Below are 57,671 nucleotides of genomic sequence, written 5' to 3' on the forward strand. Positions count from 1 at the left end.
TCGCGAGCGTCCGATCCGAGTCGTCTCACGCTTCCGGCGGTGACCGTCCGGCAGCCACCCCGGCGCTCCCGGAGCCGGGCGCGGAAGGGCAGCCGGGGCGCACCCGGGTAGAGATCCGGACCGCGATGGCCAGCCCGGTCAGCAGTTCCGGATCATCGCCGACGGCACGGTGACCGCAGTCGACGACGGCAGCTGCCCGGACGTCGACGGTGCCGCCGCGGCCGGCGGCACCCGGCCGCGACTGCCGGACGGCGATGACCGGACACGGACCCGGCGACCTGCCGGGGACGCCGGAGCGGTGCCGTCGGCGCGGCGTCGGGGGGTCACCACGTGGATCCGTTCACGGAAGCCGGGCGGCAAAACACAGACCCAGATCACCTCCACCGCAAGGAGTTGTTCCCATGTACAGACGTAACTTCCTCAGGCTGGGCGTCGCCGGCGTGGCGACCGTGGGCGCGGGATCCGTGTTCGGTCCCTGGCAGGCGCACGCCGATCCGGTCCGTCCGCTCCGGGCCGCGCCGACCACGCCGTTCGCCGTGGGCGTGCGCCAGTACAACTGGATGCGCGGCAGCCGCCGGATCACCACCTTCGTGTACTACCCCGCCACCGGTGCTCCCGGCGGTAATCCCGTCACCAACGCCCCCGTGGCCCCGGGCGTCTTCCCCGTCTGCGTCTACCAGCACGGCCTCGGCGGCACCCCGCAGGGTGCCCTGTCGGTCATCCGCCCGCTGGCTGCCGCCGGCTTCATCGTGCCCGCCGTCAGCGTGCCCAGCGTCGGCATCGGTGACACGTACAACGGCGAACTGCCCAGGGACAACTCCGAAGTCATCACCCGGACCCTTGCCCTCAACACCGCGGGTGACCCGTTGGCCGGCCACATCGACACCACTGTCGGGGTCGGCATGTCCGGGCACTCGATGGGCGGCATGACCACCCATGCGATGCTCACCGCCTTCCCCGAACCCCGGATCAGGGCCGCGATACCGATGTCCTGTGTGGACATAGGCAACCCGAGCGGCAGTGTCCGCGCCAACGTGCTGTTCATCCACGGAGACCGGGACCCCACCTGCCCGTACTCCTCCGCCCGCCAGGCGTATGCGGAGCTGCCGGCTCCCAAGGCGTTCCTCACCTTCCTCGGCGGCGACCACGGCAACTTCTTCGGCAACGCCCTGTCCATGCGGACCTTCATCGACTGGATGCGGTGGGGCCTGTACGGCGACACCACTGCCCGCGACCGCCTCACCGCCGACGCGACGTCATCCACCACCAGGTGGGAGTTCGTCCCGGGCTCGACCGTGCCGCCGCCCACCTCCACCTTCTACAACCTGGTAGCCCAGCACAGCGGCAAGGTCGCTGAGATCACCGGTGCCTCCACCACGGCCGGGGCCGCCCTCGTCCAATGGCCGAGCAACGGCGGGTCGAACCAGCAGTTCGAGTTCCTCGACGCCGGAGGCGGCTACTTCCGCATCAGGGCCCGCCACAGCGGCCTGGTGCTCCAGGTAGCCGACAACACCAGCGGCGCCGACATCACCCAGCAACCCGACACCAATGCGGCCAGCCAGCAGTGGCGCACCACCGACCACGGCGGCGGCGTGATCAGCCTCGTCAACCGTCAGTCCGGCCTGGCCATGGACGTGTGGGAAAACTCCACCACCGACGGGGTCCGCATTGCCCAGTACGCGTACTCCGGCAACCCGAACCAACGTTTCACCCGGCGCCCCGTCTGACCCGGAGCCCGTCGCCCCGGTGCCGGCCCGCGCCGGTACGGGGGCGACGGACGGTCCGCCGACACCTTCTCGGCGGCATCGTCGGCAGATGGACCGTGGGTGGACCGAAATCGAGGAGAGTGGGTTGTGGTCGAGGTGAACGTCCCTCGGGTGGGGGGCGGCCCGTGGTCGGAAGCCTCGGTTCGACCGGCCGGGTGGCCCAGGGGCCCCGGCATGCGTGACGTCGCCAAGCTGGCGGGAGTGTCCTGCCAGACGGTTTCACGGGTGATCAACCGGCAGCCGCATGTGGCGGCCGCAACCCGGCAGCGGGTGCTGGAGGCGATGCAAAAGTTGCACTACCGCCGGAATCTCCTTGCCCGAGCGCTGGTCACACAGCGGTCCGGCACGGTGGGGATCATCGGCTGCGAGAGTCCGCTGTTCGGTCCGACCTCGATGCTGTACGCGATCGAGAGCGCGGCCCGGGCGGCGGGTTACTCCGTGAGCGTCGCCAGCGCCCGCCACCTCGACCGCCGGTCGGTACTCGACGCGGTCGAGCGACTCTGTCATCAGTCGGTTGAGGGGATCATCACCATCGCGCCCAAGCCGGCGATGTCCGACGCGCTGACGGAGGCCCCGCCCACGGTCGCCTGCGTGACCGTGGGCGGGGGCAGCAGCGACGCGATGCCGAGTACCTGGATCGACAACGTCGCGGGCGCGCGCCTGGCCAGCCGGCACCTGATCGAGCTGGGACACCGCACCGTCCACCACGTGGCCGGGCCGGACGACTGGCCTGAGGCCGGCGAGCGAATCCGCGGCTGGCGCGAAGCGTTGGAGGAAGCCGGCCGGCCGATCCCTGCTGTCATATCGGGGAACTGGAGTGCCCGGGCGGGATACGAGCAGGGTGGGCGGATGGCCGCCGACCCGTGCGTGACGGCCATCTTCTGCGCCAGCGACCAGCTGGCCCTCGGCGTGCTGCGGGCGCTGCACGAGGCCGGTCGACGGGTCCCCGAGGATGTCAGCGTGGTGGGCTTCGACGGGGCGCTCGACGGCGCGCACTACCTGCCGCCGCTGACCACCGTTCGCCAGGATTTCGCCGAGCTGGGTCGGCTCAGCCTGGGGCTTTTACTGTCCCAACTGGACCCCGCCGGAGGCCCTCCGGCACCGCGGCGGCAACTGCTCGTTCCTGAGCTGTTGATCAGGTGCAGCACGGCGCCACCTCGTCACCGGGGATGAGCGCTGCTCTCCGCGGCGCGGATGATGCCTGGGCGGTGGCAGCGATGGGCGAACGGTGCCACGCCACCGTACGCCTGACGCATGACCGAACGGCGCCGCCCCTACCCGTCCGACCTGTCCGACGCCCGCTGGGCCCTCATCGCACCCCGCCTGACCGCCTGGCGACAGGCCGCACCGACGCCGGCGTCAGCGGCCGCACCCCCACCCACGACCTCCGCGACATCTTCAACGCCATCCCCTACGTCAACCGCACCGGCATCGCCTGGCGCTACCTACCCCACGACTTCCCACCCCACCCGACGGGTCCACGGCTACTTCGCCGCCTGAAGCACAGAAGGCATCCTCACCGCACTCAACTACCAGCTCACCGGCCTCTGAGAGGTACACCCTTCGCGGTGGACAGGTCGAAGTGCAGCTCAGGATGGGCTGGATCCTGACCCAGCCGCAGCTCCCACCGGAGCTGCCCTTCATGAGGCGAGGCGCGGCCACCGGCGGCCCGGCGGGCGCATGGCGGCGGCGCCGACGGCTTGCCGCCGCGCGCTCAGCATTGGTGGAGCTCGCCTACGGCACCACGCGGCTCACGCGGGAGTGTGGCGTTTTCGGCTCTGTCTCACATTCGGTGGTGACGGTGGGTGGTGGTTAGCCGAGCAGGATGCGGTGTCGTAGGAGGGCGAAGCCGGCGCGTCCGTACATCTGTCGCTTGATCAGTTTGGTCTTGGTGTTGACGCCTTCGGTGCCGCCGTTGTGGAAGGGGTGGGTCAGGGCGGCGTTGACGGCGTCGCGGTCGAGGTCGAGGCCGCGGGTGAATGTGTGCAGGTGGGGCAGGTCTGTGGCCTTGACCTTGGTGATCCACGCGGTGAGCCGGTCGTCGTTGCCGCTTGCGGGGGTGAGGAGCGCGGCGAACGAGTTGATGAAGTCGGCCAGCGCGGTCATCTCCGAACAGGCACGGGTGAGATGCGGAGACAGCGCGACCGGAAGGTCGCGTACGCGGTCACGGTCCGTTGTGGACGGGCACCGCGGTGGGAACCGCCGGGTCGGACATGGCGGCTACTGCGAGGCTCTCCATGTCTCGCAGCAGCGCCTCGCCGTCCGCCGGGGTGACATACCAGCTGTCCCCGCGCAGTGTGAACATGATGCCTTCCGCGGGGTCGTCGATGCTCAGGTACAGCGGCTCGATCGGTTTGTCCCGCCACTCGGTCAGCCGGAACTCGGTGCGGGCGAGCAGCTCCGGGATCGTGTCTGCCGCCGACGCGTCCGGAGGCGTCGTGGCCGCGATTCTGGTCGTCGCGTCTCGCCGGTCGTTGACGTACGCCCACGTGTCGCCGGCCCAGCGCGCGGCGCCCGGCTGTTCGCGGGCGAGGCGGTCGATGAGCGCGAGCTCGTCCTCCGGATCGTAGTAAGCGTGCTTATACGCGAGCCGAACGGGACCGCGGGCGCGGATCACCGCCTCGTCGACGGTGGCTCCGGCGACATCGAGCACGCAGACGCCGGACTGCGTGACATGGCTCACGACCTTGCGCAGGCCCGGCCGAAACCGGTTGTTCACCATCGGCCGCAGTACAGCCGGGTTCAGCAGTTCCCGTCGGCCCAGGGCGATGGCGTACAGGGTCAGCAGGATCGTCGAGGAGTCGGCGCGCGTGCGGCGGGCGATTCCCTGCACCGCCGGGAGCAGGGCGGCGGTGGTCAGGGTGCCGGTCCAGTGCCGCCGTTCGCCCCGATCGGCCGACCGGGGCATCGGGCGCGGCGGGACGGACCGCAGCTCCGCCTCGATGTGGCGCAGCCCCGCCGCGGCCTGCCGCCGCCCGGCCGGCGAGTCCTGCCAGCGGACGAGTTCCAGCTGCTCCATGCCGCGCGGCGGCTCGGCGGCGCGGGCTGTGGTCTCCTCGAAGAGCACCGCGACGCCGACGCCGTCCGTCGCCAGGTGACAGACGACGATGACCATGTGGGTCACCGCGCCCTCGCGGCGCACCGCGGCAACACGCAGCGGCCATTCACGGACGAAGTCGCGGGCCGTGGCCAGATACGCTTCGTACACCGCTTGGGCCGTCTTCTGCGGGTCGGCGTCCCCGTCGGCGTCGTATACCTCGAAGGTGATCTCGCCGTCGGCGAACAGTTCCTGGCTCGGCCGGCCCTCGGCGTCGAACCGCAGCCTCGTGCGCAGCGAAGGGAAGCGGGACATCATGTACCGCAACTCGTCTGCCAGGTCCGCCACGGTCCGGCCGGGCGGCTGCGGCATCGGCGCCCCGATGTTGAGCCAGCCCCACCTCAGCATCAACAGCCAGACCATGCGCTGGCCCCAGGTGAGCTCCCCGGCCCCGGCGGCGTCGCCGGCGAAGGTGACGGTCACCCGCTCCGCGGGAAGGGGCGGCGCGGCGGGCGGTCGTTCGGGCGTGCCCGGTTCACGCACCACGCCGGCGACCGCGGCGTAGCGTACCGCCTCGGGTTCAGCGAAGAACATCGTCGAGCTCCTCGGGAGTGCGGGTACTGACCCGGTGACACCACCACCGCCCGGACCACTGAGGAACGACCGGTTGACGGGTTGTCAGCGTTCGGAGATTATCGCGGGCGTGACCGCGTCTTGCGAGAGTCCACATCCGACTTTCGCGTAACGCCGACGACGAGCACTCATCTTGCGCCGGTACCACCGAGGACCGCGCGTGTGGCGGCCGCTCGGGCGACGGGGCCGCGGCTGCCGGTCCCGTTCCTCGGAGACATCCAGGCCGCCGCGACGGGACTGCACGACGCCTTGCCGGTGGAAGTGGCCGAGTACGGCGACGCCTCGATCCTGACGATCAGCTGACCGGCAGGCCGTTGTCGAGTCGGGCCGGGCCCGGCTACCATGACCGGAGAGCACTGATAGAGAGTGGAGCACCTCGCGGGCCTACGTGGACCGCCGCCACTCCGGCAGACCATCTGACAGCAGAAGGCTGCCGCTGACGGAGTCCCGGCCGGTAGCCAGGAGGTCCTCGTGGTCGCACCGCTGGGCATAGTGCCGGCGGCGGGTGGGGGTTCGCGGCTTTGGCCGTACCGGGCCGCGAAGGAACTGATCCAGATCGGCTACGAGACGGTCGCGGCGGACGGCGGGGCGGGCCGGCTGGTACCGAAGGCCGCGATCGACCACGTGCTGGACGCCATGCGGCGCGGCGGGGTGCATTCGGCCTTCGTCGTGCTCTCCCCGGTCAAGTGGGAGGTCTTCCGCTATCTCGGCTCAGGCGGGCAGCGCGGCATGCAGCTGGCTTACCTGTGCCAGGAGGAGCCGCTCGGCATGCCGCACGCGCTCGACCTGGCCTACCCCTTCATCGGGGACCGGACCGTGTGCATGGGCATGCCGGACACCCTCCTCGCACCGGATGACTGCTTCGCCAAGCTGCTGGCTTTCCACGAGAAGCGCGACGCGGACCTGAGCCTGGGCCTGTTCCCGGTCGCCGATCCGCGAGCCTTCGCGCCGGTCGTGCTCGACCCGGGCACCGGCCGGGTGGTCGACATCGTCGACAAGCCCGAGGTGCCGCCGGTGGCGACCGTGTGGGGCATCGCGGCCTGGTCGCCCGCGTTCGGCGACCTCCTGCACGAGTTCGTGCGCTCGGCCGGAGCCGGGGTGCCGGGCGAGGGGCTGCTCAGCGAGGCGTTCCTGCAGGCCGCACGGTGCGGGCTGCAGGTGTACGGCTTACCGTTCGACACCGGCGAGTACCACGACATCGGCACGCCGGCCGGCCTGCTTCACGTGCGCCGCCGGTTCGAGCCGGACCTCGGCGGGTTGTCGTGAGCCGTTTCCTGTTCGTCGTCCCGCCGTTGGCCGCGCACGCCAACCCGGCGGCGGCGGTCTCCCGTGCGCTGACCGGGCGCGGGCACGAGGTCGCCTGGGTCGGCTCCGAGCGCTACTTCCGGCCGCTGCTGGGCGCGGAGGCGACCGTCTTCGGCACCGGGCTGCGCCCGTACCGCGGACAGCGCGACAGAGGGCTGAGCGCCGTGCGGTCGCTGTGGGACGACTTCGTCGTTCCGTTCTGCGCGCACATCGCGCCTCAGGTGAACGGCGCGGTTGAGACTTATCGGCCGCACGTGGTGGTCGCCGACCAGCACGCCATCGCCGGCAGCCTGGTGGCGCAGCGGCGTGGGCTGCGGTGGGCGAGCCTGGCGCCCACCCAGATGGAGCAGGCTCGGCCGTTTCGCAACGTGCAGCAGGTGGAGCGGTGGATCGAAGGCCGGCTGGCGGCCGCGGGGGAGGCGCTGCTGGGCGCCGTGCCGGAGCACGACCCGCGCTTCTCGCCCCACCTGTTGATCGACTTCACCACGCCCGCGCTGACCGGTCGCCATGACCCGTCGGCACACCTCGCGGCGGTCGGCCCGGCGCTCGGCCCGCGCCCGGGCGTGCCGGACTTCCCCTGGGCGGCGCTGGACCGGGATCGCCGACTGGTGCTGGTCACGATCGGCACCGTGGCCACCGACCTGGGCCGGGACTTCTTCGCCCGGGTGGTCCAGGCGCTGGAGCCGCTGTCCGGCCGGGTGCAGGCGGTGATCAACGCGCCGGCCGTACTGGTCCCCGACCCGCCGCCGCACGTGCTGGTCGCCCCCCGCACGCCGATCCCCGAACTGCTGCCCCGGGTGGACGCCATGATCTGCCACGGCGGGATGAGCACCAGCTGCGAGGCGCTGCTCAACGGCATCCCGCTGATCGTGGCACCGATCAAATACGACCACCCGATCGTGGCCAGACAGGTCGCCGCCGTCGGCGCGGGACGACACCGGCACTTCGACCGTACCAGCGCCGCACAGTTCACCGCATCGCTCGAAGCCCTACTCGACGATCCGGAATACCGGGCCTCCGCCGAGCGCATCGCCGCCTCGTTCACCGCGGCCGGCGGCGCCGAGACGGCAGCCGAACGCCTGGAACGGCTGGCGGCTTGATCCGGCCGGATCCGAACGGCTCCGATCCCGCGCCGGGCGACTCAGCCGCCAGCCGTACCGGCAGGTGAACCGGGCCGCGAAGCATCAGGTTGTGCAGCGGATCGGGCGCGGCGGCCAGCGCCAGATCGGGGAAGCGCTGAAGCAGCAGGGGCAGGATGATCCGGCCCTCGGTGCACCCGAGCATCGCACCGGGACGGTAGCGCGGTCCGGCGCTGAAGGCGTAGTGCTGGTCGTCGCGGCGGGTCGGGTCGGGGAAACGCTCCGGGTCGCGGTTGGCGGCCGCCGTCAGGACGAGCACGGTGCGGCCCGCCGGAACCGGGACGCTGGCGACCTCGGTGTCCTGCGCCGCGTAGCCTGCCAGTCTCGGACAACAGTGCATCACGGTGGGGCATGAGGGCCTCCGCAGGTTCGGGGTAGGACGTCGCAATCCACACCGAGCCCGAAGGCCCTCACCTATTTCAAGATCTACCCGTCACCAACGTCTGTGGGCAGTACAGCCGGGCCAGGCGCAACAGGACGTTGCCGGCGCCCAGCTCCATGTCCGCGGCCAGCATCGCGCGGAACCTGGCCGGCCGCGTCACGCGGCCTCCCGGTCGACCGGGCCGAGGTCTACGAAGTCTGACAGGAGCGACCTCTCTGGATTCCAGGCCCGGTCACGGCTCTTCCGGCGACGGCGAGGCCGTGCGGGACGTGGCCGGCAGCCGACGGGTGAGCGCGGCGCCGATGATCGCCATCGGCTCGGGCAGCAGCATGTGCTGGTGCTTGCAGTCGAGCTCGACCACCTCGACCGGGCCGTGCGTGACGGCGCGCCAGGATTCGGCCTTCTCGGCGGTGCTCGGCTCCTGCTCGGTCCCGGTGGCCGCGAACAGCAGGACCGGGCAGCGCAGCATGCCGGGCGGCCGCACGTCGGTCCGGGCGATGATGACGTTGTTGACAATCACCTGCAGCAGGCGCCGGATCTCGTCGTCGGACCACGTGCTCAGGACGAGGTTCGGGCGGCGGCGGATCAAGGCCAGCGCGCTCGCCTCCGGTTCGGGATCGCCCTGCCTCAGCAACATGGGATAGCCGAAGCTGTCCAGGACGATGTTGTAGTAGAACCAGGCGTCCGGCTCGGCATCGAAGCTCGCCGGATCGAAGCTCGGGCTCGCGTCCATGCTCGCCAGTAGGCCGACCTCGTGCCCTCGTGCCTCGAGTTCACGGGCCATGCTGTACGCGACATTGCCGCCCACCGACCAGCCGAGCAGGGAATACGGGCCCTGCGGCTGCACCCGGCACACCTGGTCGGCGAAGTCCCGGGACAGCTCCGCCATGCTCGTTGGCAGCGGCTCGGGACGCGTCAGCCCTCGGGACTGCAGGCCGTAGACGTTGCAGTCGGGAGGCAGTGCGGTCAACAACTGATGGAAACCCCAGCTCAGCCCACCCACCGGCGGCACGCAGAACAGTGTCGCGCCGGACCCGCCCTCGCGCAGCGGCAGCACGACGTCGAACATGCCCTCCATGGCCTTGAGGACGGCCCTGCTCTGGCGCTTCCAACGCAGATCGGCGGCGTCCGCGAGTGGCATTCCTCGGCCTCCAACGCGGGTCGGGGAGAGGTTCCAACGGAAATGGTGCCACAGCGCGGCACGCTTTAACAGAGCCATGAGTCAGCTGCCGCGGGTGCCTGATTCGCAGCGTATCGCCACAGTCGGCGATGTAGGCCGACACAGTTGGTTGACGGCCGTCGAAGGAACGTGCTGCAATGCGCCAGTGGTGACTGCGTGCGAGCGTTCCGCGTGACCGCACCCGATGCGGTGGCAGTCTACCTGCCGCCCACGCTGGTTCCCGTCGAGAAGCCGGCGGACCGTCTGGAGTGGACGGACATACAGGTCAAGATGTTCCGCCGGTTCCACGAGCTGCGGGGGATCCGGCTCGCCGAGTCGCAGACGGTGACCGATCTGCTGCTGCGTGCGGCGTCGGGGCTGGCGCAGTTGCGCGCGAACGCGCAGCGGGTGCGCTATGTGCTGTACGGGCGCGCAACGCCGGTCGCCGAGCCGTATCCGGTCAACCGGATCGACGAGGTGCGCCGCGCCCTCGGCCTGGAGCACGCGCTGGCGTTCACCGTGACTCAGCAGAACGTGGGCACCGGCGGGCACCTGTTCTGCTCCGACGCGTTCGTGAACTACCGGACCGCGATGGACCGCGGGCTGCTGGCACCCGGCGATCGCTACCTGGTGGCCACGGTCGGGTCGGGCGAGGGCGCGACCACCGCCGCCCTGGTCTTCGAGCACTGACTTTTCGAAAAGCTGACACTCCGGGCACGACGACTCGGGACTGACGGGAGCTGGGCGATGGACGCGGACCAGGAGACACCGGTGGACGCGCGGATGCAGGACGCGGTGACGGCCACGATGCTCGCCATGCTGCCCGGGCTGCTCGACTACGACGGGCAGATCACACCGCGCAGCCGGCTGCAGGACGAACTGAGCCTGAGCTCCTCGCTGGTTCTGGAACTGCTGCTCGGTATCGAGGATACGCACGCCATCCAGATCGACCTGGAGATGATGGACGAGGACCAGGTCGTCACCGTGGCGGATCTGGCCGAGTACATCGCCGGCCACTATGAGCAGTTCTAGCCGCGCGTGCGCCTGATCAGAGCGGTGCGCCGCGAGTTCGACGGCCAGGCGACGTTCCTGGACGACCCGGGCTACCGCGCGTTCGCGACGTAGTACCTGGCCGACCTGGTCCGCCCGCACGGGCTGGCCCTCGACACAGAGGTGTCCGGGCAGCCGTACGGGGAGATGGCCGAGGAACTGCTGGGTGAGGCCGTGCGGCGCGGTGGGGTGGAAGCCGTGCTCGCGCCCCAGCCGAGTACCCGGCCGTAGCTGCGCGCGCCCCGGGCCCGCGCGAACTCGGGTCGTTCCAGCACGACCACACCGGCGCCTTCGCCGAGCACCAGGATTGCGCCGCCGGTCGAACGGCGGGCTCGCCTGCTGCGGGTCGGCCCAGCCGCTCGCCAGCGCGCGGGCGTTGCCGAACGCGTCCGCGAAAGCCGGGACATGCTCGCGCTCGACCGCCAGGTCGCAGAACTCGCGGACCGTCAGCGCGCCCATCATCTCCATCTCGTCCGAGGTGAACTTGAAGTCGTACTGCTCCTCGACCCGCACGACCAGCACCAACGAGTCCAGATCCGCCCCCGGCCCCAAGCGTGCCGTCCTCGTCGATGTCGGCGAGGTCGACCTCCATGATGGTCAACGCCTACATGACGAAATCGCGGATCTCGTGGCTCGAAACTGCCATGCGCCAGTGCCGCCTGCGCAGTCGGGTCATGGCCGCACCACCGGGACTGTGCGACACGCAACGACCGCACGGAGATCGTCGGCGCACGGATCATCATGGACATTGCCCCACCGGTACAGGTTCGCATGAGTCCTGAATCGGCCCGGCTCTCCGCCCCGCGCTCCCGCCGAACCCGGCGGATAAGTACGCGTTGAAGCCGGTGCGCCGCGAGTGTAGACAGGGTTCTGTTTCACTAAGAGAATCTCCGCATGGGGCGGACGGCCGCCGTCCCGCGGCTCGACCGGCTCCGGCAGCGCGGCTCACCCGACCCTCGGGCGAGCAGGCTGCCCCGACTGAAGGTGAGCTGTCCGACATGCGCGACGACGATGGCCACGTGGCGGGCACCGCGGTGCACGTGCCCCGTCCCGCGCCGCAGACCGCCGCGGAAGACCGATGACGCCTTCTGAGATAGCGGCGCTCATGCGCGAGATCACCGAGGTCGACGAGATCGGGGTCGACGACGACTTCTTCCACGCGGGCGGCAGGTCGTGGGATGCGCTCTCGCTCCTGGTGATCCTGGCGGAGCGATCCGACGTCAAGCTCTCACTCCTCGACGTCTTCCATACCCGCACCCCCAGTCGGCTGGCGGACCTCATCGCCCACCGGAGCGTCACGGAGAGGTGATCCACATGGTGCCGGCGACGCTGGACCTGGTGACCCACGACAACGCGCGGCGGACATCCCCGGCTCTACACCTCGACGGTCACACCGTGTTGTCCTACGGTGAGCTGTCCGAACTGGTCGGCGAAGCCGAACAGGCACTGCGCCATGACGGCAAGGCGCTGGTTCTGTGCGCGGGGGACCGCGATCTGCCCACTCTGCTGGCCTATCTGGCCGCGTTGCGCCTGGGGCACACCGTCGCGTTCCTCACCGCCACTGCGGAGAACCTCTCGGCGTATCAACCCGAGTTCGTCGTTCCGGCGCCCGGCGGCGGGACCGGACTGGCCGAACTGGGCTACCGCCCGGCCGCGCGACCGATCGCCGGCGCGACGGTCTTCAGCCGGGACGGCAGCCGACCGGCGGGCGAGATCTTCCCCGGCACCGCGTTGCTGCTCGCCACGTCCGGCTCGACCGGCAGCCCCAAGGCCGCTCGTCTGTCCTACCGGGGGCTGGCCGACAACACCGCGGCCGTCGTCCGCGCGCTGGGTATCACCGCGGCCGAACGCGCCCCCACCACGCTGCCGATCAGGCACGCCTACGGATTGTCCGTGCTGAACACCCACCTGCTGGCCGGCGCGAGCATCGCGCTCACCGGGCACTCACCGCTGTCGTTGGCCATGTGGGACGACCTGACCCGGTCCGGCGCCACGTCGTTCGCCGCGGTGCCGATGACCTACGCGGCATTCGGTCCGGCGCATCTGAATCTGCTGGAACGCAGCAGGGTCCGCACCATGACCCACTCGGGCGCACGGCTGGGCGAGGAGCTGACCGTGCGGCTGGCCGACACGATGCGACGGCTGAACGGCCGGTTCTTCGTGATGTACGGCCAGACCGAGGCGACCTCCCGGATCGCCCGCCTGGACCCCGTGGACCTGCCGCATCGTCTCGGCTCGGTCGGCACCGCGATGCCGGGCGGCACCATCACGATCCAGCCGACGCCAAGCCACGCGCGAGCGGTGCCCGGCGAGGGTACGGTCCACTATCAGGGCCCCGGCGTCATGCTCGGCTACGCCAGCGGGCGCGCGGACCTCGCCCGCGGCGCCGAGGTGGACGTCCTGGACACCGGCGACCTCGGATATCTGCGCGACGGCTACCTGTATCTGACCGGCCGCTCGAAACGGATCGTCAAGGTATTGGGTATCCGCACCAGTTTGGACGACCTGGAGCGCATGGTGGAGCGGCCGGGTCACCCGTTCGCGGTGGTATGCGGCGCCGACGAGGTGATGCATCTGGTCGGCGCGGGCGACCGGGCGGTGCACGAACAGCAGCGCAGGGACCTGGTCGAGTTGCTCGGCGTACCCAGCCGGCACGTCGTCTTCCGCCAGGTGCGCTCGCTGCCCCGGACCCCCGGCGGAAAGATCGACTACCGAACACTGGCGGCAGCCACGGAAGCGCGCGGAGGCTCGCTCGATGAAGCTGACTGACTGGCGGATCCTGTCCGATCGGGGACCTGATCTCATCGCTTGCCTGGACTTTCCCGGGGCGCGCGCGGCGGCGGGCTTCACGGACCTGGCCGAGGGGGTGCCGGTCGACGCCTGCTTCCTGCACTTCCGGCAGGCCGGTGCCGGCCCGCTGGCGGCGAGCGTGGACCGCTGGGCCGCCGAACTCGCCGCGACCGGCCGCCCGGTGCGCGCGGTGCTGGGCTACTGCGCCGGCGGCGCGCTGGCCACCCGCCTCGCGGACGCGATCGCCGCGACCGGCCCGGCACCCGTGGTCGTACTCTTCGACGCCGTGCCCACGACCGGCGAATCGGTGGCCGACCAGTTCATGTCGGCGGTGCAGTCCTCGGCCCGGCAGCTGACCGAGCAGGAACTGGCGGACGCCCGTGCGCTTTCCGAGCAGATCGTGACGAGGTATCCGGACGACCTGCGGCTTATCGCGGCAGGCCTGACCGAACACTACGAGGCGCTGATGCGCGCGGTCGCCGAACGGTTGTCCCTGCCGCTGTTCCTCCATCAGGAACTCACCGCCGGGTTCACCGCCTATCTGGACTACCTGCTGCTGGCCGGTGAGGGCGGGTTCGACACGCGCGCGTCGACTCCGCTGTTCGTGACCTCGCTCGAGCACGAGCCGCCGGTGCAGCCGGCGCGGACCATCAGCCTCGATGTAGAGCACGACGATCTGCTGCGCGATCCCAAGGTGTACAAGCTCGTCGCCGAGATCATCAGAGGAGAGATACCACAGTGGTGAGCCTGCCGAAGATATCCGAGGTCTTGTCCGCGCATTCCGCGGTCCGCCGAGCCGAAGCCGTGATCGTGCGCTGCGACGGGCGGGACGTGACCGTGGCGGCCGCCGAGCTGAACCAGTACGTGAGCGGGCCGATCCTGCGCAACCACGTGTGGCAGAAGCTGGGCGAGGACAGCGGGCTCGCGGCCGTCCTGATCGTGGAGAGCATTCCGGCCGGTGACGCGGCGAACGCCGAATCCCTCGCCGCCGCGGTGGCGGACGGGCATTGCGCCCTGTTCGAGGAGCCCCGCGACGACGTCGAACGCCGCGTGGCGGCGATCTGGTCAGAGACGATGGACGTGACGCGCGTCGGCGTGCACGACGACTTCCTGGAACTGGGCGGTGACTCGCTCTCGGCCCTGCGCATCATCACCGCCATCGAGGCGCAGTTCGACCGGTCGCTGGACGTGTACGAGTTCATGAGCGCGGGCAGTGTCCGCCGCCTGGCGGACCTGCTGCGCTGATGGAACTGAGCGTGCGCCGGCGGATCGCCGAGATCGCCCGGGCCGAGCCGGACCGCGTGGCCCTGATCGGGTTCGACGCCGACCTGGCCGAGCAGGTCCTTTCCTGGCAGCGGTTCGCCGACCGGGTCGCGGACGTGGCCGACGCGCTGCGGGCGGCGCTGGACCCAGGCGCGCGATCCTGCGTCGTCGTGCCGGCCGGCAACAACCTGCCTGCCGCCCTCGGCGTCGCGGCGGCGCTCGTGGCCGAGGTGCCGGTCTTCCCCCTGAACCCGGCCACCCCGCCGGCCGAGCGCGACGCCCTGCTGAACCTGCTGGGTCGACGGTTCGTACACGTCTACCTGATGAACGCCGAGTTCGAGCCACAGCGGGCGCAACTGCCCGCCGGACTCAACTCGCCGATTACCGGCACTGGCTCTACGGCTTACCTGCTGGCGACCGGCGCCAGTACGGGCATCCCGAAGATCTCCGCACGGCCCGGACCGCTGCGTTACCACCCGGCCACGACGCCCTCCCTGGTGATCCGGCAGACCGGCTGGCGCACCGCGCAGCGGCAGCTCATCGTCGGGCCGCTGTACCACGCCGCACCGTTCACCGCGTTCATCGATGCCGTGCTGGACGGCAACACCGTCGTCCTCCAGCCGTTCTTCGCCCCGCAGTGGACGGTCGAGTTGGTGCGCCGATACGCCGTCGAATGGCTGCAGCTGACCCCGACACACATGCGCGAGATCCTGCGTGTGCCGGACCTGGCCGAAGCGGACTTCGGCAGCCTGCGGGCGATGCTGCACACCGCGGCGCGCTGCGACCCGGACACGAAACGCGGCTGGATCGACCTTCTCGGCCCGCAGCGGGTCTACGAGCTCTACGGCGCGACCGAGGGGGTGGGCGTGACGCTGGTGCGCGGCGACGAGTGGCTGGCCCGGCCCGGAACGGTCGGCCGCGGCTTCCTGACCCAGATCCGCATCCTGGACGACGCGGGCCGCCAGGTCCCGCCCGGCACGAGCGGCACCGTGTTCATGCGGACCCCGCAGCGCCTCGGCCGCTCCGACTATCTCAACGACCAGTCGATCCGCACCACGGCGGACGGGTTCGCCACGGTGGGCGACCGCGGGCGGGTGGACCAGGACGGCTACCTGTTCCTCGACCCGCGCGGCCACGACACCATCAACGTGGGCGGCGAGAAGGTCGACCCGGACGAGGTCGAGGCTGCGCTGCGCGACCATCCCGCGATCCTCGATGCCGTCGCCGTCGCCGTCCCGCACCAGACGCTCGGGTTCGTGGTCGCGGCGCACGTGGTGCTGCGTCCGGGCGCGAGCGTACGCAAGGCCGAACTCGCCGCGCACTGCGGGCGGCGGCTGGCCAGCTACAAGATCCCCAAGCAGTTCGCGTTCACCGACCAGCTTCCCCGATCGGCGGCCGGCAAGGCCCAACGCTGGCGGTTGACCCCCCACGACAAGCCCCATGACGAGAATGGTGCGACCCCGCTATGAACGCTGTTCGTGACGAGCCGATCGGCACCGGCTCCATGGCCGACACCGGTTACGAGCGCCCACGGGACCCGGTGGAGATCTGGCTGGCCCGGCAGTGGCAGCGCATCCTGGGCTTCGGCGTCGGCATCCGGGAGAGCTTCTTCGGCGTCGGCGGCAACTCCCTGGACGCGGCCCGGGTGATCGACGCCATCCTGGTGGAGTTCGGCGTCCAGCTGCGGCTGAACGTGCTGACCGAGCACCCGACGGTTGAACGCCTGGCCGCGGTGTTGCGCGACCATGACGTGCGGCCACCGGGCTCGCTCATCGCGATCCAGGACGGCGACGGTGCACATACGCCACTGTTCCTGGTCCACCCGGACGACGGTCAGGTGGGCCGCTACTGCCTGCTCGCCAATGCGCTGGGCGAGGAGTTCGCCGTGTTCGGCCTTCAGGCGGAAGGCCTCTACCGCGACACACAACCGTCTCGCACGGTGCCGTCGATGGCCGATGCCTACGTCAACGCCGTCCGTGCGGTACACCCCACCGGCCCATATCTGCTCGGTGGCTGCGGTGTGGGCGCGGCGATCGCCTACGAGATGGCCGTCCGCCTCGAAGGCGTCCGGCTCGTGGCCGCGATCGACGTCGAACTGCTCGAACCTCTGGACACCGTCGTCGAGTCCTGGTCGCGCGAACTGCCCCGGCAGGCGCAGCTGCCGGAAATCCTGGCGGACTGGCAGGAGCGAGGCCTGGTACCGCCGAACGCGACACCCGAGATCGTCGCGCGCTCGCTGCGCGTGTGGCAGGCCAACCGGGAGGCCGCGCGCGACTGGCGGCCGTCGCCGTACACCGGACCGATCGACGTCTTCGGCCGCGAGCAGAGCACGACCCTGCCGGCGACCGTCGCCCAGCGGGCACACGACTGCGACACGGCTGACCGCCTGGCCGCCGCGCTGCGCGAGCTGATCGGCTGACCGGCGATGCGCGCCGACACCGAAACCGGCACCGAAACCACACCACGCCGTCGGCGCCGCGTGCTCCTCACCCCGGCGCGCTCGATTCCGGTCGAGTTCGCCGGGGAGCGGGGCGGCGAGGGACCGCTCACCTTGGGCCAGCTCAACATCCACAAGTGGCTGGGCGCGATGCCCGAGCACTCCCTCGCGAATCTCTGGGTCGAGCTGCCGATCCCCGGTACGCCCTCCATCGACGAGGTGACCCGGGCGGCGGCGGCGCTGATCGCCCGGCACGAGAGCCTGCGCACCACCTACGTATCCGGCGAAGAGCCGCGCCAACAGGTCGCGAAGACCGGCGTCCAACTGCTCGAAGTGTGCTCGCTCGGCGCAGGACACTGGGGGCCGCGGGACCGCCCCGCGGTGGCTGAGGCACTCATCAGGTGGCTGCGGGAGCACACCGATTCAGCATGGCGTCCGCTGCGTATGGCGGTGTCCGTCGCTCCGGATGAGGGCGATCGCGTCATCGCCTGCGCTGCCGGGTTCGCGCACCTGGCCGTGGACCACGCCGCCATCGAAATCCTCAAGCGCGACTTCGCCAGCCTGCTCGACCATCCCGGACGAGGACAGCTGGGCCACCCCGGCCACCAGCCACTGGACCAGGCCGGACTGGAGACGACGCCGGCCGAGCAGCGCAGGGCCGAGGCGGCGCTCGAGTATCTGCGGGCGCAGACGCAACGCATCTCCCACTGCCTGTACACGGTGCCGGGTGCCCGACCCGGCGGCGAGTCGCTGGCGGTTGAACTGTCGTCGGTTGCCGCCGCGATGGCGGTGAGACAGATCGCGGCGCGCACGCGGGCCAGCCGGTCCAGCACCGTGCTGGCAGCGGTCTGCGCCGTGGTCGCCCACCGTGCCAACCGTCGGGATCTGGTGCTGCCGCTGCTGTCGAACAACCGATTCGACCACCACCTGACGGGCTATGTCGGCTCCCTGGTCCAGGGCACGCTCGCCACCGTCGAGGCCGGCGACAGGGACTTCGACGAGCTGGTGGGCCACACCTGGGCTGCAGTGATGGAGGCCAGCCGCCACGCCAGGTACGACGCGGCCAAGCGATCCGCCATGGACGAACTGGTCGAGCACGAACGCGGCCTGCGCATCAGCTACGACCCCTTGTTCAACAGCCTCGTGCCCGAATCATGGTCCGGGCTCACCGGGGGCGTCGGCTTCCAGGCCGGGCGGATCGATGCCGCGCTCGCCCAGACCCGGCTGCGGTGGCGACCGATGCCGCGTGCCGGTACACCGATCCGGTTCAGCCTCAATCAGCTCGACGGATGCCTGCGGCTCGACGCGTGGAGCTCCGACTCCGGCCTGATGCCGCGGGCCGAACTCGAATCGGTGCTACTGGCGACCGAACGCGTGCTGGTCGCCGCCGCACCCGGTGACCTGCCCCGCGCTCGGACGCCTGAAGTCATCGGGCTGGAGCCCATCACGGGCACGCCGGACCGGATTCTGGTCGACTCCTGCTGGGTCGACGTGGCCGACGTGCAACGCCTCGTGGAGGCGGCGGTCGCGCCCGCCGTGGCACACGTCTTCGCTGAGGTCGGCGGCCGCCCGCTGGTCGCTCACCTCACCGCCACCGCTACCGTCCGTACGCCGGAACAGGCGCACGCCCGCTGCATGGCCATCCTCGCCGACCACCCCACAGCCATCACCCCACGCCAGTACGTCATCTGCGACGCCGCGCCGTCCGATCCGGCCGATCCCGCGGCCTGGCCGGCGCCTTCGGCCACCGGCTCCGGTCGCCGTTGACGGTCGCGGATCAGGGCCGCCTATGTCCTACCCGCATTGATCCGTTACGCCGATCGACGTCGAGATGACCATCGACGAGACCGTTCGCGCCCAGCAGCGGCATGCGACCCCTGGAGGCGGGTAGACCCGTCCCTGACATGGTCATCGGCAGGCCGCCGGTCACCGCGCCGAACACCATCCGAGGAATAGTAAGGGTGTAAGTGATCGAGGAGACCTTCAGCCCAGGGACTGGGCTGGTGTCGTTTGTCAGGGGATTGAGAACCGGGTCGGGTGCGAGGGCGGTACGGCTGGTGCGTTACCCCTGCGAGCACGGCCTGAGCTACTCCCGTTTTCATGGGGTCTCCATCAAACCCGGTTGTCAACGCCGGCTGGCATTTGGCTCTGGCACACATTCTGTGACTGATCTTGTTGATAGCTCACGGGGTGGTCAGGACGCTTTTGCTGGGGAGGTCGAGGTTCGCGCGGCCGTACATCTGTCGCTTGATCGTCTTGATGCGGTGGCCCTCGACCGGGCCTGAGCTCCAGGGCTGGGTGAGGCCGGCAACGACGGCGTCACGGCCGCCGGCGAAGCCGCGGATCCCGGGGTATCCGGCGTGGCGGGCGCGGTTGATCCAGGCGTCGAGGTGTTGCCCGGTGCCCTGGTGGCGGACCAGGGCGGCGAACCCGCGGGCGGGGCGGCGACGGTGTCGACGTCCGGGCAGCGGCTGCGGGCGTCGGCGGGATCAGCGCGGTCGTCGTCGGTGAGCTTATGTCCGGGTCGCATGATCCAGGCGGTGATCCGCCGGGCCGACGGCACCCGGACTGCGGTCGCAGGGGTGGGCCGGGTGCGGTTGGCGGCGATCCAGTCCCGCAGCACCCGTAGGCCGCCTTGATAGCCGCGGGCCAGGATCTCCCCGTGCAGCACGGCCTTCTGGTGGACGCCGTCGGTGAGGCGTTGCCGCAGGTGGACCCGACCCCTGTCGTGAGCCGGACCCGGCGGTGAATCGCTCCAGCGCCGGCCCGGCCGCGCTCCCGGCGGACACCCCGCCAGCCAAGACTGGGGTCCCGGACCAGGGAAATCCCTGGTCCCAGGCGGCTCCCAGCGGCACACACTGGTGCTCGTCCGGCCGAGTAGCCGGGCGCTTCCTCCAGGGTGAACAGGAGTACGACATGAGGCGCAAGACCGTACGGATCGACAACATTCCGGCTGACGGCGTGGAACTGGCCGACGAGCAGCTCGCCCGGATGCTGGGCGGCCTGCCGAGGCGGGACGTTGGGGGGTCGTCGAAGACCATCGACGACATCCCCAGCGGGGGCCGGAACGACACCGACAGCGACTTCTGATCACCGCCGTCGCCGGCCCGCCCTGTCCCGGGACCGGCCGGCGTCGGCCACCCCGCCGCCGAGGGCGTGGGTGACGTGCACGGCCAGGGTGGTCTTACCCAGCCAGGGCCGGCCGGTGACACGCACTACGGGCATCGCCCGGCATCCAACGTCGCGCGGTCCACACAGCGCCGCCCACATCCGTTCAGCACGTCCCGCCGGCCGGTGAACTCGCCGACGTCGGCCGGTAACAGGCGGGGCACGGCCGCCCGCAGCGGTACGTGGGCGGGACGCCTCCTCCGGCTCCAGGCCCGACCGGGACAACTGTCTGCTCTGGCGGTGAGGTCGACGCATTTCCGTCCACCCCGATGGGCGTGCTTGGTGGGTTCTCCGCCACCGACCTCACACCAACAGATTGATTCGACTCAATTGATGGGCGAGAATGGCGGAATCAGGGGCCGTCATCGCCCGTCTTCCTCGTCCGGTCGGGAGGAGGTGTCGAGCATGGAGCGCTACGAGGACCTCGAAGGAACCGCCGTGGGTCTGATCAACGCCGTCATCAACTGACGTCGCCGGTCACCAACCGGGCGGGCACGGGTGTCCCATCGTCGCGTGTCCGCCCCTCGGCACCGAACCAACCGACCGGGCGGGAGGACAGGGTTGGCCGACCTCACCTGGCGGGACCCGGCGGCATTGCCGCTGCGCCCGCTCATCGACCTGACCGCCGATCCCACGGTCCCGCCGTCCCTGGTCGCCGAAGCGGCCCTGTTCTGTGCCGACCGGCCCGACCCCTGCGGCTGGCTGCCCGTCCACGCGCCGCCCGCCGACCTGCGTCGCACGATGCGCCGCGCCGGCCTGCTCGACGCCACGGACCCGCTCGTCGCGCCACCCGAGGTGGTGCAGCGGCTCACCACCGAGGACCACGCCGGTCTGCTGTGGGCCGCCCGCCTGATGCGCGCCCTGGGCCGCCGGGAGGACGCCACGCAACTGCTGCGGCGCATCGGGACGGACGCACCACCGCCGGTGCGCGCCTGGCGTGATCTCCTGCTCGCCGAGGACGGCCGGCAGCCACGTCCCCCGGTTCCGCCCGAGGTGGCGGGCCTGCCGGTCCGGCTCACCGCCGCACTCGCCCACGCCCGGTCCGCCGCGACGGCCGGTCAGCCGGCCGGGGAGGCGCTCACCACGGCGGAGTCCCTGGCTGCTGCTCTGGCCGGTGACCGGATCGGGCTGGTCGTCCAAGCCCGGCTCCTCGCCGTGCGGCTGCGCTGCCCGGGCGAGCCGGTGCCCGATGCCGACACCGTCCGCGCGGTCGCCCACGACCTGGGGACGGACCGGGCCGACTTCCTCGCCCGCGACGCCGCGCTGGCGCTGCTGCGGGCCGCCGCCCGCGCCGCCCTGAACGGGACCGGTGCCGGGTCGGCGTACGAGTTCGCCAGTGCCGCCCTGGACCTCGATCCCACCGGCGCAGCGACCCGGCTCCTCGTGGCGGACGCGGCGCGGGCGGCGGGCGACCGGGAGGCGGCCCGTACCCACTACCGGGTGGCCGCCCGGACCGGGCTGGCGGAGCGGACCGCCGGGCTGGCCGGACTGCTCGACCTGGCGACCTCCACCGCGCCCGGCGCGAACAATAGGCCCACCGGTGGGTCGGCTCCAGCAGCAGACACCGGTGAGCTGGTGGGGGCGGTGGCGGACCTGCTCGCCTCGGACCGCCGCGCGGAACGGGACCGGTGGGAAGTTCTCGTGGCGCGTCGTCCAGCACTGGAAAGCACGGTCTGCGCCGACGCGGTGCGGTGGGCGGTCGCGGTGCGGGATTCGGCGGCCGGGGCGCGTCCGCTTCCGCTGGAGCGGTACCGGCCGTTCCTCGATCTGAGCCCCAGCGCAATCCTCGACCCGGTCGACACGCCGCCGGTCGCGATCCACACGCCGCTGATGTCGTACGCCGCCGTGCTGGAGCGTCGTGAGCCGTGGTTCCGGGAGATCCACCCGCAACGGGCCACGGCCGCCATGTTCCGCGACGAGATGCAGGCGACGGCAGCGGTGTACGGGTACACCTCCGGTGCTGCCTCGGCCGACTACCGGACGTGGCTGGCAGCACCGGACGGCTGCCCGCCCGGGGTGCGGGACCGGCTGGCCAACGTGTCGGACCTGCCGCTGCTGGACCGGGCGTTGCTGGGCCGGCTGCTGTCCGCGCTGGGCTTCCACGCCGAGGCCAAGCGGATCCTCCCCGGGCCGGACGTGCCGGTAGGCGACCCCGAGAGCGCGTACGCGCTGGCCAGTTGGATCTTCGCCGAGCAGATGCTCACCACGGGGCACGCGGCCGAGCTGGAACCGCACTTCCGCACGCTGTACGACCAGCTCGGCGACGACGTCCGGTACGCCCGCACGCGGGTGGTCACCACCATCAACGCCACGGTCAACGCGGCCCGACGCTGGGAGCCCGACACCATCGCCCGGTGGCGCAAGCTCGGCGAGGAGGACCTGGCCCGGTACACCGCCCTGCCCGAGGTGTCGGAGTTCGACGCCGCGATCATGACCAGCAGATGGTTCCGGGCCATGGGGTTCCTGCCGTTCCTCACCGGCGACCAGGACCTGCTGCGCGCGGACATGGACCGGTGGCTCGGCATCGCCCGGGAGGTGACCGGGCACGACGGGCACACCCGGATCATCGCCGCGGACAACTACTTCCCGGCCGTGGAGACCGCCGTGCGCACCCACACGTACCTCGGTGAACGCGACACCGCGCTGGCCCTGGTGGACGAGTTGGCGCAGCGGATCGACCCGATCGACCCGAAGACCTGGCTCACCGCGGGCGAGCTGCGGTACCAGACCGGCGACCACGGTGGCGCGCTGGAGGCGTACCTGCGGGCCGCGCACCTGCAGTTCCCGTACGGCCGGATCTCCTGGTTCAACGCCGGCCAGGTGCACGAGCAACTGGGCCGGCCGGACCTGGCCGCCGAGTGCTACCGGCGGTCGCTCGCGCACTGGCCGACCGGGGTGACGCCGCTGCGCCGGCTGCGCGATCTGCACCTGCGCGGCCTGTTGCCCGACGACGGGGGAGTGCTGGCGGCCTGGGTCGCGGGCCAGCCGGCGTGGTCGCAGCTGCCCGCGTTCCCGGGGTGAGGCGGGTGGGGGTGCCGCCCTACGGGGCGCAGCGTGAACTGCTGCTGCTGAGCGACACCGACGGGGCCGGCCTGCCCCGGCACAACCCGATGCCCCGGGCCTGGACGTTGTGGCACGTCCGGGGCGAGGTGGACGTGCCGCGACTGGCCGCCGCCATGCGGGCCGTTGCCGCCGGCAACGACGTGTGGCGGGCCCGGTTCGCCGTGGGCCCGGAGCTGGTGTACGGAGCCGGGCAGCCCTTCCCGGTGACCATCGTGGACTGTTCCGACGTGCCGGCGGACCGGCGGTCGGAGGCGGCCGGGGCGGCGCTCGGCGAGGCGGTGTACGCGCCGATCGACCTGCGCCACGACCCACTGGCCGGGGCCTGCCTGGTGCGGCTGGCCCCGGACGGGCACGCGCTCGCCCTCGTGGTGGACCACGGCTTCGCCGACCACGCGACGCACACCCGGTTCGTGCGTCGCGTGGCGGCGGCGTACGAACATCCGGGGCGCACGCTGCCGCCGCTGCCGTCGTTCTTCGCGCACGCGGCCGAGGCCGCCGCCGACCCGGGGCGGGCGGCGTCCCGGGAGTTCTGGGCGGAGGCGATGAGCCGGGACGTCCCCGCCGTCGCCTTCCCCGGCGGGCGGTGGAAACCGTGGCGGGACACCACCGCCAGCGCCGCCTGGCCGCTGCGGCTCGACCGCGGAACCACCCAGGCCATCCGGTACGGCCGGGAACTCACCGGTGCGACCGGCTCCGGTCTGCTCCTGGCGGCCCTGTCGTTCCTGCTGGGACTCTGGGCCGAGGCGGACGTGCCGGTGCTGTACGCGCGGGGCGGCCGGTGGACCCGGGAGAGCATCGAGGTGCCCGGCGCACTGCACGAGGCGGTGGTGAGCGTGCCGCCGGACCACCTCCCGTCCGCCTCGCTCGCCGACCGGGTCCGTGGTCTCACCGCCGTCAACGCCGCCGCGCCGCCCCTGCTCGGCCAGTGGCTCACCGACTTCGGAGGGGTCGAGGCCCTGCGGGAACGGCGTCGCCTCGTGCTCAACGTGGTGGCGGCGGAGCCCACCGTCACGCTGGGCGGTGCCACGATCGGCCCGGCGGACCGGCTGCTGCGCGGCACCGTACGCCCGCCCGAAGGCCGGCGCGGCTTCCCCGCCCACAACGCGCTGCACCTGGCGGTGACGTGGTCGGCCGAGCAGCCCGAGGTGACCGTCCACCACGACCCCGAGGTACTGCCGGCCGCCGCGCCGTTCGGTGCCGCCCTGGCCCGGTTCTTCGCACTGCTGGCCGAGCAGCCCGACATCGCCGCCGACCGGGCCGCCGACCTGCTGCGCGCGACGTGGCTGCGGGCGGTCGACGCCCCGACCACGGCCGCGTCGACCTGACGTGACGTACGGTCGTGGCGGGCTGCTCCGGCAGCACGACTTCCGGTCCCTGTGGCTCGGGGCGGTCGCGAGCCAGTTCGGTGCCCGGATGGCCCTGGTGGCGCTGCCGTTGGTGGCGGCCGGCCCGATGCACGCGTCCGCCTGGCAGGTGGGTCTGGTCGGCACCCTGGGCACGGTGGCGTTCCTGGTCGTCGGCCTGCCCGCCGGCGCGGTCGTCGACCGGGTGCGGCAGCGGCGGCTGCTCATCGGCACCGACCTGGGGCGGGCCGCGCTCATCGCCTCACTGGCCGTGCCGCTGGCGTCGGGTGGGGTGGCGCTCGGTCAGGTGTACGTCGTGGTCCTCGGCGTCGGGGTGCTCACGGTGTTCTTCGACGTCGCGCACCAGAGTTACCTGCCCCGGGTGGTGCGGGCCGACGAGTTGGTCGAGGGCAACGCCCGGCTGAGCACCACCCTCGCGGTGGCGCAGGTCGCGGGGCCCGCGCTGGCCGGGCTGGCCGTCGACCTGGCCGGCACCCGCCCCGCCGTCCTGCTGATCGCGGTGGGGTTCGCCGGGTCCGCCGCGTACCTGGCCCGGATACGTGCGGTCGACGCGCGGCCCGCCACCGCCGGCCGGTCCCGGCTCGCCGGGCAGATCCGCGACGGTGTGGCCTACGTGCTGCGCCATCCGGTGCTGCGCGTGCTGGCGTTGGCCGGCGGCGCGTACAACATGTTCGCCCTGGTGGTGCAGACGATGGTGCCGGTGCGCCTGGTCAGCGAGCTGGGCGCGTCCCCGGCGACGGCCAGCGCGTACTTCAGCGCCGGTGGTGCCGGCGGCATCCTCGGCGCGGTCGTGGCCCGGCGGCTGACCCGGCGACTCGGGCTGTACCGCTCGGTCTGGCTCTGCCTGCTCGTCACCGCGCCGTTCGCGCTGCTCACCCCCCTGATCGTCAGTGCCGGCGGAATCTGGTTGGCCGCCGGTGGCTACCTGGTGTTGTGGGCGGGTGCGACAGCCTCCAACGTGGCCCAGGTCAGCCTGCGTCAACAGCTGTGTCCGCCCGAACTGCTCGGCCGGATGAACGCCACCATGCGGTTCCTGCTCGGTGGGGCGATGCCGGTGGGCGCGCTGCTGGGCACCGTGCTGGGGGCCGCCGCCGGTGCGCGGCTGGCCCTGTGGGTGGGTGCGGTCGGTCTGTTCCTGTCCTGCCTGCCGCTGCTGCGCCTGCGCGTCCCGGTCGACCGGCAGCCCGCATAGAGCGATGCGTAGCGGTCTCTCAGCGTCCCGGGGTGTTCAGGTCACCAGCCCGGTCCGGTACGCGTACACCACCGCCTGCACGCGGTCACGCAGGTCGAGCTTGGTGAGGATGCGTGAGACGTACGTCTTGACGGTCTCCTGACTGATCACCAGCAGGGCCGCGATCTCGCTGTTGGACAGGCCGTCGGCGATCAGGCGCAGCACCTCCAACTCGCGCGGAGTCAGTCCCGTGTCGTCCGGGGTGCCCTCGGCGGGGCGGATGCGGGCCGCGTACCTGCCGACGAGTTGGCGGGTCACCTCGGGCGCCAGCAACGCGGCCCCGCTGGCGACGGTGCGGATGCCGTGCAGCAGCTGCGTCGGCGGGGCGTCCTTGAGCAGGAAGCCGCTCGCCCCGGCGCGTAGCGCCTGGTAGACGTACTCGTCGAGGTTGAACGTCGTCACCACGAGCACCTTGACCGGCTGGGTCGCCCCGCTGCCGGCCAGCAGGCGGGTCGCCGCGATGCCGTCGAGGACCGGCATCCGTACGTCCATCACCACCACGTCCGGGCGCAGCCGGCCGGCGAGGTCGACCGCCTCGCGCCCGTTCCCGCACTCGCCCACCACTTCCAGGTCGGGCTGAGCGCCGATGATCGTGGCGAAGCCGGTACGGATCAGTGCCTGGTCGTCGCAGACCAGCACCCGGATCGGCGCGGTCACGACGTGCTGCCGGTGGGGATGCGGGCCCGGACGACGAAGCCGTCGTCCTCCCGGCGTTCCGCGCTGAACTCGCCGCCGAGCACGGTGACGCGGTCACGTAGCCCGGCCAGGCCGCGTCCGCCCCCACCCGGGCCTGCGGAGCGCGTAGCCGGGCCGGCGGTGCTGATTTCCACCGTGATCTCCCTCTTCCCGTGGCGGATGTGCACGGCGGTGCGGCTGCGGTGGGCGTACTTCAGGGCGTTCGTCAACGACTCCTGCACCACCCGGTAGGCGACGGCCTCCGCGCCGCCGGTGGTTTCCGCCCGGCTGCCCTCCTGGGTGAACTCCACCGGCTGCCCGGCCCGCCGGGTCTGCTCGACCAGCGCGGGCAGCTCCCCGACGGACGGCACACGCGGGTCGGCCTGATGGTCGGGGTTGAGCAGGTCGAGCAGGATCCGCAGGTCGGCGATGGCACGCCGGCCGGTGTCGGTGATGGCGGTGAGGGTGGTGTCGAGGCGGTCCGGGGCGGTCGCCAGGTAGCGTGCCGCCTCGGCCTGCACGACCATCGCCGTCACGTGGTGGGTCACGACGTCGTGCAGTTCACCGGCGATGCGGGCGCGTTCGGTGGCGCGGGCGGCCACGGCGGCCCGCCGACGGCGTTCGGCCTCGACGGCCCGGCTCTGCCGCAGCCAGGCCCCGGCGCCCCAGGCGAGGGCCAACGCCAGGTAGAAGGTGAGGAAACCACCCACGCCCTCCGTCGACCCCTGCCGGTGCAGGGCGACGGCCAGGGCGACGTACGCGGCGGAGCCCACGACCAGGGTGACACGTCGACGACGCTCCAGGTGTACGCCGGCGCTGAGCAACGCGATGGCCAGCGCGGTGCCCGCGACCGTGTGGTACGCGCGCACCTGGTCGACGGCGAAGCCGAGGGACACCAGGGCGAGGCAGATCCCGGGCCAGCGCCGGCGGACGGCCAGCGGAAGGCACTCCAGGGCGATCGCCACCACGGCCAACGCGTCGAACGGGCGGCCGGGCAGGTCACCGAGTTGCGTGCTGCGCTCCTGCAACACCGGCACCGGCAGGCAGGCGAGGGCGAGCAGCAGCGCCAGCGGGAGGTCCCGGACCGTGACGGGCCAGCGCCGCCACCGGTCCGCAAGCGTCCGCAGGTCGACCATCAGGAGACGGTAACGTCTGCCGTCGGCGCGTCGACCGGGCGGCGACGCGGGACGATGCGACCCCGGCGGTGGGCCAGCCCCAGGAACACCACGGTCAGTGCCAGCCCCGCCAGCACCGTGCAGAGGCTGGCCTCCGGCCCGAAGTCGCCGCCGCTGAGCAGCGTCGGGCCCGACATGGTGGCGTCCAGTAACCCCTGGGATTCGCCGTTGCCGGAGACCACGACGCTGAAGATCCCTGCGGCGGCGAAGTTCCACCCGAAGTGCAGCCCGATCGGCACCCACAGGGTGCGGGTGGCGGCGTAGCAGGCGGCGAGCATGAAACCCGCCTCGACCGTGATGGCGGTTGCGCCCCACACGCCGGCGTCCGGGTTGGCCAGGTGGACCAGACCGAACAGCACGCCGGTCAGCAGCAGCGAGAGCCAGGTCCCGAGGCGTTCCTCGACGAGGCGGAACAGCAGGCCCCGGAAGAGCAGCTCCTCGGTCACGGCTGCGGCCGCCATGAACCCGAACAGCCCCACCGCGCCGGTCACCGAACCCACGCCGTGCACGTGGTAGCCGTCCAGTAGGGCGATGGTGACGATGACGGCGGCGAACATGGCCGACCCGACGAGCGTCCCCCGGACGATCCGGGCGCCGGCACCGGCTCGGGTCAGGTCCGTGACCTCCCGTCGTTCGGTACGGCGCACCACCCACCCGTACGCGAGGAGCGTGGCCACGGCGGTCGCCGTGCCGAGGAGCAGGGTGAGCCAGGGGTTGTCCTGCACCGCCGCGACGGCCCGGCTGCCGACGAGACCGGCTGCCGCGACGGCGAGGACCTGTTTCAACACACGCATGACGGGTTCCCTTGCGAGGTGGGCGGCCGGAGTACCGCGGGTCACCTGGAACGCTAGGGATCGGCGGGTCGGGAATCGTCACCGTGCGGTGGACACCTGCGGGTAGCTCTCACGGGGGACAAGCCTGGCGTCGCGCAAATCCGGACCAGGGTGTACGACGGTTGGCGACCGGTGCTGAGCGCAGGTGAGCGGGTGGGTTCGCCGCCGGTGGTATCCGCTTCGCTACAACCCGTCACACTGGGTTAGCGCTGTGTCCGTTTCGGCGTTGGCCGGGTTGTTTGTGGTGTCAAGTTGTGACGGCTCTTTACGGGCCGGCTGAGCGATCTCTAAGGTCCCGGTGACTTCGATCGTTGATCACGGGGGCAGTTGTGCGTGGATGGGTGAGTTCGTGCGGTGCTGCGCGCATTGGTGGCGTGGCCCGCTGGACGGTTGCTGTGGCCACAGCGGCGTCCGTGGCGGCCATGGGTTCCGTGATCGGCGCGCCGGTGGCGCGGGCTGCGTCGCCGGCAGCGGCTGCGTTGGAGGCGGATGGCGAGGCTGCGGCGATGACCTTGGCCTACCGCTACCGCAAGCCGGTGCTGGTGACCGGGATGACGTCGCCGACGTCGACAGTGTGGGCACAACCCGATGGGACGTTCCGCGCGCAGATGCATACGGCGCCGGTGCGTGCCCTTACGCCGGAGGGTTGGGCGGATGTCGATCTGACGTTGGAACGTCAGCCGGATGGTTCCGTGGAGCCGAAGGTTCATCCGTACGGACTGTGGTTGTCGGGGGCGCGGCCAGCCGGCAGCGACGGGTTGGTAAGTGTCGGCGTGGGGGAGCAGCAGAGCGCCCTCGGCTGGGTCGGGAAGCTGCCGGATCCGCTGCTGGTGGACACGACGGCGACCTACCAGAACGTGAAACCGGGCGTCGATCTGGTGGTGGAGGCCCGCCCGACGGGCTTCCGGTACTCCTTCGTGGTGCACACGGCGACGGCAGCGGCCGGGATGACGTCGGTGTCGATGCCCTGGTCGACCGGCAGTGACGTGGCTTCCGCCCGGTTGACCGGCGCGGGATCGGTGGAGGTGTCGCAGGGCGAGATGTGGGACGCGCAGGTGTCCAGTAGTGGTGAGCCCCTACACCGCGCGGACGTGGGTGTCGCCGCTGCGGTCATCAATGGTCAGAACAGTCTGGTGATGACCCCGGACCGGGAGTTTCTCGACAGTCCCGGCCTGGTCTTCCCAGTGACGATCGATCCTTCGGTCAACCTGAGCCCGTCGTTCGACGCGTACGTGCAGAACACCATCTCCAGCACCGACAAGTCGGGCGATGACGAACTGCGTCTTGGCTACATCGTGGATCCGAACGAAGGCTGCTCGTCGGCCTGCCTCGCACGGTCCTTTCTCAGTTTCCACAACCTGAGCGGCTACTCGGGGGCGACGGTCGTCTCGGCAGAGTTGTTCCTGTGGAACTACCACTCGTACTCCTGCACGAAGGCATCCTGGGAGACCTGGCGGGTGGATTCGGTCTCGTCATCGGTGCGTTGGGGCAACCAACCCACCTGGCGGGAGAAGGACGGCACCTCCGACGGCACGAAGGGGTACAACTCCGGGTGCGGTGACGGCTGGGTGTCGGCGTCGGTGAAGGAGACGTTCCAGACGAGCTTCTCGGGCAATTCGGCGACGGCGAACGTGGGGCTGCGGGCGTCCAACGAGTCCAGCAACAGCGGATGGAAGAAGTTCAACTCCTCCGAGGCGTCGTCGAATCGGCCGTACGTGACGGTGGTGTACAACCGTGCCCCGAACGTGCCGACGCAGTTGGCGATCGACTCGTGCTACTCGGTCTGCAAGTCACCGGCGGTGGTGCGTTCCGGTCGGCCGACGGTGTCGGCGATCGTCTCCGACCCCGACAGCGGGACGATGCGCGCCGAGTACGAGGTGTACGACAACGCGAAGACCACCCTGAAGGTCAAGTCCGGGACCGCGGTCACCGGTGTCACCTCCGGCACGGCGAGGCCGTGGCGGGTGACGACGACCTTGCCCGACGGGACCTACCACTTCCGGGTCCGGGGCTGCGACAAGTACCAGTGTGGAACCTACTCCGGCTGGTTCACCTTCACCGTCAACACCCAGGACCCGGCTCTGCCGACCATTGCCGGCACCACATACACGGAGCAGTCGACCGGGTCGTGGAACGGTGGTCCGGGGCAGGCGGGCACCTTCACCTTCGGGCCCAACGGCGCGTCCGACGTGCAGGAGTACATCTACGACCTGAACGGTGCAAACTCGGTCACCGTGCCCGCCGGTACGGCACAGGGGCAGGTCCTCACGGTCAACCAGCAGCAGGTGTCCACCGACCTGACCGGGTTCGGCGGGCACAATGCCACCGTCACCCGTGACACCGGTCGGGGCCACAACAGCGGGCAGTCGCTGAAGGTCGCGCCCCTGGCATCCGGCGGAACGACCACCGCACCGCAGGGGGACACCTTCGCCGACGTCGGCGGTGACTACGGTGGCCTGCGGCTGGGCATGACCGGCGGCAAGCGGTACTGGATCACTGGCTGGATCTACGTGCCGGCCGCCACCGGCCTGGGGACCAGCGGCACGTACGGCACCAGCCGGGGGCTGCGGATCGCCGCGTTTTACAAGGTCGGCTCCCTCAACGTCGAGGTGACCTCGCCGAAGGCGACCGTGGTCGACGGCTGGCAACAGTTGTCGCTGGTGATGTCGGTGCCTGTCGGCGCGACCGAGGCGTTCGTCCGGCTCTACAACGGTTTCCCCTCCGGCCAAGCCAGCAAGGTCGTGTACTGGGACGACCTGTCGGTCAGGGAGGTCATCGGCACCAGCACGACAGAGTCGATCACCCCGAGCAGGGACGGCGTGAACGTCCTGTCGGTGCAGTCCCGGAACTCGGCCGGTGCCACCTCCGATCCCCGGATCTACCAGTTCCTCGTGATGCCCACCAACGGCGAATGGGCGTGGACGTTTGACCAGGACACCGCCGCCGCCGCGGTGTCCGCCCCGACCGGATTCACCGCCGCCTACACTCCCACCGGAGTCACACCGTCAACGACCGGTCATATCGGGGAGGGGGCCGTGTCCCTGGACGGAAGCGGGTACCTCTCGACGTCCGCTCCGGTGTTGAACACAGCCGACCCCGGCGGATTCACCGTCGCCGCCTGGGTGCGGCTGACGGACCTGACCACCTCCCGTACTGCCGTGTCGCAGCTGGGTGCTGCCAACGCCATGTTCCGGCTCGGCTACCGCAACGACGTCGATCTCGACGGCGACACGATCAGTGACTCCGCCTGGTGCTTCACCGCCACGGCCGCGGACGCCGTCAACGCACCCGAAGCCACGGCCTGCACGAGTCAGTTCGTCGCGGCGGACGACTGGGTGAGTCTCGTCGGCGTCTACGACAAGCCGACCGGCACGATCCGCCTCTACGTCAACGGAACGGCACCCGACGGTGCCGAGGCGGCCATGAACATCGTGGGCGGTTGGACTTCCACCAGCCCATTTCTCATCGGCCGGGGCAACGATCCCAACGACCGATGGGTCGGTGACATCGACCATGTCAAGGCCGCCAGACGCGTGTGGAACTCCACCGACGTCGACAACTACCTCGACTCATGATCCGCCCTCTGGACCCTGTGCTCGCCGGCCGTACGAAGAAGGGAACCTCTGTGAGGTCGTTCGGTTCAGCCCGCCGCCTCACCGCACGGGGCGTGCGCGGTGTCGCCGCCGCTGTCGCCGTCGTCATGGTGACGGCACTCGCGCAGGTGCCCGAAAGTGAAGCGTCGGCGGCCTGGCGACAGCCCACGCCGAAGGACGTCACCGGGGTGGCCGTCAAGCCGCTCAAGCACACGGTGCGCCCGTCCTGGACCGCCGGTGGGCGCGAGGTCGGCGCGGTCGGCCCGGTCACCTGGCCTGTCGGCGACGAGACGGTGGAGTTGTCACCCGCCGGTGCACGGAGCATCGCCGCCGCCAGAACCCGAGCGGGGAAGCTGCCGGTCTGGGTGTCGTCCGGCGCAGTGTCGGGGCCGGCGACCCAGGGGACCCTGCGCCGCGATGCCACCCCGGTGACCCGCGCGCGAGTCGAGATCGCGAACCGGGCGCTCACTGGGGAGGCGGGCGTCTCAGGGCTGTTGATGAAGGTGTCCCGGGCGGATGGTTCGTCGCAGGACGGCCTCGTCACCATCGAGGTCAACTATGCCCAGTTCGCTGCGGCGTACGGCGGGGACTGGGCCTCCCGGCTGCGCCTGACGCGGTTGGCCGACGGGCGATCCCTTAACAGCCGCAACAACCTGAAGACCCGTACCGTGACGGCAGCGGTGCCCGTCTCCGGAAACGGATCGGCGAGCCTGATCGCCCTCGCCGGCGGTGCGTCCGGCGACAACGGTGACTACTCGGCCACCAGCCTGTCGCCTGCGGCGACGTGGCAGGTGACGGCACAGACCGGTGCCTTCTCCTGGTCTTACGCCCTCAACGATCCGCCAGCGGTAGGTGGCCCCCAGCCCGGCCTGAGCATGTCCTACTCCTCGGGAGCGGTGGACGGCCTTTCGGCGAGCACCAACACCCAGGGCTCCTGGGTGGGTGACGGATGGGACCTGTGGCCGGGGTTCATCGAGCGGAAGTACAAGGCGTGCGTGGACGACAAGGACACCATGCGGGGCGGGGAACCCAACAACAAGACCAGCTACGGCGGTGACCTGTGCTGGTACAAGCCGGAGGGCAATGCCACCATCTCGCTCAACGGCCGCGCCGTGGAGTTGGCGAAGTCGTCCGGGAACACCTGGAAGGGTGTCTCCGACGACGGCACGAAGATCGAGTTGCTGACGGACACCAGCCTCGGCAACGGTGACGCCGACGGCGAGTACTGGAAGGCCACCAAGCCCGACGGCACCCAGTACTACTTCGGCCGTAACTACGGCCCCGGAGGCTCCTCGGGCAGCACCGCCACGAAGTCCACGTGGACGGTGCCGGTGTACGGCAACCATCCCGACGAGCCCGGCTACACCGCGGGTGACTTCGGTGCCTCCCGCACCACCCAGGCCTGGCGGTGGAACCTCGACTACGTCGTCGACCGGCGCGGCAACACCATGACCTACTTCTACGACCGGGAGGACGGCGCCTACGGCCGGGAGGGCGACAAGGCCAAGCGCACCACCTACCACCGGGGCGGTTGGCTGACCCGCATCGAGTACGGCAACCGCAGCACCGCGCCCGCCACCGTCCGCCCCGCCGCGCGCATCGTCTTCGACACCGCCGACCGGTGTGCCAGCAACTGCTGGAACGACGGTGACCCGGTCAAGGCGTCCTGGCCGGACACCCCGTGGGACCAGTACTGCAAGACCGCCCCCTGCACCGACCAGTTGTCGCCCACGTTCTGGACGGCGAAGCGCCTGGCCACCGTCCGCGCCCAGGTCTACTCCGGCACCGGCGACACCTACCAGGACGTCACCACCTGGACGTTGCGGCACACCTACCTGCAGGCCGGCGACAACGAAGGCAAGCCGATGTGGCTCGCCGGGGTGACCCGCACCGGGAAGGTCACCACCGCCGGTGGCGCCGAGACCAGCGACCCCGAGATCGTCTTCGACCCGGGCACCGAACCCCTTCCCAACCGGGTCGACGCGATGGCCGACGGCCGGTCCAACCTGTTCCGCTCCCGCATCAACACCATCACCACCGAAACCGGCGCACAGATCGCGGTCACCTACTCCGCACCGGAGTGCGTCCGTAGCGCCCTGCCGACGGCGCACAGCAACACGAAACGCTGCTACCCCCAGTACTACGGCCCGAAGGGCGAGGAACCGACCCTCGACTGGTTCCACAAGTACCGCGTCGACCGCGTCGACGTGTACGACAACACCGGCGGCTTCGCCCACCAGCAGACCAACTACGACTACCTCGACACCCCGGCCTGGCACTACGACGACTCCGAACTGGTCGACGAGAAGAAGCGCACCTGGGGGGAGTTCCGCGGCTACGGCAAGGTCCGGGTCCGCACCGGTCTCGAATCCGGAGTCCAGACCGCCACAGAGTTCCTCTACTTCCGCGGCATGGACGAGGACAAACAACCCGCCTCGACAGGGGAGAAGCCGCCCACCGGCTCCCGTGACGTGTGGATCACCGACTCGCAGAACGTCCGCGTCGAGGACCACGAGGCGTACGCGGGCATGATCCGCGAGGAAACGACCCTGCTCGGTGCCGGTGGCGGTTGGATCTCCGGAACGATCACCACCCCGTCGAAGCAGGGCCCCACCGCGACCTTCGGCAACCTCAAGGCCTGGATGGTCAACAGCGAGACCGTCCGCAACCGGACCAAGCTCGCCAACGGCACCACCCGCTGGACCAAGACGGTGACCACCGTCAACAGCGATAACCTGCCCACCTCGATCGACGATCAGGGCGACGAGAACAACCCTGCCGACGACACCTGTACCCGTACCTGGTACGCCCGGAACCAGAGCCTCTGGATCCTGAACCTGCCGAAGAGGACGGAGATGGTGGGCGTCGCCTGCGCCGCCACCGCCACCCTCCCGGCCGACCTGTTGTCCGCGTTCCGTACCACCTACGACGCCACCGACAAGAACTGGGACACCTACCTCCCCGTCGCCGGCAATGTCGCCAAGGTGGAGGAGATCGACACCTGGAGCGGCACCACCCCGACCTGGATCACCACCGGCACGTACAAGTACGACGTCGTCGGGAGGGTCCGCGAAAGCACCGACGCCCTCGGTCGACTGACCAAGATCGGCATCACGCCGGACGTCACCGGACCCGTCACCGCAATCACGACGACCAACCCGCTCAACCAGAGCAGCACCACCACCTACTCCACCGCCTGGCAGAAGCCGGTCACCGTCACCGACGCCAACGGCATCCGCACCGACCTCACCTACGACGGGCTGGGACGTCTGCTCAAGGCGTGGCTTCCCGGCCGCTCCAAGACCGCCAATCCCACCTCACCCAGCGTCGAGCACATCTACCAGGTGCGGAACACCGCCGCGACAGCCGTCACCACCAAGACCCTGCTGCCGTCGAACACCACCTACAACACCTCCATCACCCTCTACGACGGGCTGCTGCGCCCCCGGCAGGTGCAGCAGCAGACCCTCGGCGGCGGACGGATCCTCACCGACACCGTCTACGACTCCCGTGGACTGCTCGACTGGTCCACCGCCCCCTACTACGACAAGACCAACACGCCGCCGAACACCACCGTCTACGGCGGTGCCGGCACCCCGGCCGTCCCCGCGCTGACCCAGAACGTCTATGACGGCGCCGGACGCCTCACCGACGCCATCTTCAAGGTCGGCGTCAACGAGACCCTCAACGAGAAGTGGCGTACCACCACCAGGTACGAGGGCGAGAAGACCACGGTCATCCCACCCAAGGGCGGTATCGCCACCGCCACCATCACCGATGCCCGCGGGAGAACCGTCACCCTGCGGCAGTACAAGGACCGCGCCGACGCCGGCAGTGACACTGCCACCACCTTCGACGCCTCCCAGTACCGCTACACCGATCGCGGTGAGCTCTTCTCACTGACCGACCCGGCCGGCAACGTCTGGCGGTACGAGTACGACCAGCGCGGTCGCAAGAAGCGCGAAGAGGACCCGGACCGCGGCGTCACCACCTTCTCCTACGACGACGCCAGCCAGCTGATCAGCACGACCGACAGCCGTACCAAGACCCTTGTCTACGGCTATGACGACCTCGGCCGCAAGACGAGCCTCCGCGAGAACACCACCACCGGCCCCCTGCGCGCCGAGTGGACCTACGACACGCTGCCCAACGGCATCGGGCACCTCACCAGCAGCAAGCGCTACGAACCGGCTGGCACCACCAACGCCTACGTCACCGAGACCACCCAACTCGACAGCGCGGGCCGGCCGACCGAGAACCGCCTCACCATTCCGGCCGTCGACAGCAGCCTGTGCCAGTCCGGCACCCTGACCCCGTGCACCTACACCTGGACCAGTACCTACCGCGACAACGGCACCGTGGCCACCGCCGAGCAACCCGCTGCCGCCGGCCTGCCCAAGGAGAAGCTCAGCTACCTCTACAACGAGGTCGGTCTACTCCAGGGCATCCTGGGTGGGGGCCAGATCTACCTCTACGACACGGTCTACAACAAACTCGGCCAGCTCACCCAGCAGATCAGTGGCCCGTACGGCAAGCGGACCTGGACCACCAACATCATCGACGAGAACACCGGCCGTACCACCAACACCAACGCCATCCCCGAACTCAGATCGGACGTGTTCAACTTCGGCTACGAGTACGACAACGCCGGTAACGTCGAGAAGATCGCCGACCGGCCCGCCGGCGGCACCGCCGACACCCAGTGCTACAGCTACGACGGACTGCGCCGTCTGGAAAACGCGTGGACGCCCGCCAACGGCGACTGCGCGGTCAGCCAACGCCTGAACACCAACCTCGGCGGCCCCTCTCCGTACTGGCACGCCTACACCTACTACCCCGGCACCGACAACCGTCAGACCGAGTGGATATCCAAGACCACACAACTCGGTCCCACCGCCAAGACCTCCATCCGCACCTACGCCTATCTCGGCCAGCCCGGGGTGACCGGCAGCCACCCTCATGCGGTCAACACGGTCAAGACCACCCTCGAACTAACCGGTGCCACGGTGAAGACCGAGACCTTCGGCTACGACGAGACGGGCAACACCAGTTCCCGGCTCGGCCCCAACGGCACCCAGACCCTCACCTGGGACCACGAAGGAAAGCTCTTCGCCTCCGCCGACAACACGGGCACCACCAGCTATGTCTACGACGCCGACGGCAACCGCCTCATTCGCCGCGACTCCGCTGGCGCCACCCTCTACCTCCCCGGTGGCACCGAGGTCCGTAAACCCACCAGCAGCCCCGCCACCGCGACCCGCTACTACAGCGGCGCGCAGGGTGTCATCGCCGTCCGTAGCTCCGCTGGCAGTCTCGACTGGCTCGTCAGCGACCACCACGGCACCGCCGAAGCGGCCATCAGCAACATCGATCTCAGCGCCACCCGCCGTCGCAGCACGCCCTTCGGCTCTCCTCGTGGCACCACGCCGTCCACCTGGCCGGTCGCTATGGACAAGGGCTTCCTCGGCGGCACCGTCGACGACACCGGGCTCACTCATCTCGGTGCCCGAGAGTACGACCCACAACTCGGGAAGTTCATCTCCGTCGACCCCGTCATGGACCAGGGCGATCCGCAGCAGTGGAACGGCTACGCGTACTCCCACAACAACCCCGCCACCTTCAGCGACCCCACCGGGCTCATCGACTCCGACTGCGCCGTGATCGCCGGCGGCTGCCCCGACTACCACCCCGGAAACGAGCCAGCCAACCAGCAGGTCAAGGGATCGAGCGGCAACCCGTGCTGGCCAGCGAAGTGCAGCCCTCAGGGCAACGGCGGTCAGGACCCGTTCAATCCGAAAACCTGGACCGAGCAGATGCCGGACGGCCGGAAGGTGCCGAGTAAGGGTTACGTAACGCTCCAGGTCTGGGCCCAGCTTCTGTACGGTGCCAACGGCACCGGCACACACGTGTCGAACCTGAACGCCATGGAACTGGCCAAGGCCCGTCGCGATGTCTTCTGCTACAACTTCTCCGAAATCTGCAAGAAGCAGCTCGACGACTCCATCGCCGCGCAGAATAAGTTCCTGGGCGACCTGCTCGGCATTACCGACGCCGTCGACTGTGTCCACGGCAGCGTCTCCGCCTGCGCCTGGACCGTCATCGGGTTCGTGCCGATCGGAAAACTCAAGGCGGCCGGCACCATTGGTAAGGCGCTCTATAAATCGGGAAAGACGCTCTGCAGCTTCGGTGGCGAGACGCAGGTCCTCATGGCCGACGGATCGTCCAAGCCCATCAGCGACGTGCGGGTGGGGGACAAGGTCCTGGCGACCGATCCAGAAACGGGCGAAACGAGTGCGAGACCGGTCACCCATACCTGGATCCATGAAGATGGACTGCGGGAGCTGAAAGTCGGCGGATCGACGGTCGCCACGACTGAGGACCACCCCTTCTGGGTCGCCTCAGAGAAGCGCTGGCTCGGCGCTGGCAAGATCAAAATGGGTCAGAAGCTGTCCTCGACGGAGGGTCGCGAAGTCGCAAGCGACGGGGTTGCGGCAGCTCCAACGCGTCTCGACATCGCCTACAACCTCACCGTCGGTGAGATAGACACGTACTATGTCTTCGCCGGCAATACTCCGATCTTGGTGCACAACTGCGGTGAAACGATCAAAGCCGGAGATCTCGAAGGTCTGTTTACTCCCGGTCAGTTGACTCGCGACCCCGCCTCGCAGTGGTATCACGAGATGCTTGAAAATGACGACCTTCTGGGTGGAATTAACAGTGCTGAACATGGTGACGGGATCTTGGTGTCGAGAGACGGGCTCATTCTCGGCGGACATCACAGGTTGGATGAGGTGATCAGGCGTGTGAAAGACGGCCGCTTGGATCCCGACACGCCGATTACGATCCAACGCCACCCATGCTCATGCGACTGAATCGGATTAGGATATTAGGCATTTTGCATATCTGATTTCCCGAACGCATCGTCGAGATTTTTGGTGAGAGGATTTGTAAGTCTGATGTCGATGGTGAGACAACAAGACCCGGATTTTCGCGTGTGCTGCGTCAGCTTCGATTCATTGCTGGAGATACAGCGGGACGCGGAGGGGAGGGGATTCGCCGCTAGGTGGACGTCGCTCGATGCTCTTCGTGCTCAGGTGAAGGAGGCGAATGTCCTGATTTCACCACTTATGCGGGAGTTTAGGGGTGGTCAGATCCGTGCTTACCGATGTGCCGTCCTTTTCTCTGTGGTCAGTGGAGGGGGTGGGGGCGGATTAGCAACTATCGATATCTCCCCAGAGAAGTTCGATTTATTGGCGCGGTTGGATAGGGATCTGGATGTGAGAGAGGCTCTGGCAAGCGTGTTCACACTCGCTCTGGGCGGAATTTCTGCCGTATCCAAGAACTAAAGGATGTCTCGTAACTCCGTCGGTGGTCCATGGTGGATCATGTCTGGGTGCAGGTGATCAGTGCGGCTCGCCCGGAGTGGATCGTCCCGTTCACCGGGCTGCAGCCCGCCCAGTTCCGCAGACTGGTCAGGCTGGCCGCCGAGCGTGGCGGAGAAGCCATCGCTGACGGCCGGCCGGGCCGGCAGTGGTTTCTCGACCTCGCCGACCGAGTGCTGCTGGTAGCCGCGTACTGGCGCACGAACCTGACGATGCGGCAAATCGGCCCCCTGTTCGGGGTGTCGCACTCCGCCGTGCACCGGGTCATCTACGCCCTCGGCTCCCTGCTCGCCCTCACCCCAGGGGGCGCCGTTCCACTTCCTCGATGGCGTCAGGGCTGCCGTGGCCAAGGTGCAGGAGCTTGCGGGTGACCGTGTTGTTGAAGTCGCCGCTGTGACGTCGAGGGCCAGGTGTTGGCCGCGGCCCTGTTCGACCCGCGTCGCCGTCCCGGCTGGATCTTGCACGCGGTCGTGCCCGGTCGTGGTGCGGCGCGTACGTGGGCGCGTTCGCCCTGTCTGCCGACGAGGCTCAGGAACTCGACGGGCCCGGAACTGGTCGCGCCGAACCAGTGCGGCGTGCGGGTGTCGAACTCGGCGGCCTCCCCGGCGTGCAGGATGAGGTCGTCGTCGCCGAGGACCAGGCGCAGGGTGCCGTTGAGGACGTAGACCCAGTCGTACCTCTCTCGGATGACAACGGCCTGACACGGCCGGCCGGTCGTCCGCGCGGCGGTGCAGGTCCGGGGCCGGTCACCACCCGGGAACCACTGGTGTACGCGGATCGCGGCGGCGGTGAACGCCACCGTCGGACCCGACGTGCCCCCGCTGCCGGACCGGCAGCGGGGGCACGTCGGGTGACCGCCTACCGGGTCACGGCAGGGTCCACTTCTGGTTGGCGGCGGACAGGCAGGTCCAGAGGTGGACGGCCTGCCCGTCGGTGGCGCTGTTGTTGGACACGTCGAGGCATTTGCCGGACTGGGGGTTGCGCAGGGTGCCGTCGGTCTGGGCGGACCAGTTCTGGGCGCCGCTGCCGTTGCACGTCCACAGTTGGATCTTCGTGCCGTCGGCGGAGCCGCCGCCGGAGATGTCCAGGCATTTGCCCAGTGCCTTCACCGTGCTGATCGGGGTGACCGACCAGGTCTGCGCTGCGGAACCGTTGCAGGTCCAGATCTGGATCTGGGTACCGTCGGTGGTCGCCGCGTTGCGGACGTCGAGGCACTTGCCGCCGAGCCCGACGATCGGCCCGGTACCCGGGGTGCCGGGGGTGCCGCCGCCCCGGACCAGGGTGAAGTCGTCCACGTCGAACAGGCCGGTCCCGGAGCCGGTGAAGGTCAGGTACACGGTCTGCGTACCGGTGGGCACCCCGGCCAGGGTGGTGCTGACGTCGGCGTACGTGGTCCAGCTTCCGGTGTTGGGCACCGCCACCTGGCCGAGCAGCGGGCCGGTGGACGAGCCGGTCCGGATACCGATGGTGCCGCCCGAACCACCGGAGACCACCCGGGCCCGCACCGAGGTGACCCCGGTCAGGTCGAGACCCGCGTACGCGGCCCAGTCGCCCGGGTCGACGTAGCCGAGGGTCTGCCCGCCGTTGGCCCCGGCCTTGGTGAACGCGCTGACCCCGTTGGCCGAGCTGAACGCTTCGGCCTGCACGGTGGTGGTGCCGCCCGGGGTACCGCCCAGTTCCTTGATCCGGACGTTGCGGAACGACACGTCGTCGCCCGTACCGTGGTTCTGGAGCCCGACGTGGCCGGCGAGCGAGCGGGCCGGGTCGGTGTTGGTGAAGTCGTTGATCTTCCGCCCGTTGAGGAAGACCTGGAGACGTTCCCCCTCGACCAGCAGTTCGTAGGTGTTCCACTCTCCCGGCGGGTTCAGGGCGGCGTCCCGGGCGGCCAGGTCGGCGGACTGGAAGGTGTAGACCGCGCCGGTGGTGCGGTCGGCGGCGTCGGTGGCGTCGATCTGGATCTCGTACCCGTTGTCCACCGCCGACCAGGGGTCGGTCGATGGTGGGAAGCCGATGAAGACGCCCGAGTTGTCGTCGCCGGCCATCCGCCAGTCCAGCTTCAGCGAGTAGTTGGTGAACTGCTTGGCGCTGTACCAGTACAGACCCATGCCGCCGACGGAGGTGAGGGTGGCGTCGGCGTTGCCGAAGCTGCCCGGACCTGCCTGCGACCAGCCGGTCGTGGACCCGTTGTAGAGGTTGACGTAGCCGGTCTCCGGGCGGCAGTCGGCCTTCGCCCGACCGGCCGCGTACCGGATGCCGCCGAGCAGGTGGCTGCGGAACGCCGCCTCCGTGTACGACCCCTGGGTGTGCCCCAGGCCGGTGTAGAACGACCGGCCGGAGTTGACCGTCTTGCACCAGGAGATCGGATGGTCACCGCCCATCGAGCCGCCCGAGTACGACGACTCGTCCAGGGTGGCGAGGACCCGGGCGCCCGCGCGCGGGTTGGTCTGGTAGTTGTACCACTCGTCGGTGCGGGTCCAGGTCTGCGGCAGGTGCCCGGTGGCCGGGTGCGCCCGGTTCTCGACGCGGACGTTCGCCTGCTGGATGGCCGGGTGTGAGGCGAAGTAGCCACCCACCAGGCTGCCGTAGTACGACCAGCCGTACTCGGTGTCGGCGGCGGCGTGGACGCCGACGTACCCGCCGCCGCCGTTGACGTACGACTCGAAGGCGGACTGCTGTGCGGCGTCCAGGACGTCACCGGTGGTGTTGAGGAAGACCACCGCCTCGTACTGGGCCAGGTTCGCGGTGGTGAACCGGGACGCGTCCTCGGTCGCGGTCACGGTGAAACTGTTCGCCGTGCCGAGTTCCCGGATCGCCTGGATACCGACGGCGATCGAGTCGTGCCGGAACCCTGCGGTCTTGGAGAACACCAGCACGTCGTACGGGGCGTCGGCCGCACCGGCCGGCGTCGGGACGGCGAGAACTGCGGCGGCGGCGGTCACCGCGCCGAGGACGGATCGAAGGAGTCTGCGCATGTCACTCTCCCGAACGGGTGGAGGAGGGTGCCGGGTGCCCCGCTTGCCGGGTCACGGCAGGGTCCACTTCTGGTTGGTGGCGGCCAGGCAGGTCCAGAGGTGGACGGCCTGGCCGTCGGTGGCGCTGTTGTTGGACACGTCGAGGCATTTGCCGGACTGGGGGTTGCGCAGGGTGCCGTCGGTCTGGGCGGACCAGTTCTGTGCGCCGCTGCCGTTGCACGTCCAGAGTTGGATCTTCGTGCCGTCGGCGGTGCCGCCGCCGGAGATGTCCAGGCATTTGCCCAGTGCCTTGACGGTGCTGTTCGGGGTGACCGACCAGGTCTGCGCGGCGGTGCCGTTGCAGGTCCAGATCTGGATCTGGGTGCCGTCGGCGGTGGCCGCGTTGCGGACGTCCAGGCACTTGCCGCCGAGCCCGACGATCGGCCCGGTGCCGGAGGAGGCGCCGCCGGTGACGAACGTGAACGTGTCGAGGTCGAACAGCGCCCCGGTGCCCCCGGCGAAGGTGAGGTAGAGCGTGCCGGTGCTGGCCGGCGCGCCGGAGATGGCGCCGGTGACGGTGGTGAAGGTCTCCCAGCCGCCGGTGACCGGGACGGTCGCCTGGCCCAGCACGGTGCCGGTGGGCGAACCCGTCCGCACCTGGAGGGTGCCGCCGACGCCGTTGGAGGAGACCCGGGCGCTGAACGAGGTGGCCCTGTCGAGCCGGTACGGCTCGAACGCGATCCAGTCGCCGTTGTCGATGCTGCCGACGGTCCGGCCGCCCTCGGCCGTGGCCTTGTCGTAGAGGGTCACCCCCGAGGAGGTCTTGAGGTGCTCGGCCTGGCGCTTGCGCGGCTGGAGGGTGTGCTGCTGGTGGGTGGTCAGCCCACCGGCGTCGGTGTACTCGGCGTCGAAGATCGCGAAGATGTTCGCCGCGTCGTCGTGCTCACCGTCGACCGGGATGGTGATCGAGCCGGAGCAGCCGTTCTTCGAGGTGATCTGGTGGCCGTGCTGGTCGTGGCCGAGCACGTAGGTCATCTTGACCTTGGTGCAGTCGACCGTGCCGTCCTCGGGGTCGGTGACGGTGATGCTGAACGGCACCGTGTCGCCGTAGGAGAAGAGCGAGCCGTTCGCCGGGCCGGTGATGGTGACGGTCGGGGCGGTGTTGCCGACGCCGATCTGCACGCTGGCGGTACCGGTCGCGCCCTGCGGGTCCCGGACGGTCAGGGTGACGTTGTAGGTGCCGTTGGCGGTGAACGTCTTGCTGGGGTTGGCCGCCGTGGAGGTGGTGCCGTCACCGAACGCCCACGAGTAGGTCAGCGCCCCGCCCTCCGGGTCCGACGACCCGGCCGACGAGAAGTTCACCGTCAGCGGTGCCGCCCCGGAGGTCCGGTCGGCGGTGGCGGCGGCGGTCGGCGCCCGGTTGCCACCGGCGACGTAGTCGTACCGGTACAGCGCCGAGTTGGCGTCACCGTTGAAGTAGCCGGTGCCGTAGTCGAGGACGTACAGCGCGCCGTCCGGGCCGAACGCGGAGTCCATCACCTGCTTGCCGTTCCAGGGGAACGACGCGTCGATGGTGCCCCGGGAGCCGTCGGCGTTCACGTGGATGGGCTTGATCCAGCCCCGGCCCAGTTCGGCGGCGAAGAACTGGCCGTCGAAGGACTGCGGGAACTTCGTGGTGGACGGGTTCGACGCGCTGTAGCGGTAGACCGGACCGGCCATCGGCGACTCGGAGCCGCCACCGAACTCCGCCGGGGTGCCGGCGTCACCGGCGTACCGGATCCAGGCCGGTTGCGCCCCGGGCAGGGTGGGCAGGCCGGTGTTGCGGAACGAGTTGTTGGTCGGCCCACCGGTGCAGTTGTACTTGGCACCCGCGGTGCCGGCGGCGAAGTCCCACTCCGCGTACGTCTCGGCGGCGGTGTTGGTGCCGGTGCAGTACGGCCAGCCGTAGTTGCCCGGCCCGGTCACCCGGTTGAACTCGACCTGCCCGCTGGGGCCGCGCGTGCCGGTGGTGCCGGCGTCCGGGCCGTAGTCGCCGACGTAGACCACCCCGGTGGCCCTGTCCACGCTCATCCGGAACGGGTTGCGGAACCCCATCGCGTAGATCTCCGGACGGGTCCGCGCGGTGCCCGGGGCGAACATGTTCCCGGCCGGGACGGAGTAGCTGCCGTCCGCGTTCACCTTGATCCGCAGGATCTTGCCGCGCAGGTCGTTGGTGTTGGCCGCGCTGCGCTGCGCGTCGTAGGCGGGGTTACGGTTGGTCCGCTCGTCGATCGGCGAATAGCCGGCGGAGTCGAACGGGTTGCTGTCGTCGCCTGTCGACAGGTACAGGTTCCCGGACGCGTCGAAGTCGATGTCCCCGCCGACGTGGCAGCAGATGCCCCGGTCGGCCGGCACGTCCAGGATGTTGACCTGGCTGGACGTGTTCAGCGTCCAGTTGGCGTTGAGGGTGAACCGGGACAGCCGGTTCACGCCCTGCCAGGCGGAGAAGTCCGTGCCGGTGGCCGGGGCGTCCCCGGCGGGGGTGGACAGCGGTGGGGCGTAGTACAGGTAGACGTGCCGGTTGGTGGTGAAGTTCGGGTCCACCCCGACGCCCTGCAGGCCCTCCTCGTCGTGGGTGTAGACGGGGATCGTGCCCACCACGGTGGTGGTGCCGGCGGCGTCGGTGCGCCGCAGCGTGCCGTTGCGGGCGGTGTGCAGCACCGACCGGTCGGGCAGCACCGCGATGGTCATGGGCTCGCCGACCTCGGGTTCCCCCTTGGCCAGGGTGACCTGCTGGAAGTCGGTGGGGTTGATGGTGTGGGCCTGGGCGGGGGTCGGGCTGCCCAGGGCGACCAGCCCGGCGGCGGCCACCAGGAGTAGTGCGGAGCTGACCGACGCCGTTCGCCGGCCGAACGCGCCATCGTGTGAGGACACTGGCTGTCCGTCCCTTCCTGACGTTCGAATGCCAGGGCGGGGCGCGCGCCGTCGCGCCGGATGCCGTAGCGGGGGAGGGGGTCGATGGTTCACCGCGCCGCCGGTTCACCTCGCCGAAACACTTTCGTGATGGCGAAGACATTAAGCTGTTTCGATCCCTCTGTCCATACCTTCTGTTGAACCAGGGCAGACTTTCGCTCGAACCACGAAAAGTCCCGCCGTTGCGGCGCGGGCCGAGACGACGGGAACGGTCTCGTGTTGGTGTCCGATGCGGTCAGACTCCGGCAAGGGTGAGTAGTCGGTCCATGTCGGCGAAGGGCAGGGCCGCTGCGGCGGCTGCCCCCGCCACGTGCTCGTCCGGATCGGCGAGCAGGGCACGACGTACGTGGACCGGAAGACGGGGATGCCCGGCAACGGCTCGGCGGACTGTGCTGTCGGGGTCGGTGGCCAGCTGTTCGGCTGTCTCGACGGGAAGGTCCGGGTCCCGGGGCGCCAGGCATCGCATCCGTGGGTCCGGGTCGCTGCCGAGGCGGCGGAGGGTCTGCGGTGGGAGCGTGAGCAGGTCGGCGGGGCGCCAGGCTGTCTTCTTGTCGGGTCGGAAGCCGCGGTCGATGCGTTCGGCTGTCGTCGGGTCGACGAGGTGTGGCGCGTGGGTGGCCATCGTGGTCCGTACGCCGCTGTCCTGGTCGTCGAGCAGTCGGATGACGGCATCGGTGGGCAGCGTCCGGTTCCGTGCCGCGGAGCGTCGGAAGCAGGTGTACGGCGAGGTCACGTACGGCAGCGGGTTGGCGGTGACCCAGTCCAGGCGCAGGTGGCGTAGCTCGGCGACGGCCAGGTGGTCCTCGAGGTGCTGGTGCAGCGCAGCGTCGTCGAGTTCGTCCGGTAGGTCGGTCAGCGGGATCCGGCCCTGCTGGATGTCGGTGTAGATGCGGTGGCGTGCCGGTTCGGCGGTGTCCTGACGGCCGAAGACACCGACACGGACGTTCGCGCTGGGATCTTCGGCGAGCAGGTCCCGTACCGACGGGGGCAGCTGCGGGTGCTCGGCGACCTGGCGGCGCACCTGGTAGTCGGGGTCGCCAGCGAGCCGTGCGGCCAGTTCCGGGGTCAGGACGGCGTGGCGTACGGCCCCGGCGCGGGTGACCGGGTCGGCAAGGAGACCTGCGACGAGGTCGGGTGGTGGCGTCGGGTGGGGCAGCCGCGCGTAGTAGGTCGAGCAGGCGGCGGCGCGTACCTCGTCGACGGGGTCGGTGAGCAGGGCCCGTCGGACCGCCTCGGGGGCCGGTGTCCACCACCGTGCGAGGGCGGCCCGGACCGTCGAGTCCGGGTCCCGCGCGAGCCGGGCGAGCAGATCGGCCGGTAGATCGTCGCGTTCGGCGAGATAGTTCCTCACCTGTGGGTCCGGATCGTCGAGGAGTCGTTCGTACAGCTCGCGGGGTGCGTCCTGGGCGCCCACGGCCAGGGCGGCCCGGATGGCGGGATCGGGGTGGGCGGTCAGCCGCATCCGGGCAGCGTGCGGGAGATGGCGGTTGAGCGCGAGTGAGTGCAGCAGCCAGTGATGGTCCGAGGCGAGGATTTCCTCGATCATGTCCGGTGTCAGGTCCGCGCGCATGGCGACGTGGCCGTGGCCGCGCCGGTAGCGCATCAGTCGGCGGATCAACCCGGCCGGCAGTGCCGGGTTCTCGGCGAGACCGTCGAGCACCTGTGTGAGGTGGACCGGCGTCGGAGGGTCCACAGCCATGCGCTGCTCCTCTCGGCATACGGACACCGCCACGAGTCTGGCACGTGCAGGACAGGTAGAACTGCCGCAGATCGTCGGGTACCTATCACCGTGCTGCCCCTCGGTGCCACCTGCCGGCGACGCTCCGATGTCACGCGCGGCGGGTGTGGGCCATGCCATGTTTCGCCCCGGGGGAGAGGGGCATCTTCCGGCGGCGACCCGTGCGGGCCGCGCGTCACACTGATGGAGGTGCCCCGATGACCGTCGGTCGTCCGGAGACGTTGCCCGTGGTCCACGGCGGATCGGGTCGTGCCGGCCGGCTGCGGTCCGGGAGACCGTCCCGGACGGCGGGAACCCGGTCGTGACCCCCGGAGGCGACGACCCGGGGACGGCGTTCCGGTCGGCCGTACACGCCGGGCTGCTCGACCTGCCGTTGCCCGGCGGCGGACGGACCCGTGACCGCTTCCTGCGGTTCGTCGAGCTCGGCCGCGCCGACCTGACGCTGGCCCGGCTGGGGGAGGGGCACGCCGACGCCCTGGCGATCCTCGCCGAACTCGGCGTGCCGGTCGATCCCGACTGGTGCCGTGAGCCGTGGGGTGTCTGGGCGGCCGTGCCGGCGTCGGTCACCGCGACCCGGGAGGGCGACCGGTGGCGGCTGACCGGTGACCGGCCCTGGTGCTCCGGGGCGGGTCTGCTGTCCCGGGCCCTGGTCACCGCGACCGCCGACGACGGCGTGCGGCTGTTCGCGGTCGAGGTCGACGCGGCCGGGGTCACCGCGTTGCCCGACACCTGGCCGGCCGTCGGGATGGCCGCCAGCGACACCCGTACCGTCAGCTTCGACGGCGTGACCGGCGTTGCGGTGGGCGGGCCCGGCAGCTACACGGCACGGCCGGGTTTCTGGCACGGCGGGCTGGGGGTGGCGGCGTGCTGGTACGGCGGGGCGGTCGGGGTCGCCGACACCCTGTACGACGCGGCGCGGCACCGCCGTCTCAGCCCGCACGCCCTGGCGCACCTCGGGGCGGTCGACGCGGCCCTGACCGCCGCCCGGACCGTCCTGTCCGCCGCCGCCGACGAGATCGACGCGAACCCCACCGGGGACGCGGACCGGTTGGCGCACCAGGTACGGGCCACCGTCGAGGCGGCCGCCACCACCGTGGTCGACCGGGTCGGTCGGGCGTTGGGGGCGGGCCCGTTGTGTCAGGACGCCCACCATGCCCGCCGGGTCGCCGATCTGACGGTGTATCTGCGGCAGAGCCACGCGGAGGCGGACCTGGCCCATCTCGGTGAACTGGTGGCGGCGGTCGGGGACCCCGGATGGTGAGGCCGATCGTCGACGCGGGCACCGACGAGAGCATCTGGCGCGCGTGGCCGGCACCGGCGGGCTGGCCCGTACTGGTGCTCGATGATCGGGTGCGGACGGTGCCGCCGCTGGTCGTGGCCCCACATCCCGATGACGAGGTGCTCGGGGTGGGCGGTCTGGTCGCGATGCTCGCCGGCGGCGTCGAGATCGCGGTGGTCACCGACGGGGAGGCCTCGCATCCGGACTCCACGGTCCACCCGCGGGCGGCGCTGGCCGCGATCCGGCGGGCCGAGACGGTCACGGCCTGCGGGCTGCTCGGGGTCGCCCCCGCCGCCATCGAGCATCTGGGGCATCCCGACGGCGGTGTCGTCGAGGCGGCACTCGTCGAGGCGTTGACCGGCCGGCTGACGCCGGGGCGGTGGTGTGTCACGACGTGGCGCGGCGACGGACACCCGGACCACGAGGCGGTGGGGCGGGCGGCCGAGGTCGCCTGCCGGCGTACGGGCGCGATCCTGCTGGAGTTCCCGGTGTGGACGTGGCACTGGGCCCGGCCGGACCATCCCGACGTGCCGTGGCACCGTGCGCGCCGGGTCGACCTGACGGGGCCGGCCCGATCGGCCAAGCTGGCGGCGGTCGACGCCTTCCGTAGCCAGGTGCTGCCGCTGGGGCCGGCACCTGCCGACGCCGCGATCCTGCCCCCGAACGTTCTCGCCCGCTTCGCGCGCCCCTACGAGACGGTGTTCGTGCCATGACCTCAGGCGGCACCCCGGCCGGGTACTTCGACGACATGTACGCCGGGGCGGAGGACCCGTGGAGTTTCGCCACCCGCTGGTACGACCAGCGTAAGCACGAGGTGACGGTGGCGTGTCTGCCGCGTCGGCGGTACCGGTCGGCATTCGAGCCGGGCTGTTCGACCGGGATGCTCACCCGCCGCCTCGCCCCACGGTGCGACCGGCTGCTGGCGGTCGACCTCGCCGCCGCTCCGGTGGCGAGCGCCCGGCGGCGGCTGGCGGAGCAGCCACACGTCCGGGTGGAACGGATGCGTGTCCCCGACGAGTGGCCGGCCGTGGCGGACGACCGGTTCGACCTGATCGTGCTCTCCGAGTTGGGCTACTACTTCGACGACGCCGGGTTGGATCTGCTGGTGGCCCGTACGGTGGACTCGCTCGAACCCGGCGGCACGCTGGTGGCCGTGCACTGGCGGCCGGCGGTGGCCGAGCACGCCCGTGGTGGCGACGACGTACACCGGCTGCTCGCCGGCGTGGACGGCCTGGCGCGGACGGTACGGCACGAGGAGGCGGACTTCCTCCTCGACGTGTTCCTGCGGGTGCCGCCGCCGGCCAGGTCCGTCGCCCAGGCCGACGGCCTGTGGTGAACCGGATGGCGGTCGTGGTGCCCGCCCACGACGAGCAGGCGTTGCTGCCCGGCTGCCTGGCCTCCGTCCTCGACTCGCTGCGGCACCTGCCGGTGCGTTCGGAGGTGATCGTGGTGGCCGACGACTGCCGGGACGCCACGGCCGCCGTCGCCGCACGTCTCGGTGTCGTCGTGCTGACGGTGCGGGCCGGTAACGTCGGCCGGGCGCGGGCCGCCGGCATGGCGTACGCGCTGCGCAACGGCCCGCAGGGGCTGTGGCTCGTCACCACCGACGCGGACAGCCGGGTGCCCCGCCGGTGGGGCGGCTGGCAGTTGCGTCACGCCCGCGCCGGCACCGACCTGCTGGTCGGGACCGTACGGGTCACCGACTGGGCGTCCCGCTCCACCCGCGTGCGCGAACGGTTCGAGACCCGGTACCGGCAGGGGCTGACCGACGCCGGCCACCGGCACGTGCACGGTGCGAACCTGGGCTGCGCCGCCGCCGCGTACGAGCGGTTGGGCGGATTCGCCGACCTGCGCCACGGTGAGGACCACGACCTCGTCGAGCGTGGTCGTCGACATGCCATGCGGGTCGTCGCCGACGCCGGCTGCGCGGTGCGGACCAGTGCCCGCCGCCATGGCCGGGCCCCGCACGGCTTCGCCGGCTACCTCGACGCCCTCGACGACCGGCCGGCGGCCCCCTCGACGGTGGAGCCGGAGCGGACGCCGTGCGGTGGGTGAGCCTGACGTGACGACCTGCCCGGCGCCCAGCGGTGCGCGTACCGGAAAGGGCGGCGTCGCTCCCGGCCGGGGTCCGGTCGGACCCGGCCGGGAGCGACCGGTCAGCCGATGCGGCCGGCGCGCAACCAGGTGGTGCTCGCCTGGCCGCTGCGGCAGGGCATCCGGCCGAACGTCGGCGTGAGCAGCATCGCGCAGCTCGACGAGGCCGTGGACGCGGTGCACGTGCCGCTGGAGGACGGGCACATGGCCCGGCTGGCCGGCGCCCGCTGAACAGGAACGGGAGGTACCGGCTGGATCATCTTCCGCCGAGCCGGTGCCTCCGTCGGGCGACGGAGGCACCGGCCGGTCCGGCGGAGCGTCAGGTGGCGAGGGTGGCCAGCGGCTTCAGGCCGTAGGTGCGGGCGTATCCGTTCTCGGTGCCCACGACCAGGTCGACGACCTGGAAGTAGCGGTCCCAGAAGGGGGTCTCGCGCAGGGCGTCTATCAGCAGGCGGTAGGCGTCGTGGTCGTCCGCCTCCCAGACCCAGATGTCGGTGACCCGCGCCGAGTAGAACTCCGTGTCGTAGAAGCGGGAGCGGACACCGCGGGTGCGGGCCTGGATGACGGGCAGAACGTGGGTGGTGAAGGCCTGGACGCGTTCGGCCACGGTCATCGCCAGCCACTCGGGGGTGGTTTTGACCAGCATGAAAGCGGTGACCGGCGGATCGGTTCGCTCAGTGGGCATCGACGGCCTCCTGCGTGGTGAGGACGGCGGGCCGGAGCGTTCGGGCGCACCACTGCGCGAACGCGGTGGCCGGCCCCGCCTGCGGTGCGCGCTCGACGCCTGCGTCCAGGCCCTCGTCCTTGGCGCGTTTCATGTCGACCATGGCCTCGACGAACGCCGCGTTGAGGCCGTAGCCGAGCATGGTGGAGCGCAGTTCGTCGAGCGACTGACGCTGGTAGCGGACCGGACGGCCCAGTTCCTCGGTCATGATGCGGGCCAGGTCGTCGGGCGAGAGGTCCTGCGGGCCGAGCACAGGGACGTCGCCCACACCGGTCCAGGAGCGGTCCAGCAGCAGCCCGGCCGCGGCGGCGGCGATGTCGGCGACGGCCACCATGGGGGCCGGACGGTCCGCGGCGACGGTGTCGGTGAAGACGCCGTCGTCGCGGATCGCGTCGACCTCCTCCAGCAGGTTCTCGAAGAAGGACGGGCAGGCCAGGGCGCGGTAGGCGACGCCGGAGCCGGCGATCAGGTCGTCCATGGCCAGGGAGGCGGTGACCAGCCCGGCCCGGGCGGCCTGCGGGGTGCCACGGCCGAGCGCCGAGACGCCGACAACATGGCCGACGCCGCTGGCGGCGAAAGCCCGCGCGGCCGGTCGGGTGAAGCCGCTGTAGGCGTCGTCGGGCGTGACGGAGGCGTCCGGCGGCACCAGCCAGAACACGGCGTCCGCTCCGGCGAAGGCACGCTCGACGGTCGCGGCGTCGCCGTGCGAGCCGACGACCACCTCGACCCGTCCCCGGACGTCTTCGGGCAGCCGGGCCGGATCCCGGACGACGACACGCAACTCCTCACGGCCGGCCGGTGCGGCCTCGATCAGCAGCGACAGCAGTTGCCGCCCGATGTTCCCGGTGGGACCGGTAATCACGATCATGAAACCTCGATTGTCGGATCGGCAGGACCCACCCATCGTGCGGACGGGCACCGCATTGCCACAATGGGAACTTCAGCACCCAATCATTGCCTGAAGTGGAATAAATGCGGTGAGCAGCCCAGCCCCGAACCTCGACGCCAACCTCGCCGTCGCTCTCGACGCCCTACTGACCGAGCAGAGCGTCACCCGCGCCGCCGCGCGGCTGCAGACCTCCCCCGCGGCGATGAGCCGTACCCTGGCCCGGTTACGCCGGGTGCTCCGAGATCCACTACTGGTGCGGGCCGGACAGCGGATGGTGCCCACTCCGCGCGCCGAGGCGCTGCGGGACGAGGCCGGCGCGGTGGTACGTCGCCTGGAGGCGTTGCTCGCCCCGAGCGGCGGAATCGATCCTGCGGCACTGCGGCGCACCTTCACCGTCCAGGCCGCGGACCTGGTCGGTGCCGCAGTCGCGCCCGGCCTGCTCCGGCTCGCCCGACGCCGGGCACCGGGCGTTTCGCTGCGGGTGCTGGCTGAGGAGTGGGAGGCCGGCCCCGCGCTGCGTGACGGACGGATCGACCTGGAGATCGGTGCCATCGACCACGTCGACCCGGAGACCCGCGTCGAAGAACTCGTCACCCTGCGGATGGCGGCCGGTGTCAGGGCCGGGCACCCCCTCACCGAGGGAACTCTGACCGCCGCCAGGCTCGCTGCGGCCGAGCACGTGGCGGTCAGCCGCCGTGGACGTTTTGCCGGTCCGCTGGACACGGCCCTGGCCGCGCAGGGGCTCAGCCGGCGGGTCAGCGCCGTCCTGCCCGGACACCTGGCCGCGATGATGCTGGCCGCAGCCGAGGACGTGGTCTGCCTGGTGCCGACCGCGCTGCCGGGTGAGCCTTCGTCACGGCTCAGCGACGCGGCGCACGCGCTGGGACTGCGCCTGCTGGAGATCCCACTGCCACTGCCGCCGCTGACGATCGGCATGGCCTGGCACCCACGGCACAGCGTCGACGGCGCCCACCAGTGGCTGCGTGACGCCGTGCGCCACGTGCTCCGTCCCGTCGGAGCGGAATAGGACCTGCGCATCAGGCCGCGTAGACGTGCCCGTCGGGGCGAGCCGCACCGCTGTGGGAGACCTGGACGGGGCGGCGCGTCTGCGTGTGCGGATGCGGCGGATCACCGGTGACGGCGGGACATCCACTGCCAGATGTGGGTGCCGTCGAGGCTCGGGTCGTTGCGGGCCACGTAGATCCAGGAGAAGTGACCGGGGAACCGGTAGCCGTTCCAGACGACCTGGTCGTACAGGGTGACCAGGGATCCCGGGATCAGGTCGTGGGCGTGGACCGTGTTGGTCTCCGGCGGCACGGTGTCGTCGTCGAGCGAGGTGACCAGCCAGGTCGGGGTGTGGATCGCCGCCAGTTCCGCGTCGGTGATCAGCGGCGGGCCCTGCCCGTCGAGTGGCTCGACGACGCCGCAGATCGGCACCGACGCGGCGAACAGGTCGGGATAGGCGACGGTCATCTCCAGGGACATGTATCCGCCGTTGCTGCACCCGACCACGTAGATCCGGTCGGGGTCGACGCGCTCACGGCGTACGAGGTCCTCGACGATCTCGCGGATCAGCGGGGCGAACCGGGGACCGTCCTCCATCCAGTAGGAGGTGCTCTGCGGGGCGACGACGTACGCGTCGGAGAAGATCCGTTGCGCCTGCGGGGTGGCGAAGCCCAACGCGCCCCGGTTGGCGCGCAGCGTGGTCTCGTTGTCGTAGTAGCCGTCGGGCAGGGAGGCGCCCTCGCCGGCACCGTGCAGCCAGAGGATCAGCGGTCGCCGGCCACGGTGCGGTGAACGCTTCGGGGAGTACAACCGGTACTTCATGCCGGAGCCCGAGACGTGGTGGCTGAAGGCGTCCACCTCGGGGTTCGACAGCCGCCCCTGGACGAAGTCGGTGATGGTGACGGGTGGGCCGTGCCGCCGGGCGAGCGGGGTGTTCTGCGTGATGGTGTAGACGAGGTCCAGCCGGACGTTGCGCCCCTTGCTCAGGATGTAGCCGAGGGTGCCGCCGCCGAGTTGCCCTTCGCCGTGGCTCAGGTCGAGCACGATGTTTCCCTGCCGGTCGAGCCGGGCTGCGGTCACCGTACGGTCCAGGTCGTACTCGCTGAAGATCAGGTCGCCGGGAGCGATCGGGATCGGGCTGGTGGCCCTGGCGTGCACGGTGAACGTGCCGGGGTGGAGCCCGGCGGCGTCGATCGGCCCGAGCCGGCGGGTGTCGAGGGTGACCGAGGTGACCTGTTCGCCGCCGTCGAGCGTCGTCGCGTCGAGGGTGAAGCTGACGCTGGGGTGGCGGCCGCCGGCGTGGGCGGCAGGGCCGGGCAGCGCGAGGCCGATGGCGGCGCCGGCGCCACCGGCCAGCACGGTGCGGCGAGTGACCGACGTGGACATGCGACCCCCGACAACTATGTAGACGTCTGTCGATAGAGGGTCAACGTAGCGTCGGGGAGATCCGCTGGCAACCGGCCACCGGCGACGTAACGACGCCCGGTGGTGATCCGCTGCGTTCATCGACATGGCTCCGGCCCGGGCGCACCGGCCGGCCGGAGCCGGGATCTCCGGTGGGACGGGTGCCTCAGCCCCCGTTCTGTTCCTGGAAGTCGACGATGGCTTCGCCGTTGTCGCGGGCCCAGTCGGTCAGGACCGTGATCGGCCCGACCAGGGTCTGCCCGAGTGCGGTGAGGCTGTACTCGACACGCGGGGGAGCTTCGGCGTACGCGCGGCGGTCGACCAGACCGTACGCCTGCAGGCGGCGCAGGGTCTGGGTGAGGACCTTGTGGGAGACGCCGCCGATGAGGTCGGCCAGCTCGCCGGGGCGTCGGGGTTGCAGACTGAGCGCGAACAGCACGATCACCGCCCACTTCTCGGTGATGATCTCGACGGCCAGGCGGGTGGGACAGTCGGCGAGGAAGACCTGACCGTGAGCGTTGGGCACAGGGCCAAAAGTTACCAGCAGGTTCCTATCGGCTCCGTAGCGTTCCCCGGTGACCCCATCAGGAGCACAGGGAGCCCTCCATGCCACGAGTAGTCGTGTTCGACGAGACCGGCGGTCCGGACGTTCTGCGCGTCGTCGACGAGCCGGTCGTCGAGCCCGCAGCCGACGAGGTCCGCGTACGGATCGAAGCCTTCGCCGTCAACCCGATCGATCAGCTGGTCCGGGGCGGGCAGTCCCCACGGCCCGTGCGGTTGCCGCACGCACGGCTGGGCGTCGAGGGAACCGGTGTGATCGACACGGTCGGGTCCACGGTGACCGGGCTGACCGTCGGCGACCCCGTCATCCTGGGTGCGATACCCGACTTCGAGACCCGAGGCGCGTACGCCGAGTACACCACGCTGCCGGCCGACCGCGTGGTGCCCCGGCCCGCCGGGCTGGAGCCCGTCGATGCGGCGGCGCTCTGGGTGTCGTACTTCACCGCCTACGGTGCGCTGGTGGAGAGGGCCGGAATGCGACCCGGGGACCGGATCCTGATCACCGCCGCGTCGGGCGGGGTGGGGCGGGCCGCGATCCAGATCGCCCACCAGATCGGCGCGGTGCCGATCGCGGTCACCCGGCGCAGCGCCAAGGTGGACGGCCTGGTGGCCGCCGGGGCCGCCGCGGTGATCGCCACCGACCGGGAGGACGTCGCGGAGGCGGCCCGGCGGCACACCGGGGGAGCGGGCGTCGACATCGTCCTGGACGCCGTCATGGGCCCGGGCCTGGCCGCACTGTCGCTGGCCGCGAAGCTCGGCGGCACCCTGGCCACGGTGGGCTGGCTGGACCCACGGCCGGCGTCGTTCCCGGCGAATCCGTCGCTGACCATCCACCGCTACATGAGTCTCGCGGACATGGTCGACCCGGTGACCGCCCGGCGGGTCGCCGCGTTCCTGACCGCCGGTGTCCGCACCGGCGTGTTGCGGCCGGTGGTGGACCGGGTGTTCACACTGGACGACATCGTCGAGGCCCACCGGTACCTGGAGCAGGGAACGGCGGCCGGCAAGATCGTGGTGACGCCGTAGTCGTCGGCCTGGCCAGCTGCCCCGCCTTGCCCCAGAGGCTTCGTCTCCTGTCGCAACGGCCGTCACGGGGCAACAGCCGCCTTGCGCAACACCCATGGCTGCCGACACCCCGGTTACGACGTGGCGGCTGGTGAACCTGGTCGAGGAGGATGTGCAGCGGATCGAGGTGCATGCCGAGCTCGGGTTCGCGGATGCGGCAGGAGGTGCCGAAATGCTCGGGCAAGGATCTCCCGGGTCGGCGCGGACTTGCGGTTCCTGGCTGAGCCGCACCGTCGGTACGGGTCGATGATCTCTCTAGGGGGCAGCGCCGGGGCGGCGTGATCGCGGAGCGTCGGCGAGGTGAGGTAGAACCTGCCTCGGGTGTCGCCGTGCTGTTCGAGCATGCCCGCTCGGACGAGGTGGCGAAGGTCGCGGGTGGCTTGGTCGTCGGTGAGGTTCTCGTCGCGCTGGTATACGGTGCGGCGGACTCGACCGCCGGTGGCAGCGATGTGGATGTATCCGGGGCGGAAGCGGCCGGCCACTTGCTGAGGTCGTGGCGGAGCATCATGAAGTACAGCGCGTTGAGCAGCATGTGCTGCCAGGCGAACTCGTGCGAGCGGGCGAGTTGTTGTACGTAGGTGAGGGCGTCCCGGTAGCCGGTGATGACCTCCCAGGTCTGTGGGTTCGTCTCTACCGGTTCGTCGCCGGCAACGGCTGCGGCGGCGTCGTCCAGGGATACCTGGTAACCCTCGATCGAATTCGAGCCCTGAATGGCGTGGGCTATCAGGGTGCGTCGGAATTGACCTGCCCAGCGGTGCGGCTCGGCGATCTGGTACCGCAGGTTGTCTCGCATGGTGTCCAGTTCGCCGAGGACGCGCCTGTCGTCACCGGCGAGAGCGGGTGTCCTGTACAGGTGCCCCTGGTGGCGCGAATCGGGCCCGGCACTCGGCTCCGATGCAGGATCTAGGTGGCTACCGCGCCCGGCTGGTGCTGGGCGGCCGTGGTGACCAGCGCGTCCAGTAGGGCGGGTGTCACGGGTTCGCCCGTGACGAGCACCCGGAAGTGGATCGGTCCGACCGTCTGGTCGACGAGGAGGTCGACGTCGGTGTCGGCGGGCAGTTCGCCGCGTGCCGTGGCCCGGTCGAACGGCACCCGGTCGCGGGCGCGTAGCCGGGGCAGAACCTCCGCGCGTAGCCGGGTGGCCAGGTCGGGGTCGTGTTGGGCCTGGCCGGCCAGGGCCCGGAACACCGCGCCGGAGTCGGACACCTCCAGGAAGCGGACCAGTTCGTCGAGGTGGGCGCGTAGGTCGGTGCGGAAGGCGCCGGTGTCGGGCAGGGTGAGTTCCTGGGCGCTGTCGGCGGTGAACGCGTCGACCAGGATGTCGGTCTTGGAGCGCCACCACCGGTAGATGGTCTGCTTGGCGACGCCGGCCCGGGCGGCGATGCCTTCGATGGTGACCTTGGCGTAGCCGATCTCGGCGACGAGGTCGTCGGCCGCTTGGAGCACGGCCTCGCGGGCCGCCTCGCTGCGGCCGTGCCGGTTGCCGCGGTGCATCGGGCGCTCCTTCCCGTGAGGTGTCTCTCCCGTGTGATCCACGTCTTCCGAGACGCTACAAGACCCACGT

The 57,671-nt window shown here is 70.6% G+C and carries 44 protein-coding genes and 4 pseudogenes; 31 read left to right on the forward strand and 17 right to left on the reverse strand.

Features of this window, described 5'->3' with window-relative positions:
- Nucleotides 1–401: 401 nt before the first annotated feature.
- From H1A17_RS00795 to H1A17_RS00805, 3 genes and pseudogenes are all read left to right on the forward strand, one after another.
- Nucleotides 402–1,727 (forward strand): RICIN domain-containing protein, encoded by a 1,326-nt coding sequence (locus H1A17_RS00795; protein ID WP_194820763.1) that lies wholly within the window; start codon nt 402–404, stop codon nt 1,725–1,727.
- Between the two features lie 213 nt (nt 1,728–1,940).
- The gene (locus H1A17_RS00800; RefSeq protein WP_194820764.1) at nt 1,941–2,939 is read left to right on the forward strand and encodes a LacI family DNA-binding transcriptional regulator; all 999 of its coding nucleotides are present in this window, start codon (nt 1,941–1,943) and stop codon (nt 2,937–2,939) included.
- Between the two features lie 81 nt (nt 2,940–3,020).
- Nucleotides 3,021–3,263, forward strand: a pseudogene (locus H1A17_RS00805) (transposase); the annotation flags it as partial.
- 315 nt (nt 3,264–3,578) lie between these two features.
- Here the strand turns inward: H1A17_RS00805 and H1A17_RS00810 are convergent.
- A pseudogene (locus H1A17_RS00810) lies at nt 3,579–3,905 on the reverse strand (transposase); the annotation flags it as partial.
- A gap of 25 nt (nt 3,906–3,930) precedes the next feature.
- Nucleotides 3,931–5,397 carry a condensation domain-containing protein gene (locus H1A17_RS00815; RefSeq protein WP_145919006.1) on the reverse strand — a complete coding sequence of 489 codons (1,467 nt, stop codon included), beginning with the start codon at nt 5,395–5,397 and terminating at the stop codon, nt 3,931–3,933.
- Between the two features lie 201 nt (nt 5,398–5,598).
- Between H1A17_RS00815 and H1A17_RS00820 the strand changes: the two genes are divergently transcribed.
- The 3 genes from H1A17_RS00820 to H1A17_RS00830 all read left to right on the forward strand — a co-directional run bounded on the left by H1A17_RS00820 (nt 5,599) and on the right by H1A17_RS00830 (nt 7,841).
- Complete coding sequence (locus H1A17_RS00820; RefSeq protein WP_168222416.1) at nt 5,599–5,739, forward strand: hypothetical protein; 141 nt, start codon at nt 5,599–5,601, stop codon at nt 5,737–5,739.
- A 168-nt stretch (nt 5,740–5,907) separates the two neighbouring features.
- On the forward strand, nt 5,908–6,702 hold the full coding sequence (locus H1A17_RS00825; RefSeq protein ID WP_145919007.1) for a sugar phosphate nucleotidyltransferase: 795 nt from the start codon (nt 5,908–5,910) through the stop codon (nt 6,700–6,702).
- Nucleotides 6,699–7,841 (forward strand): glycosyltransferase, encoded by a 1,143-nt coding sequence (locus tag H1A17_RS00830; protein WP_145919008.1) that lies wholly within the window; start codon nt 6,699–6,701, stop codon nt 7,839–7,841. Before H1A17_RS00825 ends, H1A17_RS00830 begins: the two co-directional genes overlap by 4 nt.
- Here the strand turns inward: H1A17_RS00830 and H1A17_RS00835 are convergent.
- Nucleotides 7,783–8,220 (reverse strand): cytochrome P450, encoded by a 438-nt coding sequence (locus tag H1A17_RS00835; protein WP_145919009.1) that lies wholly within the window; start codon nt 8,218–8,220, stop codon nt 7,783–7,785. The genes H1A17_RS00830 and H1A17_RS00835 overlap by 59 nt on opposite strands.
- Before the next feature lie 274 nt (nt 8,221–8,494).
- Entirely contained in the window at nt 8,495–9,403 is a 909-nt protein-coding gene (locus tag H1A17_RS00840; protein WP_168222417.1) for an alpha/beta fold hydrolase, read from the reverse strand.
- A 195-nt stretch (nt 9,404–9,598) separates the two neighbouring features.
- Here H1A17_RS00840 and H1A17_RS00845 point away from each other — a divergent pair, with 195 nt between their 5' ends.
- The 10 genes from H1A17_RS00845 to H1A17_RS00895 all read left to right on the forward strand — a co-directional run bounded on the left by H1A17_RS00845 (nt 9,599) and on the right by H1A17_RS00895 (nt 20,051).
- Complete coding sequence (locus tag H1A17_RS00845) at nt 9,599–10,111, forward strand: hypothetical protein (protein WP_240762757.1); 513 nt, start codon at nt 9,599–9,601, stop codon at nt 10,109–10,111.
- A 57-nt stretch (nt 10,112–10,168) separates the two neighbouring features.
- The gene (locus tag H1A17_RS00850; RefSeq protein WP_145919011.1) at nt 10,169–10,453 is read left to right on the forward strand and encodes a phosphopantetheine-binding protein; all 285 of its coding nucleotides are present in this window, start codon (nt 10,169–10,171) and stop codon (nt 10,451–10,453) included.
- Nucleotides 10,454–11,549: 1,096 nt separating this feature from the next.
- Nucleotides 11,550–11,780: a phosphopantetheine-binding protein gene (locus H1A17_RS00855; protein ID WP_145919012.1), complete on the forward strand. Its 231-nt coding sequence runs from the start codon at nt 11,550–11,552 to the stop codon at nt 11,778–11,780.
- 5 nt (nt 11,781–11,785) lie between these two features.
- Nucleotides 11,786–13,240, forward strand: a complete 1,455-nt coding sequence (locus H1A17_RS00860; protein ID WP_168222418.1) for an AMP-binding protein — start codon at nt 11,786–11,788, stop codon at nt 13,238–13,240.
- Complete coding sequence (locus tag H1A17_RS00865; protein ID WP_194820765.1) at nt 13,227–14,006, forward strand: hypothetical protein; 780 nt, start codon at nt 13,227–13,229, stop codon at nt 14,004–14,006. Before H1A17_RS00860 ends, H1A17_RS00865 begins: the two co-directional genes overlap by 14 nt.
- On the forward strand, nt 14,003–14,506 hold the full coding sequence (locus H1A17_RS00870) for a phosphopantetheine-binding protein (protein WP_145919015.1): 504 nt from the start codon (nt 14,003–14,005) through the stop codon (nt 14,504–14,506). Before H1A17_RS00865 ends, H1A17_RS00870 begins: the two co-directional genes overlap by 4 nt.
- The gene (locus H1A17_RS00875; protein WP_194820766.1) at nt 14,506–15,993 is read left to right on the forward strand and encodes a class I adenylate-forming enzyme family protein; all 1,488 of its coding nucleotides are present in this window, start codon (nt 14,506–14,508) and stop codon (nt 15,991–15,993) included. The genes H1A17_RS00870 and H1A17_RS00875 overlap by 1 nt, the downstream gene beginning before the upstream one ends.
- The gene (locus H1A17_RS00880) at nt 15,990–16,943 is read left to right on the forward strand and encodes a thioesterase domain-containing protein (protein WP_194820767.1); all 954 of its coding nucleotides are present in this window, start codon (nt 15,990–15,992) and stop codon (nt 16,941–16,943) included. Before H1A17_RS00875 ends, H1A17_RS00880 begins: the two co-directional genes overlap by 4 nt.
- A gap of 6 nt (nt 16,944–16,949) precedes the next feature.
- Nucleotides 16,950–18,728 carry a condensation domain-containing protein gene (locus H1A17_RS00885; RefSeq protein ID WP_194820768.1) on the forward strand — a complete coding sequence of 593 codons (1,779 nt, stop codon included), beginning with the start codon at nt 16,950–16,952 and terminating at the stop codon, nt 18,726–18,728.
- Between the two features lie 1,149 nt (nt 18,729–19,877).
- Nucleotides 19,878–20,051, forward strand: coding sequence for a putative ATP-grasp target RiPP (locus H1A17_RS00895; RefSeq protein ID WP_145919020.1), 174 nt, complete (start codon nt 19,878–19,880; stop codon nt 20,049–20,051).
- Here the strand turns inward: H1A17_RS00895 and H1A17_RS35005 are convergent, their stop codons facing one another.
- A complete protein-coding gene (locus tag H1A17_RS35005; protein WP_255470165.1) occupies nt 20,052–20,186 on the reverse strand; it encodes a hypothetical protein in 135 nt (44 codons plus the stop codon).
- A gap of 276 nt (nt 20,187–20,462) precedes the next feature.
- Between H1A17_RS35005 and H1A17_RS35010 the strand changes: the two genes are divergently transcribed.
- The 4 genes from H1A17_RS35010 (at nt 20,463) to H1A17_RS00910 (ending at nt 25,748) form a co-directional block, all read left to right on the forward strand.
- Nucleotides 20,463–20,597 carry a hypothetical protein gene (locus H1A17_RS35010; protein WP_255470166.1) on the forward strand — a complete coding sequence of 45 codons (135 nt, stop codon included), beginning with the start codon at nt 20,463–20,465 and terminating at the stop codon, nt 20,595–20,597.
- A 93-nt stretch (nt 20,598–20,690) separates the two neighbouring features.
- The gene (locus H1A17_RS00900) at nt 20,691–23,150 is read left to right on the forward strand and encodes a tetratricopeptide repeat protein (protein ID WP_194820769.1); all 2,460 of its coding nucleotides are present in this window, start codon (nt 20,691–20,693) and stop codon (nt 23,148–23,150) included.
- Nucleotides 23,151–23,155: 5 nt separating this feature from the next.
- Nucleotides 23,156–24,517: a condensation domain-containing protein gene (locus H1A17_RS00905; protein WP_194820770.1), complete on the forward strand. Its 1,362-nt coding sequence runs from the start codon at nt 23,156–23,158 to the stop codon at nt 24,515–24,517.
- A gap of 1 nt (nt 24,518) precedes the next feature.
- Complete coding sequence (locus tag H1A17_RS00910) at nt 24,519–25,748, forward strand: MFS transporter (protein WP_194820771.1); 1,230 nt, start codon at nt 24,519–24,521, stop codon at nt 25,746–25,748.
- A 36-nt stretch (nt 25,749–25,784) separates the two neighbouring features.
- On the opposite strand, the gene H1A17_RS00915 is transcribed toward H1A17_RS00910, so the two are convergent.
- Genes H1A17_RS00915 through H1A17_RS00925 form a run of 3 tightly spaced genes read right to left on the reverse strand, consistent with a single transcriptional unit; the run spans nt 25,785 to nt 28,431 of the window.
- Nucleotides 25,785–26,444 carry a response regulator transcription factor gene (locus H1A17_RS00915; protein ID WP_145919024.1) on the reverse strand — a complete coding sequence of 220 codons (660 nt, stop codon included), beginning with the start codon at nt 26,442–26,444 and terminating at the stop codon, nt 25,785–25,787.
- Nucleotides 26,441–27,598 carry a sensor histidine kinase gene (locus H1A17_RS00920; RefSeq protein WP_145919025.1) on the reverse strand — a complete coding sequence of 386 codons (1,158 nt, stop codon included), beginning with the start codon at nt 27,596–27,598 and terminating at the stop codon, nt 26,441–26,443. The genes H1A17_RS00915 and H1A17_RS00920 overlap by 4 nt, the downstream gene beginning before the upstream one ends.
- Nucleotides 27,598–28,431: a CPBP family intramembrane glutamic endopeptidase gene (locus H1A17_RS00925; protein WP_145919026.1), complete on the reverse strand. Its 834-nt coding sequence runs from the start codon at nt 28,429–28,431 to the stop codon at nt 27,598–27,600. Before H1A17_RS00925 ends, H1A17_RS00920 begins: the two co-directional genes overlap by 1 nt.
- A gap of 812 nt (nt 28,432–29,243) precedes the next feature.
- On the opposite strand from H1A17_RS00925, the gene H1A17_RS00930 reads away from it, so the two are divergent.
- The 3 genes and pseudogenes from H1A17_RS00930 to H1A17_RS00940 form a co-directional block, all read left to right on the forward strand.
- A complete protein-coding gene (locus H1A17_RS00930) occupies nt 29,244–32,045 on the forward strand; it encodes a LamG-like jellyroll fold domain-containing protein (protein WP_194820772.1) in 2,802 nt (933 codons plus the stop codon).
- Nucleotides 32,046–32,191: 146 nt separating this feature from the next.
- A complete protein-coding gene (locus H1A17_RS00935) occupies nt 32,192–38,935 on the forward strand; it encodes an RHS repeat-associated core domain-containing protein (protein WP_194820773.1) in 6,744 nt (2,247 codons plus the stop codon).
- A gap of 521 nt (nt 38,936–39,456) precedes the next feature.
- A pseudogene (locus H1A17_RS00940) lies at nt 39,457–39,747 on the forward strand (transposase family protein); the annotation flags it as partial.
- A gap of 29 nt (nt 39,748–39,776) precedes the next feature.
- On the opposite strand, the pseudogene H1A17_RS35760 reads toward H1A17_RS00940, so the two are convergent.
- From H1A17_RS35760 to H1A17_RS00965, 4 genes and pseudogenes are all read right to left on the reverse strand, one after another.
- Nucleotides 39,777–40,127, reverse strand: a pseudogene (locus tag H1A17_RS35760) (cupin domain-containing protein); the annotation flags it as partial.
- Nucleotides 40,128–40,311: 184 nt separating this feature from the next.
- Nucleotides 40,312–42,417 (reverse strand): ThuA domain-containing protein, encoded by a 2,106-nt coding sequence (locus tag H1A17_RS00955; protein WP_194820774.1) that lies wholly within the window; start codon nt 42,415–42,417, stop codon nt 40,312–40,314.
- Between the two features lie 51 nt (nt 42,418–42,468).
- On the reverse strand, nt 42,469–45,309 hold the full coding sequence (locus H1A17_RS00960; protein WP_194820775.1) for a PQQ-dependent sugar dehydrogenase: 2,841 nt from the start codon (nt 45,307–45,309) through the stop codon (nt 42,469–42,471).
- A 274-nt stretch (nt 45,310–45,583) separates the two neighbouring features.
- Nucleotides 45,584–47,047: a hypothetical protein gene (locus tag H1A17_RS00965; RefSeq protein ID WP_194820776.1), complete on the reverse strand. Its 1,464-nt coding sequence runs from the start codon at nt 47,045–47,047 to the stop codon at nt 45,584–45,586.
- A 340-nt stretch (nt 47,048–47,387) separates the two neighbouring features.
- Here H1A17_RS00965 and H1A17_RS00970 point away from each other — a divergent pair, with 340 nt between their 5' ends.
- From H1A17_RS00970 to H1A17_RS00990, 5 genes are all read left to right on the forward strand, one after another.
- Nucleotides 47,388–48,347, forward strand: a complete 960-nt coding sequence (locus tag H1A17_RS00970) for an acyl-CoA dehydrogenase family protein (protein ID WP_194820777.1) — start codon at nt 47,388–47,390, stop codon at nt 48,345–48,347.
- Nucleotides 48,341–49,078: a PIG-L deacetylase family protein gene (locus H1A17_RS00975; protein ID WP_194820778.1), complete on the forward strand. Its 738-nt coding sequence runs from the start codon at nt 48,341–48,343 to the stop codon at nt 49,076–49,078. Before H1A17_RS00970 ends, H1A17_RS00975 begins: the two co-directional genes overlap by 7 nt.
- On the forward strand, nt 49,075–49,701 hold the full coding sequence (locus tag H1A17_RS00980; RefSeq protein ID WP_194820779.1) for a class I SAM-dependent methyltransferase: 627 nt from the start codon (nt 49,075–49,077) through the stop codon (nt 49,699–49,701). The genes H1A17_RS00975 and H1A17_RS00980 overlap by 4 nt, the downstream gene beginning before the upstream one ends.
- A 5-nt stretch (nt 49,702–49,706) precedes the next feature.
- A complete protein-coding gene (locus tag H1A17_RS00985) occupies nt 49,707–50,420 on the forward strand; it encodes a glycosyltransferase (RefSeq protein ID WP_228542670.1) in 714 nt (237 codons plus the stop codon).
- A 108-nt stretch (nt 50,421–50,528) separates the two neighbouring features.
- A complete protein-coding gene (locus H1A17_RS00990) occupies nt 50,529–50,690 on the forward strand; it encodes a hypothetical protein (RefSeq protein ID WP_194820781.1) in 162 nt (53 codons plus the stop codon).
- Between the two features lie 88 nt (nt 50,691–50,778).
- Here H1A17_RS00990 and H1A17_RS00995 read toward each other — a convergent pair whose 3' ends face one another.
- A complete protein-coding gene (locus tag H1A17_RS00995; RefSeq protein ID WP_194820782.1) occupies nt 50,779–51,144 on the reverse strand; it encodes a darcynin family protein in 366 nt (121 codons plus the stop codon).
- A complete protein-coding gene (locus tag H1A17_RS01000) occupies nt 51,134–52,051 on the reverse strand; it encodes an NAD(P)H-binding protein (RefSeq protein ID WP_194820783.1) in 918 nt (305 codons plus the stop codon). The genes H1A17_RS00995 and H1A17_RS01000 overlap by 11 nt, the downstream gene beginning before the upstream one ends.
- A 109-nt stretch (nt 52,052–52,160) precedes the next feature.
- On the opposite strand from H1A17_RS01000, the gene H1A17_RS01005 reads away from it, so the two are divergent.
- Complete coding sequence (locus tag H1A17_RS01005; RefSeq protein ID WP_309236655.1) at nt 52,161–53,099, forward strand: LysR substrate-binding domain-containing protein; 939 nt, start codon at nt 52,161–52,163, stop codon at nt 53,097–53,099.
- A 101-nt stretch (nt 53,100–53,200) separates the two neighbouring features.
- Here H1A17_RS01005 and H1A17_RS01010 read toward each other — a convergent pair whose 3' ends face one another.
- Both H1A17_RS01010 and H1A17_RS01015 read right to left on the reverse strand, forming a co-directional pair.
- Nucleotides 53,201–54,463, reverse strand: coding sequence for a prolyl oligopeptidase family serine peptidase (locus tag H1A17_RS01010; RefSeq protein WP_194820784.1), 1,263 nt, complete (start codon nt 54,461–54,463; stop codon nt 53,201–53,203).
- 184 nt (nt 54,464–54,647) lie between these two features.
- Entirely contained in the window at nt 54,648–55,007 is a 360-nt protein-coding gene (locus H1A17_RS01015; RefSeq protein WP_145919036.1) for a helix-turn-helix domain-containing protein, read from the reverse strand.
- An 80-nt stretch (nt 55,008–55,087) separates the two neighbouring features.
- On the opposite strand from H1A17_RS01015, the gene H1A17_RS01020 reads away from it, so the two are divergent.
- Both H1A17_RS01020 and H1A17_RS01025 read left to right on the forward strand, forming a co-directional pair.
- On the forward strand, nt 55,088–56,068 hold the full coding sequence (locus H1A17_RS01020) for a zinc-dependent alcohol dehydrogenase family protein (protein ID WP_194820785.1): 981 nt from the start codon (nt 55,088–55,090) through the stop codon (nt 56,066–56,068).
- Nucleotides 56,069–56,436: 368 nt separating this feature from the next.
- A complete protein-coding gene (locus H1A17_RS01025) occupies nt 56,437–56,685 on the forward strand; it encodes a hypothetical protein (RefSeq protein ID WP_194820786.1) in 249 nt (82 codons plus the stop codon).
- A gap of 325 nt (nt 56,686–57,010) precedes the next feature.
- Here the strand turns inward: H1A17_RS01025 and H1A17_RS01030 are convergent, their stop codons facing one another.
- A complete protein-coding gene (locus tag H1A17_RS01030; RefSeq protein ID WP_145919038.1) occupies nt 57,011–57,601 on the reverse strand; it encodes a TetR/AcrR family transcriptional regulator in 591 nt (196 codons plus the stop codon).
- Between the last annotated feature and the right edge of the window lie 70 nt (nt 57,602–57,671).

It is taken from the genome of Micromonospora sp. S-DT3-3-22 (assembly GCF_015354745.1).
GTDB lineage: Bacteria > Actinomycetota > Actinomycetes > Mycobacteriales > Micromonosporaceae > Micromonospora > Micromonospora wenchangensis.

Coding starts and splice junctions, on each gene's coding strand:
- H1A17_RS00795 (WP_194820763.1), top strand. CDS start 402: ATGTACAGACGTAACTTCCTCAGGCTGGGCGTCGCCGGCGTGGCGACC.
- H1A17_RS00800 (WP_194820764.1), top strand. CDS start 1,941: ATGCGTGACGTCGCCAAGCTGGCGGGAGTGTCCTGCCAGACGGTTTCA.
- H1A17_RS00815 (WP_145919006.1), bottom strand. CDS start 5,397: ATGTTCTTCGCTGAACCCGAGGCGGTACGCTACGCCGCGGTCGCCGGC.
- H1A17_RS00835 (WP_145919009.1), bottom strand. CDS start 8,220: ATGCACTGTTGTCCGAGACTGGCAGGCTACGCGGCGCAGGACACCGAG.
- H1A17_RS00840 (WP_168222417.1), bottom strand. CDS start 9,403: ATGCCACTCGCGGACGCCGCCGATCTGCGTTGGAAGCGCCAGAGCAGG.
- H1A17_RS00850 (WP_145919011.1), top strand. CDS start 10,169: ATGGACGCGGACCAGGAGACACCGGTGGACGCGCGGATGCAGGACGCG.
- H1A17_RS00855 (WP_145919012.1), top strand. CDS start 11,550: ATGACGCCTTCTGAGATAGCGGCGCTCATGCGCGAGATCACCGAGGTC.
- H1A17_RS00860 (WP_168222418.1), top strand. CDS start 11,786: ATGGTGCCGGCGACGCTGGACCTGGTGACCCACGACAACGCGCGGCGG.
- H1A17_RS00865 (WP_194820765.1), top strand. CDS start 13,227: ATGAAGCTGACTGACTGGCGGATCCTGTCCGATCGGGGACCTGATCTC.
- H1A17_RS00875 (WP_194820766.1), top strand. CDS start 14,506: ATGGAACTGAGCGTGCGCCGGCGGATCGCCGAGATCGCCCGGGCCGAG.
- H1A17_RS00880 (WP_194820767.1), top strand. CDS start 15,990: ATGAACGCTGTTCGTGACGAGCCGATCGGCACCGGCTCCATGGCCGAC.
- H1A17_RS00885 (WP_194820768.1), top strand. CDS start 16,950: ATGCGCGCCGACACCGAAACCGGCACCGAAACCACACCACGCCGTCGG.
- H1A17_RS00895 (WP_145919020.1), top strand. CDS start 19,878: ATGAGGCGCAAGACCGTACGGATCGACAACATTCCGGCTGACGGCGTG.
- H1A17_RS35005 (WP_255470165.1), bottom strand. CDS start 20,186: ATGCCCGTAGTGCGTGTCACCGGCCGGCCCTGGCTGGGTAAGACCACC.
- H1A17_RS35010 (WP_255470166.1), top strand. CDS start 20,463: ATGGGCGAGAATGGCGGAATCAGGGGCCGTCATCGCCCGTCTTCCTCG.
- H1A17_RS00920 (WP_145919025.1), bottom strand. CDS start 27,598: ATGGTCGACCTGCGGACGCTTGCGGACCGGTGGCGGCGCTGGCCCGTC.
- H1A17_RS00925 (WP_145919026.1), bottom strand. CDS start 28,431: ATGCGTGTGTTGAAACAGGTCCTCGCCGTCGCGGCAGCCGGTCTCGTC.
- H1A17_RS00955 (WP_194820774.1), bottom strand. CDS start 42,417: ATGCGCAGACTCCTTCGATCCGTCCTCGGCGCGGTGACCGCCGCCGCC.
- H1A17_RS00965 (WP_194820776.1), bottom strand. CDS start 47,047: ATGGCTGTGGACCCTCCGACGCCGGTCCACCTCACACAGGTGCTCGAC.
- H1A17_RS00975 (WP_194820778.1), top strand. CDS start 48,341: ATGGTGAGGCCGATCGTCGACGCGGGCACCGACGAGAGCATCTGGCGC.
- H1A17_RS00980 (WP_194820779.1), top strand. CDS start 49,075: ATGACCTCAGGCGGCACCCCGGCCGGGTACTTCGACGACATGTACGCC.
- H1A17_RS00985 (WP_228542670.1), top strand. CDS start 49,707: ATGGCGGTCGTGGTGCCCGCCCACGACGAGCAGGCGTTGCTGCCCGGC.
- H1A17_RS00990 (WP_194820781.1), top strand. CDS start 50,529: ATGCGGCCGGCGCGCAACCAGGTGGTGCTCGCCTGGCCGCTGCGGCAG.
- H1A17_RS00995 (WP_194820782.1), bottom strand. CDS start 51,144: ATGCCCACTGAGCGAACCGATCCGCCGGTCACCGCTTTCATGCTGGTC.
- H1A17_RS01000 (WP_194820783.1), bottom strand. CDS start 52,051: ATGATCGTGATTACCGGTCCCACCGGGAACATCGGGCGGCAACTGCTG.
- H1A17_RS01010 (WP_194820784.1), bottom strand. CDS start 54,463: ATGTCCACGTCGGTCACTCGCCGCACCGTGCTGGCCGGTGGCGCCGGC.
- H1A17_RS01020 (WP_194820785.1), top strand. CDS start 55,088: ATGCCACGAGTAGTCGTGTTCGACGAGACCGGCGGTCCGGACGTTCTG.
- H1A17_RS01030 (WP_145919038.1), bottom strand. CDS start 57,601: ATGCACCGCGGCAACCGGCACGGCCGCAGCGAGGCGGCCCGCGAGGCC.